The organism is Variovorax sp. Varisp53 (genome assembly GCF_059491555.1).
In genome coordinates this window covers 1,084,420-1,138,752 of record NZ_CP168512.1, presented here as the reverse complement: position 1 = coordinate 1,138,752, position 54,333 = coordinate 1,084,420, and the positions used below count along the sequence as shown (strand labels likewise).

Annotated in this window: 57 protein-coding genes (2 of these 57 cut by a window edge); 8 read left to right on the top strand and 49 right to left on the bottom strand. The window is 66.3% G+C overall.

Translation table 11 applies throughout. The features are described 5' to 3' along the window. On the bottom strand, positions 1 to 419 hold the 5' portion of the coding sequence (locus ACEOAB_RS05105; RefSeq protein ID WP_413747879.1) for an MFS transporter. Its footprint begins 934 nt before the window's first position; only the first 419 of its 1,353 coding nucleotides appear in the window; it begins with the start codon at positions 417 to 419; its stop codon lies beyond the left edge, outside the window. A 295-nt stretch (positions 420 to 714) separates the two neighbouring features. Here ACEOAB_RS05105 and ACEOAB_RS05100 point away from each other — a divergent pair, with 295 nt between their 5' ends. Continuing rightward, on the top strand, positions 715 to 1,881 hold the full coding sequence (locus ACEOAB_RS05100; protein WP_413747880.1) for a trypsin-like peptidase domain-containing protein: 1,167 nt from the start codon (positions 715 to 717) through the stop codon (positions 1,879 to 1,881). Positions 1,882 to 1,908: 27 nt separating this feature from the next. Here ACEOAB_RS05100 and tatC read toward each other — a convergent pair whose 3' ends face one another. The 9 genes from tatC to ACEOAB_RS05055 all read right to left on the bottom strand — a co-directional run bounded on the left by tatC (position 1,909) and on the right by ACEOAB_RS05055 (position 6,789). After that, on the bottom strand, positions 1,909 to 2,718 hold the full coding sequence (tatC, locus tag ACEOAB_RS05095) for a twin-arginine translocase subunit TatC (RefSeq protein WP_413747881.1): 810 nt from the start codon (positions 2,716 to 2,718) through the stop codon (positions 1,909 to 1,911). A 65-nt stretch (positions 2,719 to 2,783) separates the two neighbouring features. Then, positions 2,784 to 3,251: a Sec-independent protein translocase protein TatB gene (gene tatB / locus ACEOAB_RS05090; RefSeq protein ID WP_007835284.1), complete on the bottom strand. Its 468-nt coding sequence runs from the start codon at positions 3,249 to 3,251 to the stop codon at positions 2,784 to 2,786. 16 nt (positions 3,252 to 3,267) lie between these two features. Continuing rightward, the gene (gene tatA / locus ACEOAB_RS05085; RefSeq protein WP_007835282.1) at positions 3,268 to 3,510 is read right to left on the bottom strand and encodes a Sec-independent protein translocase subunit TatA; all 243 of its coding nucleotides are present in this window, start codon (positions 3,508 to 3,510) and stop codon (positions 3,268 to 3,270) included. A gap of 65 nt (positions 3,511 to 3,575) precedes the next feature. Further along, positions 3,576 to 3,935, bottom strand: coding sequence for a histidine triad nucleotide-binding protein (locus ACEOAB_RS05080; RefSeq protein ID WP_056586064.1), 360 nt, complete (start codon positions 3,933 to 3,935; stop codon positions 3,576 to 3,578). Beyond that, positions 3,925 to 4,314, bottom strand: coding sequence for a DUF4870 family protein (locus tag ACEOAB_RS05075; protein ID WP_007835277.1), 390 nt, complete (start codon positions 4,312 to 4,314; stop codon positions 3,925 to 3,927). The genes ACEOAB_RS05080 and ACEOAB_RS05075 overlap by 11 nt, the downstream gene beginning before the upstream one ends. 13 nt (positions 4,315 to 4,327) lie before the next feature. Next, on the bottom strand, positions 4,328 to 4,720 hold the full coding sequence (locus ACEOAB_RS05070; RefSeq protein WP_413747882.1) for a phosphoribosyl-ATP diphosphatase: 393 nt from the start codon (positions 4,718 to 4,720) through the stop codon (positions 4,328 to 4,330). Next, positions 4,717 to 5,106, bottom strand: a complete 390-nt coding sequence (gene hisI, locus ACEOAB_RS05065) for a phosphoribosyl-AMP cyclohydrolase (RefSeq protein ID WP_007835273.1) — start codon at positions 5,104 to 5,106, stop codon at positions 4,717 to 4,719. The genes ACEOAB_RS05070 and hisI overlap by 4 nt, the downstream gene beginning before the upstream one ends. Before the next feature lie 41 nt (positions 5,107 to 5,147). Continuing rightward, positions 5,148 to 5,933: an imidazole glycerol phosphate synthase subunit HisF gene (gene hisF / locus ACEOAB_RS05060; RefSeq protein WP_007835271.1), complete on the bottom strand. Its 786-nt coding sequence runs from the start codon at positions 5,931 to 5,933 to the stop codon at positions 5,148 to 5,150. 22 nt (positions 5,934 to 5,955) lie between these two features. Further along, on the bottom strand, positions 5,956 to 6,789 hold the full coding sequence (locus ACEOAB_RS05055; RefSeq protein WP_413747883.1) for a D-hexose-6-phosphate mutarotase: 834 nt from the start codon (positions 6,787 to 6,789) through the stop codon (positions 5,956 to 5,958). Between the two features lie 168 nt (positions 6,790 to 6,957). Between ACEOAB_RS05055 and ACEOAB_RS05050 the strand changes: the two genes are divergently transcribed. Then, on the top strand, positions 6,958 to 8,262 hold the full coding sequence (locus tag ACEOAB_RS05050) for a dicarboxylate/amino acid:cation symporter (RefSeq protein ID WP_056586056.1): 1,305 nt from the start codon (positions 6,958 to 6,960) through the stop codon (positions 8,260 to 8,262). Positions 8,263 to 8,270: 8 nt separating this feature from the next. Beyond that, positions 8,271 to 9,191: an amino acid ABC transporter substrate-binding protein gene (locus tag ACEOAB_RS05045; protein ID WP_413747884.1), complete on the top strand. Its 921-nt coding sequence runs from the start codon at positions 8,271 to 8,273 to the stop codon at positions 9,189 to 9,191. Positions 9,192 to 9,448: 257 nt separating this feature from the next. Here ACEOAB_RS05045 and hisA read toward each other — a convergent pair whose 3' ends face one another. The 32 genes from hisA to ACEOAB_RS04885 form a co-directional block, all read right to left on the bottom strand. Beyond that, complete coding sequence (gene hisA, locus ACEOAB_RS05040; protein ID WP_007835261.1) at positions 9,449 to 10,189, bottom strand: 1-(5-phosphoribosyl)-5-[(5-phosphoribosylamino)methylideneamino]imidazole-4-carboxamide isomerase; 741 nt, start codon at positions 10,187 to 10,189, stop codon at positions 9,449 to 9,451. A 63-nt stretch (positions 10,190 to 10,252) separates the two neighbouring features. Further along, complete coding sequence (hisH, locus tag ACEOAB_RS05035; protein WP_413747885.1) at positions 10,253 to 10,912, bottom strand: imidazole glycerol phosphate synthase subunit HisH; 660 nt, start codon at positions 10,910 to 10,912, stop codon at positions 10,253 to 10,255. 19 nt (positions 10,913 to 10,931) lie between these two features. Beyond that, positions 10,932 to 11,540, bottom strand: a complete 609-nt coding sequence (gene hisB, locus ACEOAB_RS05030; RefSeq protein WP_007835258.1) for an imidazoleglycerol-phosphate dehydratase HisB — start codon at positions 11,538 to 11,540, stop codon at positions 10,932 to 10,934. Beyond that, a complete protein-coding gene (gene hisC / locus ACEOAB_RS05025) occupies positions 11,537 to 12,628 on the bottom strand; it encodes a histidinol-phosphate transaminase (RefSeq protein WP_413747886.1) in 1,092 nt (363 codons plus the stop codon). Before hisC ends, hisB begins: the two co-directional genes overlap by 4 nt. Further along, positions 12,625 to 12,972, bottom strand: coding sequence for a hypothetical protein (locus ACEOAB_RS05020; protein ID WP_413747887.1), 348 nt, complete (start codon positions 12,970 to 12,972; stop codon positions 12,625 to 12,627). Before ACEOAB_RS05020 ends, hisC begins: the two co-directional genes overlap by 4 nt. Before the next feature lie 5 nt (positions 12,973 to 12,977). After that, on the bottom strand, positions 12,978 to 13,811 hold the full coding sequence (locus tag ACEOAB_RS05015; protein WP_495653512.1) for a hypothetical protein: 834 nt from the start codon (positions 13,809 to 13,811) through the stop codon (positions 12,978 to 12,980). Positions 13,812 to 13,849: 38 nt separating this feature from the next. Beyond that, complete coding sequence (gene hisD, locus ACEOAB_RS05010; protein WP_495653511.1) at positions 13,850 to 15,172, bottom strand: histidinol dehydrogenase; 1,323 nt, start codon at positions 15,170 to 15,172, stop codon at positions 13,850 to 13,852. Positions 15,173 to 15,183: 11 nt separating this feature from the next. Next, on the bottom strand, positions 15,184 to 15,825 hold the full coding sequence (hisG, locus tag ACEOAB_RS05005; RefSeq protein ID WP_413747890.1) for an ATP phosphoribosyltransferase: 642 nt from the start codon (positions 15,823 to 15,825) through the stop codon (positions 15,184 to 15,186). Then, the gene (gene murA, locus ACEOAB_RS05000; RefSeq protein WP_413747891.1) at positions 15,822 to 17,123 is read right to left on the bottom strand and encodes a UDP-N-acetylglucosamine 1-carboxyvinyltransferase; all 1,302 of its coding nucleotides are present in this window, start codon (positions 17,121 to 17,123) and stop codon (positions 15,822 to 15,824) included. Before murA ends, hisG begins: the two co-directional genes overlap by 4 nt. Before the next feature lie 41 nt (positions 17,124 to 17,164). After that, a complete protein-coding gene (locus tag ACEOAB_RS04995) occupies positions 17,165 to 17,407 on the bottom strand; it encodes a BolA family protein (RefSeq protein WP_007835251.1) in 243 nt (80 codons plus the stop codon). A 20-nt stretch (positions 17,408 to 17,427) separates the two neighbouring features. Then, positions 17,428 to 18,192 (bottom strand): ABC transporter permease, encoded by a 765-nt coding sequence (locus ACEOAB_RS04990; protein WP_007835249.1) that lies wholly within the window; start codon positions 18,190 to 18,192, stop codon positions 17,428 to 17,430. 25 nt (positions 18,193 to 18,217) lie between these two features. Then, positions 18,218 to 19,165, bottom strand: coding sequence for an ABC transporter ATP-binding protein (locus tag ACEOAB_RS04985; RefSeq protein WP_413747892.1), 948 nt, complete (start codon positions 19,163 to 19,165; stop codon positions 18,218 to 18,220). A 164-nt stretch (positions 19,166 to 19,329) separates the two neighbouring features. Then, entirely contained in the window at positions 19,330 to 19,605 is a 276-nt protein-coding gene (locus ACEOAB_RS04980) for an STAS domain-containing protein (protein ID WP_007835246.1), read from the bottom strand. Positions 19,606 to 19,617: 12 nt separating this feature from the next. Then, positions 19,618 to 20,274, bottom strand: coding sequence for an MlaC/ttg2D family ABC transporter substrate-binding protein (locus tag ACEOAB_RS04975; RefSeq protein WP_413747893.1), 657 nt, complete (start codon positions 20,272 to 20,274; stop codon positions 19,618 to 19,620). A gap of 161 nt (positions 20,275 to 20,435) precedes the next feature. Further along, complete coding sequence (locus tag ACEOAB_RS04970) at positions 20,436 to 21,176, bottom strand: MlaA family lipoprotein (protein ID WP_413747894.1); 741 nt, start codon at positions 21,174 to 21,176, stop codon at positions 20,436 to 20,438. A gap of 26 nt (positions 21,177 to 21,202) precedes the next feature. After that, positions 21,203 to 21,694, bottom strand: coding sequence for an outer membrane lipid asymmetry maintenance protein MlaD (gene mlaD, locus ACEOAB_RS04965; protein WP_056586018.1), 492 nt, complete (start codon positions 21,692 to 21,694; stop codon positions 21,203 to 21,205). A gap of 40 nt (positions 21,695 to 21,734) precedes the next feature. Continuing rightward, positions 21,735 to 22,517, bottom strand: coding sequence for a lipid asymmetry maintenance ABC transporter permease subunit MlaE (mlaE, locus tag ACEOAB_RS04960; RefSeq protein ID WP_056586016.1), 783 nt, complete (start codon positions 22,515 to 22,517; stop codon positions 21,735 to 21,737). Next, the gene (locus ACEOAB_RS04955) at positions 22,514 to 23,377 is read right to left on the bottom strand and encodes an ABC transporter ATP-binding protein (RefSeq protein ID WP_413313828.1); all 864 of its coding nucleotides are present in this window, start codon (positions 23,375 to 23,377) and stop codon (positions 22,514 to 22,516) included. Before ACEOAB_RS04955 ends, mlaE begins: the two co-directional genes overlap by 4 nt. 66 nt (positions 23,378 to 23,443) lie before the next feature. After that, positions 23,444 to 24,922 (bottom strand): glutamate synthase subunit beta, encoded by a 1,479-nt coding sequence (locus tag ACEOAB_RS04950; RefSeq protein ID WP_413747895.1) that lies wholly within the window; start codon positions 24,920 to 24,922, stop codon positions 23,444 to 23,446. Between the two features lie 34 nt (positions 24,923 to 24,956). After that, on the bottom strand, positions 24,957 to 29,714 hold the full coding sequence (locus tag ACEOAB_RS04945; protein ID WP_413747896.1) for a glutamate synthase-related protein: 4,758 nt from the start codon (positions 29,712 to 29,714) through the stop codon (positions 24,957 to 24,959). A 185-nt stretch (positions 29,715 to 29,899) separates the two neighbouring features. Beyond that, the gene (locus ACEOAB_RS04940; protein WP_056586005.1) at positions 29,900 to 30,595 is read right to left on the bottom strand and encodes a transposase; all 696 of its coding nucleotides are present in this window, start codon (positions 30,593 to 30,595) and stop codon (positions 29,900 to 29,902) included. A 36-nt stretch (positions 30,596 to 30,631) separates the two neighbouring features. Next, positions 30,632 to 31,519: a class I SAM-dependent methyltransferase gene (locus ACEOAB_RS04935; protein ID WP_413747897.1), complete on the bottom strand. Its 888-nt coding sequence runs from the start codon at positions 31,517 to 31,519 to the stop codon at positions 30,632 to 30,634. After that, on the bottom strand, positions 31,516 to 32,091 hold the full coding sequence (locus ACEOAB_RS04930; protein ID WP_413747898.1) for a DUF1415 domain-containing protein: 576 nt from the start codon (positions 32,089 to 32,091) through the stop codon (positions 31,516 to 31,518). Before ACEOAB_RS04930 ends, ACEOAB_RS04935 begins: the two co-directional genes overlap by 4 nt. Further along, on the bottom strand, positions 32,088 to 33,332 hold the full coding sequence (locus ACEOAB_RS04925) for an MFS transporter (RefSeq protein ID WP_495653510.1): 1,245 nt from the start codon (positions 33,330 to 33,332) through the stop codon (positions 32,088 to 32,090). Before ACEOAB_RS04925 ends, ACEOAB_RS04930 begins: the two co-directional genes overlap by 4 nt. Beyond that, positions 33,329 to 34,459, bottom strand: coding sequence for a deoxyguanosinetriphosphate triphosphohydrolase (locus tag ACEOAB_RS04920; protein WP_413748157.1), 1,131 nt, complete (start codon positions 34,457 to 34,459; stop codon positions 33,329 to 33,331). Before ACEOAB_RS04920 ends, ACEOAB_RS04925 begins: the two co-directional genes overlap by 4 nt. Then, a complete protein-coding gene (gene aroB, locus ACEOAB_RS04915; RefSeq protein WP_413748156.1) occupies positions 34,456 to 35,568 on the bottom strand; it encodes a 3-dehydroquinate synthase in 1,113 nt (370 codons plus the stop codon). The genes ACEOAB_RS04920 and aroB overlap by 4 nt, the downstream gene beginning before the upstream one ends. A gap of 34 nt (positions 35,569 to 35,602) precedes the next feature. Next, on the bottom strand, positions 35,603 to 36,151 hold the full coding sequence (locus ACEOAB_RS04910; RefSeq protein WP_056585994.1) for a shikimate kinase: 549 nt from the start codon (positions 36,149 to 36,151) through the stop codon (positions 35,603 to 35,605). A 23-nt stretch (positions 36,152 to 36,174) separates the two neighbouring features. After that, a complete protein-coding gene (locus ACEOAB_RS04905; RefSeq protein ID WP_413748155.1) occupies positions 36,175 to 38,325 on the bottom strand; it encodes a type IV pilus secretin PilQ in 2,151 nt (716 codons plus the stop codon). Continuing rightward, positions 38,322 to 38,861, bottom strand: coding sequence for a pilus assembly protein PilP (locus tag ACEOAB_RS04900; RefSeq protein WP_007835218.1), 540 nt, complete (start codon positions 38,859 to 38,861; stop codon positions 38,322 to 38,324). Before ACEOAB_RS04900 ends, ACEOAB_RS04905 begins: the two co-directional genes overlap by 4 nt. Next, the gene (locus ACEOAB_RS04895; RefSeq protein WP_056585992.1) at positions 38,858 to 39,535 is read right to left on the bottom strand and encodes a type IV pilus inner membrane component PilO; all 678 of its coding nucleotides are present in this window, start codon (positions 39,533 to 39,535) and stop codon (positions 38,858 to 38,860) included. Before ACEOAB_RS04895 ends, ACEOAB_RS04900 begins: the two co-directional genes overlap by 4 nt. 6 nt (positions 39,536 to 39,541) lie before the next feature. Further along, entirely contained in the window at positions 39,542 to 40,162 is a 621-nt protein-coding gene (locus ACEOAB_RS04890) for a PilN domain-containing protein (protein WP_413748154.1), read from the bottom strand. Further along, a complete protein-coding gene (locus tag ACEOAB_RS04885) occupies positions 40,159 to 41,238 on the bottom strand; it encodes a pilus assembly protein PilM (protein ID WP_007835214.1) in 1,080 nt (359 codons plus the stop codon). Before ACEOAB_RS04885 ends, ACEOAB_RS04890 begins: the two co-directional genes overlap by 4 nt. Positions 41,239 to 41,478: 240 nt before the next feature. Between ACEOAB_RS04885 and ACEOAB_RS04880 the strand changes: the two genes are divergently transcribed. Beyond that, positions 41,479 to 43,893 carry a penicillin-binding protein 1A gene (locus ACEOAB_RS04880; RefSeq protein ID WP_413748153.1) on the top strand — a complete coding sequence of 805 codons (2,415 nt, stop codon included), beginning with the start codon at positions 41,479 to 41,481 and terminating at the stop codon, positions 43,891 to 43,893. Positions 43,894 to 43,903: 10 nt separating this feature from the next. Here the strand turns inward: ACEOAB_RS04880 and cyaY are convergent, their stop codons facing one another. Then, positions 43,904 to 44,236, bottom strand: coding sequence for an iron donor protein CyaY (gene cyaY / locus ACEOAB_RS04875; RefSeq protein WP_413332257.1), 333 nt, complete (start codon positions 44,234 to 44,236; stop codon positions 43,904 to 43,906). A gap of 12 nt (positions 44,237 to 44,248) precedes the next feature. Between cyaY and lptM the strand changes: the two genes are divergently transcribed. Next, complete coding sequence (lptM, locus tag ACEOAB_RS04870; protein WP_056585984.1) at positions 44,249 to 44,521, top strand: LPS translocon maturation chaperone LptM; 273 nt, start codon at positions 44,249 to 44,251, stop codon at positions 44,519 to 44,521. Further along, positions 44,518 to 45,804 carry a diaminopimelate decarboxylase gene (gene lysA, locus ACEOAB_RS04865; protein ID WP_495653509.1) on the top strand — a complete coding sequence of 429 codons (1,287 nt, stop codon included), beginning with the start codon at positions 44,518 to 44,520 and terminating at the stop codon, positions 45,802 to 45,804. The genes lptM and lysA overlap by 4 nt, the downstream gene beginning before the upstream one ends. A 10-nt stretch (positions 45,805 to 45,814) precedes the next feature. Here lysA and msrQ read toward each other — a convergent pair whose 3' ends face one another. From msrQ to ACEOAB_RS04840, 5 genes are all read right to left on the bottom strand, one after another. Then, positions 45,815 to 46,474 (bottom strand): protein-methionine-sulfoxide reductase heme-binding subunit MsrQ, encoded by a 660-nt coding sequence (msrQ, locus tag ACEOAB_RS04860; RefSeq protein WP_413748151.1) that lies wholly within the window; start codon positions 46,472 to 46,474, stop codon positions 45,815 to 45,817. Between the two features lie 28 nt (positions 46,475 to 46,502). Continuing rightward, the gene (msrP, locus tag ACEOAB_RS04855) at positions 46,503 to 47,522 is read right to left on the bottom strand and encodes a protein-methionine-sulfoxide reductase catalytic subunit MsrP (RefSeq protein ID WP_056585977.1); all 1,020 of its coding nucleotides are present in this window, start codon (positions 47,520 to 47,522) and stop codon (positions 46,503 to 46,505) included. A 116-nt stretch (positions 47,523 to 47,638) separates the two neighbouring features. Then, entirely contained in the window at positions 47,639 to 48,955 is a 1,317-nt protein-coding gene (gene ccsB / locus ACEOAB_RS04850) for a c-type cytochrome biogenesis protein CcsB (protein WP_056585972.1), read from the bottom strand. Beyond that, positions 48,952 to 51,132 (bottom strand): cytochrome c biogenesis protein ResB, encoded by a 2,181-nt coding sequence (locus tag ACEOAB_RS04845; protein ID WP_413748150.1) that lies wholly within the window; start codon positions 51,130 to 51,132, stop codon positions 48,952 to 48,954. The genes ccsB and ACEOAB_RS04845 overlap by 4 nt, the downstream gene beginning before the upstream one ends. Positions 51,133 to 51,251: 119 nt before the next feature. After that, complete coding sequence (locus tag ACEOAB_RS04840) at positions 51,252 to 51,923, bottom strand: c-type cytochrome (RefSeq protein ID WP_413748149.1); 672 nt, start codon at positions 51,921 to 51,923, stop codon at positions 51,252 to 51,254. Positions 51,924 to 51,995: 72 nt separating this feature from the next. On the opposite strand from ACEOAB_RS04840, the gene yihA reads away from it, so the two are divergent. Together yihA and ACEOAB_RS04830 are read left to right on the top strand one after the other, a co-directional pair. Then, the gene (gene yihA / locus ACEOAB_RS04835) at positions 51,996 to 52,739 is read left to right on the top strand and encodes a ribosome biogenesis GTP-binding protein YihA/YsxC (RefSeq protein ID WP_413332242.1); all 744 of its coding nucleotides are present in this window, start codon (positions 51,996 to 51,998) and stop codon (positions 52,737 to 52,739) included. A gap of 86 nt (positions 52,740 to 52,825) precedes the next feature. Then, positions 52,826 to 53,737 (top strand): alpha/beta fold hydrolase, encoded by a 912-nt coding sequence (locus ACEOAB_RS04830; protein WP_413748148.1) that lies wholly within the window; start codon positions 52,826 to 52,828, stop codon positions 53,735 to 53,737. A gap of 19 nt (positions 53,738 to 53,756) precedes the next feature. Here ACEOAB_RS04830 and ACEOAB_RS04825 read toward each other — a convergent pair whose 3' ends face one another. Then, a protein-coding gene (locus ACEOAB_RS04825) for an LpxL/LpxP family acyltransferase (RefSeq protein WP_056585961.1) crosses the window boundary here: on the bottom strand, positions 53,757 to 54,333 show its 3' portion. 308 nt of this gene lie beyond the right edge of the window; 577 of the gene's 885 nt are visible here — the last part of the coding sequence; the start codon falls outside the window, past its right edge — the gene reads right to left on this strand; its stop codon occupies positions 53,757 to 53,759.

Genomic DNA, 54,333 nt, shown 5'->3' with positions numbered 1-54,333 from the left:
GCGCCCTGCAGCACGCGCATGGCCAGCAGCAGCAGGGGCGCCGCGACGCCGATGCTCTCGTAGGTCGGCAGCAGGCCGATCACCAGCGTGGGCGCCGCCATCAGGAAGATCGACAGCGTGAACATGCGCTTGCGGCCGAAGATGTCGCCGAAATGCGCGATGACGATCCCGCCCACCGGGCGCGCCAGGTAGCCCGCCGCGAAGATGCCGAAGGTCTGCAGCTGCCGCAGCCAGTCGGGCATGTCGGCCGGGAAGAACAGCGCCCCGAGCACGGTGGCGAAGAACACGTAGATGACGAAGTCGTAGAACTCCAGGGTGCCGCCGAGGGCGGACAGGCCGAGGGTCTTGTAGTCGCTCGAACCGAGCGTGCGTGCCGGTGCCGGCTGCGCGCCGTCCGGGAGGGTTGCTTGTGAAGTCATGGCTGGCAGGAAGGTCGTGACCGCGCGCCAGCCCGCGAAACCGGGTGAGAAAACGGAAAAATGGCGCGCCGACGAAATGCCTGGCCGCTTCCGCCGGGTGGGCAGCGCGGGAGGCCGGGGAAACATGGGCCGGGTGGGACCTGCTGGGCGATGCTACGGGTTAACCCGGATTCACGCAGGCAGTCAGCCCAATCTCGACCGCGTGGCGCGGTTTCTGTTCCGTGCGGTTGAGGGACAATTGACAACATCGCTGCGCTCCACGGCAGCCTTCCAACGTCTTTTTCACCAATCTTTCATGAAACGCACCTGGCTGCTCTTTGCACAAGCCGTGACTGTCCTGCTCGCGGCCTATTTCGTCGTCGCGACGCTCAAGCCCGAGTGGATCCACAAGCGCGCGACCTCGCTGGGCGGCGTGGTGTCGATCGTCGAGGCGCCCGCGGGCAACCCGAACATCCCGACGGCCGGCAGCCTGAGCGTGCCGGCCAAGAAAGCCTCGCCGGCGGTGGTGAGCATCAACACCAGCAAGGCCGCGCAGCGCCATCCGCGAAGCAACGACCCGTGGTTCCGCTTCTTCTTCGGCGACCAGGATGACCAGCCCCAGGTGGGCCTGGGCAGCGGCGTGATCGTGAGCGCCGACGGCTACATCCTCACCAACAACCACGTGGTCGAGGGCGCCGACGAGATCGAAGTGACGCTCAACGACAGCCGCCACGCGCGCGGCAAGGTGATCGGCACCGACCCCGACACCGACCTGGCCGTGCTGAAGATCGAGCTCGACAAGTTGCCGGCGATCGTGCTGGGCGACTCCGACGCGCTGCAGGTGGGCGACCAGGTGCTGGCCATCGGCAACCCCTTCGGCGTCGGCCAGACCGTGACCAGCGGCATCGTCTCGGCGCTGGGCCGCAACCAGCTCGGCATCAACAACTTCGAGAACTTCATCCAGACCGACGCGGCCATCAACCCCGGCAACTCGGGCGGCGCGCTGATCGACGTCAACGGCAACCTGCAGGGCATCAACACCGCGATCTATTCGCGCTCGGGCGGCAGCATGGGCATCGGCTTCGCCATTCCGGTGTCGATGGCCAAGATCGTGCTCGAAGGGATCGTGAAGGAAGGCCAGGTGCGCCGCGGCTGGATCGGCGTGGAGCCCAACGAACTCTCGCCCGAACTGGCCGAGACCTTCGGCGTGAAGGCGAACGCCGGCGTGATCATCACCGGCGTGCTGCAGAACGGCCCGGCCGCCAAGGCCGGCATCCGCCCTGGCGACGTGATCACCTCGGTGGGCGAGAAGAAGACGGACAACGTGCAGGCGCTGCTGACCGCGGTGGCCGGCCTGAAGCCCGGCAGCACCGCGAGGTTTGCGCTGCAGCGCGGCAGCGACAAGATGGAACTGGACGTGATGCCGGGCCTGCGGCCGAAGAGCCCGGTGCGGCAGGTACCGAATCAGCAGCAGCCCGAATAATGGGCTGCCGTCGGGCCAGCCGGCCGGTCAGGACTGCGCCGAATCGGCGCTTTCGTCTTCCTCGGGCTTCCTGGCGGCACTGGCGAAATACTTGGCACCGATGATGCCCACCTCGTACAGCAGGCACATCGGCACCGCCAGCGCCAGCTGCGACACCACATCGGGCGGCGTGAGCACCGCGGCCACGACGAACGCGACCACGATGAAGTAGCCGCGGAAGGACTTCAGCTTCTCGATGGTCACCATCTCGAAGCGCACCAGCAGCATCACGACGATCGGCACCTGGAAGGCCACGCCGAAGGCGATGTACAGCGACAGGATGGCCTCGACGTACGATGAAATGTCGGGCGTTGCCTGCACCGCTGCGGGCGCAAAGCGCTGGATGAAGCTGAACATCTTGTCCAGCACGAAAAGCTGCACGAACGCAATGCCGGCATAGGCCAGCAGGCTGCCGAAGAAGATCAGCGGCAGCGCGAATTTCTTTTCATGGCTGTAGAGCCCGGGCGCGACGAACATCCACGCCTGATACATGAGCCAGGGCAGCGCCAGCAGCACGGCCGCCATCATCAGCACCTTGAGCGGCACGAAGAACGGCGAGAACACGCCGATGGCGATGAGCTTCGCGTCGTGCGGCATGTGCGCCTTGATCGGCATCGCGATGATGTCGATCAGCCCGCCGGGGCCGGGCCAGATGGCCAGCAGGATGCCCGCGACCACGAGGCCATAGACGCAGTAGAGCAGGCGGTCGCGAAGCTCGACCAGGTGCGCCACGAACGGCTGTTCGGTGCCCGCCAGTTCGTCTTCTTTGTCTTTGTTCTTGTTGTCGGAATCGGCCATTGGAAAAGAAGATAGCGTGACGTCGGCCGGCGTGCGGCGCTCGGGGAACGCGGTGGTGGGGGACGCTAGTTGATCTTGTTGATCGTGTGCGGGCGGAAGCGCGCGACACGCGCGGCACCCGACAGCGCCTTGGTGCGCACGCCGTTGCGCGCCTTGTACCACTGCGGCGTGGCGCCCTGCTTCAGGCGCCAGTTCTTGCGGGGATGCTTGTATTCGGGCGGCGAAGGCTCGGGTTCGGCCAGCGCCGAGAGGGTTTCGCCCGAACCGCTGAACTGCTTCTCGAATTCGCTCGCGCCGGTGTGGATGCTGTGCTCGACGTCGCGCGCCGCATCCTCGACGGTGGTCTTCATCTTGCGGAGCTCGTCGAGCTCCATCGAGCGGTTGACTTCGGCCTTGACGTCGTTCACGTAGCGCTGCGCCTTGCCGAGCAAGGTGCCGACGGTGCGGGCCACGCGCGGCAGCTTTTCCGGACCGATGACGATCAGCGCCACGACGCCGATCAGCGCCAGCTTCTCAATGCCGAGGTCGAGCACGTGCTGCTGCCCGCGCTCAGGACTTCTGGCGCGCTTCGACGTCGATCGTCGACTTGTCGCTGTTGGCCGGCTGGCCAGTCACTTGCTGGGTGGGGGCCGGCGGGGTGGCGGCATCGGACGAACCGTCCTTCATGCCGTCCTTGAAGCCCTTGACGGCGCCACCAAGGTCCGAACCCATGTTCCGCAGCTTCTTGGTGCCGAAGATCATGACCACGACGAGCAGCACGATCAGCCAGTGCCAGATGGAAAAAGAACCCATGGAGAACTCCTAAGAATGTGTCCGATTTTAGTCGGGCGGAATGTGACAGTTTGGACTAATGCCACTCAACCGCGAAGCCACGGGCGGGGGCCACCCATGACATGGACATGGAGATGGTGAACCTCCTGCCCGCCCTCGCTGCCCGTGTTGACGACGACCCGGTAGCCGCCGTCCGGATAGGGCCTGCAGCCCTGCTCCAGCGCCAGCTTGGGCGCCAGGATCATGATCTTGCCCATGAGGGCCGAGTCTTCGGGCGTGAGCTGCGCCATCGAGGCGATGTGCTTCTTGGGCACCAGCATGAAATGCACCGGCGCCCAGGGCGAGATGTCGTGAAAACCGAACAGGTCGTCGTCTTCGTAGACCTTGCGCGAGGGGATCTTGCCTTCGATGATTTTGCAGAAGACGCAGTTCGGGTCAGATGACATCTTTGGGTTCCATGGGACGGCCGTCGTTCATGCGGATCATGCCCTTCACGATCCGGTACAGGAACCACAGCGAGATCAGGCTCCAGGCGATCCAGCCCGGCACGAAGAACAGCAGCCAGAGCCACGAAGTAACGATGTACAGCAGGCCGGCCCACAGCACCGAGCGGATGCGCCAGCTGAAGTGCGAGGCCTGCCAGGTGCCGGCCGCGTCGTCGCGCTTGACGAAGTCGATCACCAGCGCAATCAGCAGCAGCAGCACGGAGGCCTGCGCCCCCGGCACGACGGCGCCGATGGCCACGATCAGGTGCAGGATGTAGCTGACCCAGCCCCAGGTCTTGAGGGAGTCGTCGGGTTCCACGTTCACGATGTCGTTGGCCATGGTCGATGTCCTTTCAATCGTTGGAGGCTTCGGATTCCCGCGCCTGCACCTTGCGCAGCGCCTTTTCCTCGATGCCGCTGGTGCCCTCGCGGCGCTCGAGCTCCGCGGTGACGTCGGCGGGGGAAAAACCGTAGTGCGCCAGCGCCACCATGGTGTGGAACCAGAGGTCGGCCACTTCGTTCACTATTTTGGCGCGGTCGCCGCCGTGGTCGGCGTCCTTGGCCGCCATCACAACCTCGGTGGCTTCCTCGCCGATCTTCTTGAGGAAGGCGTCAGGGCCCTTGTGCAGCAGGCGCGCGACGTAGCTCTTCTCGGGGTCGCCGCCGCGCGCGGGCAGGCGGCTTTCGATGACCGCGGCCAGGCGTGCAAGGGCGTCGGAGGTGCTGTGGTTCACTGTGGCCGTCATTTGTAGATCGACTCCGGGTCTTTCAAGACGGGTTCGACCACGGTCCAGCCGCCGTTCTCGTACTTGCTGAAGAAGCAGCTGTGGCGGCCGGTGTGGCAGGCGATGCCGGGCTCGTGGCCGAGCTGGGTGACCTTGAGGAGCACCACGTCGTTGTCGCAGTCGAGGCGGATCTCGTGCACGGTCTGCACGTGGCCCGATTCCTCGCCCTTGAACCAGAGCTTGTTGCGCGAGCGGCTGAAATACACCGCGCGGCCCAGCTCGGCGGTCTTTTCGAGCGCCTCGCGGTTCATCCAGGCGAACATCAGCACGTCGTTGCTGCCTTGTTCCTGCGCGATCACGGGCACCAGGCCGTTCGCATCCCACTTCACTTCATCGAGCCAATTCATCTCGGTATTGTCGGGGATGGGAAAAGACCCTTGAGGCACGTTCAACGGTCGATCCGCACGGGAATGCCCCGCGCCGCCATGCGGGCTTTGGCCTCGCCCACCGTGTGCTCGCCGTAGTGGAAGATGCTGGCCGCCAGCACCGCGTCGGCGCCGCCGGTCTGGATGCCATCGGCCAGGTCGTCGAGGCTGCCCACGCCGCCCGAGGCGATCACCGGCACGTTGACGGCATTGCTCACGGCGCGGGTCAGCTCCAGGTCGAAGCCGCTCTTGGTGCCGTCGCGGTCCATGCTGGTCAGCAGGATCTCGCCGGCGCCGCGGCGCGCCATCTCGGCTGCCCATTCGACGGCGTCGAGGCCGGTGTTCTTGCGCCCGCCGTGGCTGTACACGTCCCAGCCCGCGCCACGCGTGGCGGCCTCTTCGGGGCTGCGGCGCTTGGCGTCGATAGCGACCACGATGCACTGCGAGCCGTATTTCTGCGAGGCGTCGTTGATCACCTGCGGATCCGAGATCGCGGCCGAGTTGAAGCTGGTCTTGTCGGCGCCCGCGTTGAGCAGCCGGCGCACATCGGCCACGGTGCGCACGCCGCCGCCCACGGTCAGCGGAATGAAGACCTGCGAAGCCACCGCCTCGATGATCGGCAGGATCAGGTCGCGTCCGTCGCTGGTGGCGGTGATGTCGAGGAAGGTGAGTTCGTCGGCGCCCTGCGCGTTGTAGCGCGCGGCGATCTCGACCGGGTCGCCCGCATCGCGCAGTTCGAGGAAGTTGACGCCCTTGACGACGCGGCCGCCGGTGACGTCGAGGCAGGGAATGATGCGTTTGGCAAGCATGAAAAGATGAACCGGTAGGAGATCAGAGAACGCGGAGCTGTTGCCAGCCCTGCCATTGGGCGCCGGGCGCCAGCAGGACGGGCTCGTCGATGCGGGCCGCCTCCACGCAGAGCATGTGGCGGAAGCCGTCTTCGGGCATGTCGGCGAGTTTCGCACCGAGCACGGCGCCGGGGTTCCAGACCACGGTTTCGCTGCAGCTCGCGCTTTGTGCGATTTCGAGCGTGCTGCCGGGCTGCACGAGGCGCAACGGCTTGGCGGGCGCGGCGTAGACGCTGTCGAATTCCGCATCGAAATGCAGCGCCGCGGCGGTTTCCACATGGCGGTCGTCGCGCAGCGAATCCCAGCGGTTGGCGCCCTGCAGGCCTTCAAGGCGCACGTGGGCGATGTCGTCGACGCGCAGATAAGTGTGCAGCGCGGCCGCAAAGGTCCAGGGCGCATGGTCGATGTTGACGAGCGTGAGCGTGGTGCGCAGCCCACCGGCGGACAGGGTCGCCTCCAGCCGTGCCTCAAAAGCGTGCGGCCAGAGCCTGCGGGTGGCTTCGTTGTCGCGCAACATCAACCGCAGCGTCTGCGGCGCGTCGGCGGCCGCTTGCGACCAAGGCAAATTGCGCATGAATCCATGCTTGGGCAGCATGCCGCGCTGGTTGAACTGGGGGCAGCAGATGGGCACGCCACCACGAATGGCGGCCTGCCCGTCGAACACCGCGCGCGGACTCAGATAAAGTCGCTCCACCCCGTTGGCCGTGGCCCACGAGAGCACTTGGGCGCCGTGCAATGCAACGGTCAGGGTGCTTCCATCGGCGCCCGTGGCGCGGATGGCGGGCTGGCCGCGGAACTCGATCAGGCTGGTTTCCATGCCCGGAATTGTAGGCAGCGACCGTGCGGTGGCACGGAATTGGCATCAAGGGCCCATTGCGTGCACGGGGCCTTCTTGGATACCCTGTGGCCGCTTGCATCCGGGGACAGCATGCAAGTCGGCCCCGTGCACTCGAAAATCACTCTCACACGACAAAAGGGGATACGCATGAAGAAGCTGCCGATGGCCGCATGGATCCTGATCGCGATGGTGCTCGGCATCGTCGTCGGCTACATGATCTTCTCGAGCTTTCCGGACAAAAAGGCCGCGAAAGAAATTGCAGACTACGTCTCCATCGTCTCGGACGTGTTCCTGCGCCTGATCAAGATGCTGATCGGCCCGCTGGTGTTCTCCACGCTGGTGGTGGGCATCGCGCACATGGGCGACGCCAAGTCGGTCGGCCGCGTGTTCGGCAAAGCCATCGGCTGGTTCCTGACCGCCTCGCTGATCTCGCTGGTGATCGGCCTGGTCATGGCCAACCTGCTCAAGCCCGGCGAGAACCTGGGCCTGCCGCTGCCCGACATCGGCGCCTCGGCCAACCTGGCCACCGCCAAGTTCACGCTGAAGGACTTCGTGAGCCACACGGTGCCCAAGTCGTTCGTCGAGGCCATGGCGAACAACGAGATCCTGCAGATCGTGGTGTTCTCGATGTTCTTCGGCGTGGCGCTGGCCTCGCTGGGCGACAAGGCCAAGACACTGGTGGCGGCCATCGAGGAACTGTCGCACGCGATGCTCAAGATCACCGGCTACGTGATGAAGCTCGCGCCCCTGGCGGTGCTGGCCGCCATGGCCGCCACGGTGGCCGTCAATGGCCTGAGCATCCTGCTGAAGTTCGCGGTGTTCATGGGCGACTTCTACCTGGGCCTGTTCGTGCTGTGGGGCGTGCTGGTCCTGGCGGGCTTCTCGTTCCTGGGCCCGCGCGTGTTCAAGCTGCTGGTGCTCATCAAGGAAGCCTTCCTGCTGTCGTTCGCCACCGCGAGTTCCGAAGCGGCCTACCCGAAGATCCTGCAGGCGCTCGACCGTTTCGGCGTGAAGCGCAAGATCTCGAGCTTCGTGATGCCGATGGGCTACTCGTTCAACCTCGACGGCTCGATGATGTACTGCACCTTCGCGGTGCTCTTCATCGCCCAGGCCTACAACATCCACATGCCGATCAGCACGCAGATCACGATGCTGCTGATCCTCATGCTCACGTCCAAGGGCATGGCCGGCGTGCCGCGCGCCTCGCTGGTGGTGATTGCCGCCACGCTGAACCACTTCGACATTCCCGAAGCCGGCCTGCTGCTGATTTTGGGCGTGGACACCTTCCTCGACATGGGCCGTTCGGCCACCAACGCGGTGGGCAACTCCATCGCCACCGCGGTGGTCGCCAAGTGGGAGGGCGAACTGATGTCCGAGCGCGATGCCGAGGTCAACGCCCGCGCGATCGACGAAGAGGCGGCGGCCACCCTCGCCCACCCCGCACACGCGTGAGGCGCGCCATGAAGCTCAAGGCCACGCCGTCGGTTTTTCTCGCCGTACTGCTGGCGGCCGCCATGCTCGTGCCGGCAAGGCCGGCACAGGCGCAGGAGCAAGCCCCCGTCGCGCTGACCGGCACTCTTGCCAAGGCGCGCGAAACCGGCGCCATCACCATCGGCTATCGCGAGTCGTCGGTGCCGTTCTCGTACCTCAATGCGCGCAAGGAGCCGATCGGCTATTCGATCGAGCTTTGCCGCGCGCTGGTGACGGCCATCGAGGACGCGGTGAACAAGAGCCTCACCATCAAGTGGGTGCCCGTCACGCCCGACTCGCGCATCGACGCGGTCGCGAGCGGCAAGGTCGACCTGGAATGCGGCTCGACCACCAACAACCTCGAGCGCCAGAAGCGCGTGAGCTTCTCGCCGACGATGTTCGTCTCGGGTACCAAGGTGCTCGTGAAGAAGGGCTCGCCGATCAAGTCGTTCCGCGACCTCGCGGGCAAGAAGGTGGCGGTGACGGCCGGCACCACCAACGAGAAGACGCTGCGCGACCTGTCGGAAAAGTTCAAGCTGAACATCGACCTGCGGGTGGCGCGCGACCACGCGGAGTCGTTCGCGCTGGTGAAGAGCGGCCAGGCCGACGCCTTCGCGACCGACGACGTGCTGCTCTACGGCCTGATCGCACAGGACGCCGCCAAGGGCAACTATGAGGTGGTCGGCGACTTCCTCTCCTACGACCCCTACGGGATCATGTACCGCAAGGACGATCCGCAGCTGAACAAGTTGGTCATCGACACCTTCCAGGTGCTGGCGGAAGACGGCGAGATCCATCGGCAGTACAAGCGCTGGTTCCTGCGCAAGCTGCCTTCGGGGGAGAGCATCAATCTGCCGATGAGCGCACAGCTGGAAACGATCATCCAGACGATGTCGGTGAAGTCCGAATAGCTTCTTTTCGGCGCGCGGCCTGACGTTTTCTTACTCAGCGAACGGTCAGGAGGGTTTCGTCCAATCGCCTGAGAAACCTTGGGAGCATCTCAACGGCATGGCGCCATGAAATTCTTTCTGGAAGCGGTAGCGGTACTCGGACTGGCGATCGTCCTCGCCGGGGTCCTCCTGAGCCTGCTGGCAGGCGATCAAGACCTCGATGAAGCCGAGCCTGAACAGGAACCGGCGCGCCCGCCCAGGGCGGCACCGGCAATGCGTCAGGCCGCCAGTTCGTCCGCGCGGGCCTGCGCGGCGGCGAAGTCGAGGTCGCCCGAGTAGATCGCGCGGCCGCAGATCACACCTTCCACGCCGTCGGACTCGACTTCGCAGAGCTTGTCGATGTCGGCCATGTTCGACAGGCCGCCCGAGGCAATCACGGGGATGGTCAGCGCCTGCGCGAGCTTGACGGTGGCCTCGATGTTGATGCCCGAGAGCATGCCGTCGCGGCCGATGTCGGTGTAGATGATCGACTCGACGCCGTAGTCCTCGAACTTCTTGCCCAGGTCTGCCACCTCGTGGCCCGTGAGCTTGCTCCAGCCGTCGGTGGCGACCTTGCCGTCCTTGGCGTCCAGGCCCACGATGATGTGGCCGCCGAAGGCGCTGCAGGCGTCTTTCAGGAAGCCGGGGTTCTTGACCGCGGCGGTGCCGATGATCACGTAGCGCAGGCCGTCGTCGATGTAGCGCTCGATGGTGTCGAGGTCGCGGATGCCGCCGCCGAGCTGCACCGGAATGTCGTCGCCCACCTCTTTCAGGATCGCCTTGATCGCCGCATGGTTCTGCGGCTTGCCGGCGAAGGCGCCATTCAGATCGACCAGGTGCAGCCGGCGCGCGCCGGCCTCGACCCACTTGCGGGCCATGGCGGCAGGGTCTTCGCTGAAGATGGTGGACTGGTCCATGTCGCCCTGTTTGAGGCGAACGCAGTGGCCGTCTTTGAGATCAATGGCGGGAATGAGGAGCATGGAAGTGACGCGAGTATGCGAGATCCGGGCTGTGGGAGTGTCGGCCCGGTCGGAAAAATAGGTTCAGGGTTTCCAGTGGAGGAAATTGCGATAGAGCTGCAACCCGTGGTCCGCACTCTTCTCCGGGTGGAACTGGGTGGCAAAAATGTTATCGCGTGCGATGGCCGCGGTAAAGCTCGCGCCGTATTCCGCCTCGCCCACGCTGTGTTTGGGGTCCACCGGACAGGCGTAGAAGCTGTGCACGAAGTAAAAATAGCTCAGATCGGGCACGCCCGCCCACACCGGATGCGGCTGGGCCTGGCGCACCTGGTTCCAGCCCATCTGCGGCACCTTGAAGCGGCTGCCGTCGGCCTGCAGGCGCCCGATCAGGTCGAACTTGACGACTTCACCTGGAATGAGGCCCAAGCCGTCGGTCGGGCCTTCGTCGCTGCGCGACAGCATCATCTGCATGCCCACGCACACGCCGAACAGCGGCTTGCTGGCGGCCGCCTCGAGCACCGATTCCTGAAGGCCGGAGTCGCGCAGCTCGCGCATGCAGTCGGGCATGGCGCCCTGCCCCGGCAGCACCACGCGGGTCGCCTTGCGCACCACGTCGGGGTCGGAGGTGACGAACACCTCCACGCCCACCTGGTCGGCCGCATGGCGAACGGCCTGCGACACCGAGTGCAGGTTGCCCATGCCGTAGTCGACGACCGCGACGGTATTTGCTGCTACAGATTTCATAGCTGTTCGCTGGCGGGCTTCAGAGCGAACCCTTGGTCGATGGAATGACCCCGACGGAGCGGGGATCGATTTCGAGCGCGCCGCGCATGGCGCGCGCAAAAGCCTTGAACACCGTCTCGCACTGGTGATGCGCATTGACGCCCTTGAGGTTGTCGATGTGCAGCGAGACGAAGGCGTGGTTCACGAAGCCCTGGAAGAACTCGTAGGTGAGCTGGCTGTCGAAGGTGCCGATCATCCCGCTGGTGAAAGGCACGTGCATCACCAGGCCCGGACGGCCCGAGAAGTCGATGACGACACGGCTCAGCGCCTCGTCGAGCGGCACATAGGCATGGCCGTAGCGGCGGATGCCCTTCTTGTCGCCGACGGCCTTGGCCACGGCCTGGCCCAGCGTGATGCCCACGTCTTCCACCGTGTGGTGCCCGTCGATGTGCAGGTCGCCCTGGCAGTCGATGTCGAGGTCGATCAGCCCGTGGCGGGCGATCTGGTCGAGCATGTGGTCGAAGAAGCCGATGCCGGTGGAAAGCTTGGCGCGGCCGGTGCCGTCGAGGTTCACGCTGACGGTGATCTTCGTCTCGGCGGTGTTGCGGGTGACCGTCGCTGTGCGATCGGCAATCTGGGGGGTGGTCATAGTGAGGCTTCGAGCGCCGCGAGCATCCGCGCATTCTCGTCGGCCGTTCCGACGGTGAGGCGCAGGCAGTTCGCGAGCAGTTCATGCATTTTAGAAACGTTCTTCACCAGAACGCCGCGAGCCTTCATACCCTCAAAAGTCCTGGCGGCATCGGGCACGCGCAGGAGGATCATGTTGGCGTCGCTGGGCCAGGTCTTCACACCGGGCAGGCGGCCGAGCCCCGTGATCAGGCGCTCGCGCTCCTCGCGGATCTGCCGGGCCTGGGCCTCGAACACGTCGGCATGCTCCAGCGCGAACAGCGCGGCCTCGCAGTTGAGCACGCTGATGTTGTAGGGCGGGCGCACCTTGTCGATCTCGGCGACCAGCGCGGCCGGACCCATCATGTAGCCCAGGCGGATGCCGGCCAGCCCGAACTTGCTGAGCGTGCGCATCAGCAGAACGTGGCCGTGCTTCGCCAGCCGGTCGATGTAGCTGCGGGCGGCAAAGGGCTGGTAGGCCTCGTCGATCACCACCAGGCCGCCTTGCGCGCCCTGGGCTTCGACGATCTTCTCGAGGACGGCGTCGTCGCAGAGGTTGGCGGTCGGGTTGTTGGGGTACGCGAGATAGACGATGGCGGGCTTCTCGCGCTCGATGGCGGCCAGCATGGCGGCCTCGTCGAGTTCGAAGTCGGCCGTGAGCGGCACGCCAACGAACTTCAGGCCCTGGAGCTTCGCGCTCATGGCGTACATCACGAAGCCGGGCACGGGCGCCAGCACGGTCGCGCCCGGCAGGTCGCAGGCGATGGCCAGCAGCGAGATCAGTTCGTCCGACCCGTTGCCCAGCATCAGCGCGAAGCCTTCAGGCATTTGCGCATGCGCCGCCAGCGCGCTGCGCAGGTCGGCGCCGCGGTCGCCGGGGTAGCGGTTGAGCGCCAGCGCGCCGAGCCGCTTGCCGAGTTCGGCCTGCAGCGCGGGCGGCAGGCCGAAGGGGTTTTCCATGGCGTCGAGCTTGATGAAGCCGCGCGCGTCCTGCACCGCATAGCCATGCATGGCCCGCACGTCGTGGCGGATGCGGTCGAACGGCGGGCGAGCGGATTCAGGAGCGGTCATCGGGTGCAGTGGTAGCTGTTCTTGAGGGCGCCGGACATGACCAGTTGCACGGGCATGTCGGCTTCGTAACTGTCGGCGTTGCGGGTCAACTCGGTCTGATAGAGCGAACGGGCCATGGAGGGTTCGAGGCGGCGGCCCTCGACGCAGAACAGCGGCTTCTGGCCGTTGCGCTGGGAAGATTCGACACCTTCGCGCAGGCCTTCGAGCACGCCGACCAGGTAGTAGCTGGCGTAGGCCTTGCCCTCCTTCTCGTTGGCCTCGAGCGTGCGCAGCTCGCGGATGCTCATGGCCTGCGCGCCGGCGGCGACGGCGAGTGCGAGCAGCAGGAACGCGGCACGCTTCATCGTCATCACCTGCGGTAGCGCGGCGGCGGCGCGTAGGCGCCGTCGGCCGGGAAGGCGCTGGGCTGCGACGGGTCAGCGCCACGGCGCTGGCGGCGCGGGGCGTCACGCTCTTCGAGCTCGAACAGCGCAGCACCGATCACGCCGACGTTGCGCACGTCGCCGGCTTCGGTGTTCGCAGCGTAGGCGCGGCCGGGCGCTGAAAAACGGAAGGCCGCCACCTCGTTCTGGCTCTTGCGGAAGCCCTCGATGGTCAGCGACTGCAGCGGCCGCAGCACGTAGCCGCCGTTGCGCATGCTGCCGGGCTTGCCGTTGAGCACGTCGAGGCCGTCGACGGTGGCGATCACTTCGTAGCTGCGCTCGCTCAGGTTGCGAAAGCGCAGTGTGTAGCGCGCGCCTTCGACACCGGCGAGACGGAACATGTCCTCCCCGCCGCTGCCCCGGCGGGTGCGCTGCAGGGGCAGCGGACGGCCGTCCTCGTCGAGCACGGACCATTCGACATCGCCGTCGGCCAGCAGCAGGTTCAGCCGCCGCTCGGGATTGCTGCCCACCGCGCGGCGTACGGCGAAGGCTTCGTTGTAGCCCACCGAGGCCACGTCGTCCGGCCGGTCGGACAGGCGCTTGGCGGCGACGGTGCGGGTCTTCGATTCGATGCCCTCGCCCCATTGCGTGCCGAGTTGCGGCGCGGGTGCGGCCGGCGCGGCGGCGCTGGGCATGACGCTGGCGGCGGCCGATTCGCGCGGAGCCTGCGGCATCTGGCTGCAGGCGGCCAGTATCGCGGCCCCCGCGACGGCAGTCGCGGCGAACCTGAAAAGGCGCGAACCGAAGAGACGATCGATCATCTTGCTTGCTCCTCCCGGGGACGGGTTGTTGTTGGAGCTCAGATCTTACGCAGCCGCATGCGGGCGGCCTCGGCGTGCGCCTGCAGGCCCTCGCCCTCGGCCAGCGTGACGGCGACCGGGCCGAGCACCTGGGCGCCGGCCTCGCTGACCTCGATCAGGCTGGAGCGCTTCTGGAAGTCGTAGACGCCCAGCGGGCTCGAGAAGCGCGCCGTGCCGCTGGTCGGCAGCACGGGGTTTGGCCCGGCGCAGTAGTCGCCCAGGCTCTCGCTGGTGAAAGCGCCCAGGAAGATCGCGCCGGCATGGCGCAGCAGCGGCTCCCAGCGGTTCGGTTCGCTGCTGCTGACCTCCAGATGCTCGGGCGCAATGCGGTTGCTGATCTCGCAGGCCTCTTCCATGCTCTTCGTGTGGATCAGCGCGCCGCGGCCGTTGAGCGAGGCCGCGATGATTTCGGCGCGCGGCATGGTGGGCAGCAGGCGATCGATCTCGGCCTGCACGCGGTCGATGTAGGCAGCGTCGGGGCACAGCAGGATGCTCTGCGCCAGCTCGTCGTGCTCGGCCTGGCTGAACAGGTCCATCGCCACCCACTCGGGCGGTGTGGTGCCGTCGGCCAGCACGAGGATTTCGCTCGGGCCCGCGATCATGTCGATGCCCACGGTGCCGAACACGCGGCGCTTGGCTGCGGCCACGTAGGCATTGCCGGGGCCGGTGATCTTGTCGACGGCGGGAACGGTGGCGGTGCCGTAGGCCAGCGCGGCCACGGCTTGTGCGCCGCCGATGGTGAAGGCGCGCGTGACGCCGGCCACGTAGGCGGCGGCCAGCACGAGCTGGTTCTTCTCGCCCTTCGGCGTCGGCACGACCATGATGATTTCGGCGACGCCCGCGACGTGCGCGGGAATGGCGTTCATCAGCACGCTCGACGGATAGGCGGCCTTGCCGCCCGGCACATAGATGCCGACACGGTCGAGCGGCGTGACCTTCTGGCCGAGCAGCGTGCCGTCGGCGTCGCGGTAGCTCCAGCTCTCGCCCGAGGCCTTCTTCTGGGCCTCGTGGTAGCTGCGCACGCGGCGTGGGGCCGCTTCGAGCGCGTCACGCTGCGCGGCGGGCAGCGACTCGAAGGCGGCCTTCAGTTCGGCCTGGGTCAGCTCCAACTCGGACAGCGTCTTCGCGTCGAGCTTGTCGAAGCGATTCGTGTACTCCAGTACCGCAACGTCACCACGCGTTTGAACGTCGGCCAGGATGTCCGCCACCACCTTCTCGATGGCCGCATCCGCGTCCGCGGACCAATGCAGCCGCGCCTTGAATTCAGCGTCGAAGCTGGCTGAAGTCGTGGACAGTCGGGCGGGGGCTGCTTTCAGAGTCATGTGCGTGATGTTCAGGCGGAAGGAATGGCCGACGCGAACGCGTCGATGATGCGGCGGATCGGCTCGCGCTTGAGCTTGAGCGCCGCCTGGTTGACCACCAGCCGGGCGCTGATGTCCATGATGCGTTCGACCTCGACGAGGTGGTTCGCCTTGAGCGTGTTGCCGGTCGAGACCAGGTCGACGATGGCGTCGGCCAGGCCCGTGAGCGGCGCGAGCTCCATGCTGCCGTAGAGCTTGATCAGGTCGACGTGCACGCCCTTGCTGGCGAAGAATTCGCGCGACAGGCCCACGTACTTGGTCGCCACGCGCAGGCGCGAGCCCTGCTTCACGGCCGAGGCGTAGTCGTAGTCGGCGCGCACGGCCACGCTGAGGCGGCAGGCCGCGATGCGCAGATCGAGCGGCTGGTACAGGCCCTGGTTGCCGTGTTCGAGCAGCACGTCGAGCCCGGTCACGCCGAGGTCGGCGCCGCCGTACTGCACGTAGGTGGGTACGTCGGAGGCGCGCACCAGCACCACGCGAACGTCGGGGCGGGTGGTGCCGAGAATGAGCTTGCGCGACTTCTCGGGGTCTTCGGTGACCTCGATGCCGGCGGCCGCCAGCAGGGGCATCGTCTCTTCGAAGATGCGGCCTTTGGAAAGCGCCAAGGTGATCATGCGGCGGCTCCCGTCACGCGTTCGATGTCGGCACCCAGACCGCGCAGCTTGGCCTCCATGCGGTCGTAGCCGCGGTCGAGGTGGTAGATGCGGTCGATCAGGGTTTCGCCCTCGGCCACGAGGCCGGCGATGACCAGGCTGGCCGAAGCGCGCAGGTCGGTGGCCATCACGGTCGCGCCCGAGAGCTGCTGCACGCCTTCGACCATCGCGACCTTGCCTTCGACGTGGATGTTGGCGCCCAGGCGAACCATCTCGTTCACGTGCATGAAGCGGTTCTCGAAGATGGTCTCGGTGACCATCGAGGCGCCGCGCGCGATCACGTTCAGGGCCATGAACTGGGCCTGCATGTCGGTCGGGAAGCCCGGGTATTCGGTGGTGCTGAAGCTCTGTGCCTTCAGGTGTTCGCAGGCCGGGCCCTTGGAGCTGACGCGCACGCCGTCCTTCTCGCAGGCGACGGTGCAGCCCGCATCGCGCAGCTTGTCGATCACGGCGTCCATGTGGTCGCCGCGCGCGTGGCGCAGGAAGGCCTCGCCGCCCGTGGCCGCGACGGCGCACAAGAAAGTGCCGGCCTCGATGCGGTCGGCCACCACGGCGTGTTCGCAGCCGTGCAGCTTCTCGACGCCCTGGACGCGGATGTGGCTGGTGCCGTGGCCTTCGATCTTGGCGCCCATGCGGATCAGCATTTCGGCCAGGTCGACGATCTCGGGCTCCTGCGCGGCGTTCTCGAGCAGCGTTTCGCCCTCGGCCAGCGCGGCGGCCATGAGGAAGTTCTCGGTGCCGGTGACGGTGACCATGTCGGTCAGGATGCGCGCGCCCTTGAGCCGCGTGCGGCCGGCCGGCAGGCTGGCGATCATGTAGCCGTGGTCGACCACGATCTCGGCGCCCATGGCCTGCAATCCCTTGATGTGCTGGTCGACCGGCCGCGAGCCGATGGCGCAGCCGCCGGGCAGCGACACCTTGGCATGGCCGAAGCGCGCCAGCAGCGGGCCCAGGGCCAGCACGGAGGCGCGCATGGTCTTCACCAGCTCATAGGGGGCTTCCGGGTTGTTCAGGTCGCCGGCATTCAGGCGCACCGTGCCGCCGTCCTTCCCATCCTGGCCGCGCTCGGCGGTGACGCCCATGTTGCGCACCAGCTTGAGCATGGTCGACACGTCCTGCAGGCGCGGCACGTTGTGCAGCGTCACGGGCTGGTCGGTCAGCAGCGCCGCGCACAGTTCGGGCAGCGCGGCGTTCTTGGCGCCGGAAATGAGTACTTCGCCGCGGAGCTCTCGCCCGCCGCGAATCAGAAGTTTGTCCATCGAAATTCCAGCGAAATCAGGGGCCCGCGAGGGCCGGGGAGTTATTTTTCCACCGCCGCCCATTCGGCCGGCGTGTAGGTCTTCATCGAAAGCGCATGCACCTCGTCGGTGTGCATTTTCGCACCGAGGGTGGCGTAGACCCGCTGATGGCGCTGGATCGCGCGCTTGCCCTCGAATTCGGCCGAGACGATGGTGGCATACCAATGCCGGCCATCGCCCTCGAGCGTGATGTGCTCGCACGGGAGGTGGGACTGGATCAGGGCCTGGAGTTGTTCGGCGGTCATGGGGTCTGGAGAAGAAGCGTTCAGCCTCGGATTTTGTAGCCGATGCGCAGGAGATGGACAGCGATGGCGCTCACCGCCAGCCACGCGGTGCCGACGATGCCCAGGCTGAGCCAGGGCGATGCGTCGCTCACGCCGAAGAAGCCGTAGCGGAAGCCGTCGATCATGTAGAAGAACGGGTTCAGGTGGCTCACGCTCTGCCAGAACGGCGGCAGCGAGCCGATCGAATAGAACACGCCCGACAGGAAGGTCATGGGCATGATCAGGAAGTTCTGGAACACCGCCATCTGGTCGAACTTCTCGGCCCAGAGGCCGGCGATCAGCCCGAGCGTGCCGAGCATCGCGGCGCCCAGCAGCGCGAAAACGACGATCCAGACCGGCGCCACGAAGTTCGGCATTGCGAAGAAGACCGTGACCGCGAACACGCCCAGCCCCACGGCCAGCCCGCGGATGACCGACGAGCCCACGTAGGCGAAGAACCAGCCCCAGTGCGACAGCGGCGTGAGCAACACGAAGACCAGGTTGCCCATGATCTTGCTCTGGATGATCGAGGACGAGCTGTTGGCGAACGCGTTCTGCAGCACGCTCATCATCACGAGGCCCGGCACGAGGAAGGCCGTGTAGCCGACGGTGCCGTACACCGTCACGCGGCCTTCGAGCACATGGCCGAACACCATGAGGTACAGCAGCGCGGTGAGCACCGGCGCACCGACCGTCTGGAAGCCCACCTTCCAGAAGCGCAGCGTCTCCTTGTAGAGCAGCGCGCGCCAACCGGTGACGGCCATCATGGAGCCCCCTTGCCCGGCGCGGCGCTCATCGCGCCACCTCCAGCGGGGTCTGCTCACCGGCCATCAGATCGATGAACACGTCTTCGAGATCGGCCTTGCGCATTTCCACGTCTTCCACCGCGACGCCGGCTTCGCGGATCGCAGCCAGCAGTTGTTCGACTTCATGAGCGTTCTGCGCCGGCAGCTGCACGATGCGCCCGGTGATGCGCGCATGCTGGGCAATGGCCCAGGGCAGCATGGCGTCGGTCTTGAAGCGCAGCACGTTGCTCGCGGCCGACCTCAGCAGTTCGCTGGTGCGGTCGAGCGCGATCACCTTGCCGAGCTTGAGCATCGCGATGCGGCTGCACAGCGCCTCGGCTTCTTCGAGGTAGTGGGTGGTCAGCAGCACGGTGCTGCCCTGCTTGTTGAGCCGGGCGACGAACTGCCAGAGCGTCTGGCGCAATTCGACGTCGACGCCGGCAGTGGGCTCGTCGAGCACGATCACCGGCGGCTTGTGCACCAGCGCCTGCGCCACCAGCACGCGCCGCTTCATGCCGCCCGAAAGCTGGCGCATGTTGGCGTTGGCCTTGTCGGCCAGGCCCAGGCTGTGCAGCAGCTCGTCGATCCAGTCGTCGTTGTTCTTGATGCCGAAGTAGCCCGACTGGATGCGCAGCGACTCGCGCACGTTGAAGAAGGGGTCGAACACCAGCTCCTGCGGCACGATGCCGAGCTGGCGGCGCGCCTCGGCGTAATCGCGCTGCACGTCGAAGCCGTGCACGGTGATGGCGCCGGCCGTCGGGCGCGAAAGCCCCGCGAGCATGCTGATGAGGGTGGTCTTGCCCGCGCCGTTCGGGCCGAGCAGGCCGAAGAACTCGCCCGGCTCGATCTGGAAGCTGACCTCGTCGACCGCCTTCAGCCCTTGCTTGCCTTGGGCTTTCTGCTGTCTGGAGGGAGGGTAGGTCTTGGAGACCGATTGGAATGAGATCGCGGGCATGGGAGCCCGCGATTTTACGGGGCCGCTTTACAAGCTGCCGCGCAGCGGCCCGATACCCTCATGCGGCCGCCGCCGGGCCGCCCCAAGGCGGGCCGCGCCTCCCCCTCGGGGGGTGGCGAATTACACGCAGCAAAGCGGAGTGAAAAGCCGGGGGGCCAACAATGTCAGGGCGCCGCGGGCAAAAGGCCCGCAATGCCGTACAGCGCAGCCAACTCGCGCAGCCGGGGCGAGAGGCCCTTGACGGAAAAGCCGCGCCCCAGCGCGCTGGATTCGCGCCGGCATTCGAGCAGCACGGCCAGCGCCGACGAATCGAACTGGGCCAGCGCGGTCGCGTCGACCACGGTGGACGACGAGTCGACCTGGCCCTTCAGCCCCTGCTGCAGCATGCGCATGCAGGCGGGGGCCTCGTCGTGGGTGAGTCGGGTCGGCAGGACCAGCATCGTGCGCTCCGGTCAGCTCTTGCCGTTGCCCTTGTTGCGCGCAGCCAGTGCAGCGATCAGGCCGTCGACGCCGCTCTTGTTGATTTCCTGCGCGAACTGGGTGCGGTAGGTGTCGACCAGCCAGACGCCCAGCACATTCAGGTTGTAGACCTTCCAGCCGGCGCCCTGGCCGGGGGTCTTCTCGAGGCGGTAGTCGAGCTGGACCGGATCGCCGCGGCCCTTGACCTCGGTGCGCACCAGCACGTCCTTGTCGTCGGGCGAGCCGCGGAACGGACGGATGGTGACGGTCTGGTCGGTCACCTGGTCGAGCGCGCCGGCATAGGTGCGCACCAGCAGGGTCTTGAACTCTTCCTGCAGGCGCTTCTGCTGCTCTGGCGTGGCCGTGCGCCAGGCTGGGCCGACGGCCGAGGCCGTCATGCGCTGGAAGTTGACGTTGGGCATGATCTTGCTGTCGACCAGCAGCATGATCTTGTTGACGTCGCCCGACTTGATGGACGAGTCGGCCTTGATCGTCTCGAGCACATCGGTCGAGAGGCGCTTGACGAGCGCATCGGGCGCTTCGTCGGCGGCACGGGCGGGCTGGACGAATGCGAAAGCCGCACTGAACAGCAGGGCACCGGCCAGCACCACGCGGCCGAGATCGCGACGTTGCAAGGTCTTGTCGTTCATGGAGAGTCCCTTATTCAAGTTTGAAAATCCACAGGCATCCGGAAAAGCCGGATGCTGAAACAGGAACGGATTCGAGGCCCATGGGGCCGACCGGGTTCCTGTCGGGGAGGTGAAGCCTTGCAACCGGATGCAAGCGCCCTCCCCTCCATGCGCTCCTCGGCTTACTTGTCGCTGCCGTCGCCGCCGTCGCTGCCGCCGCCATCGTTGGGCGGATTGCCGTCGTAGACCTGGCTGCGGCGGCGCTGCAGGAACGCATCGCGCGTGAACGAATACTTGTCGAGCGCCGCGTCGCCCAGCAGGCGGCCGGCGCGCAGGTACTGCGAACGCGTGTCGACCACGCGCAGCACCGTCAGCGAATTGCGCCAGGGAATGTCGCTCACATGGCCCAGCGGATCGCCGTACATGTCGAGCGGCTTGGCCGCAGTGTCGCGCACCGTCGAGGGGCCCAGCAGCGGCAGCACGACATATGGGCCGGCGCCGACACCCCAGTAGCCCAGCGTCTGGCCGAAGTCTTCCTCGTGGCGGGGAATGCCCGCTTCGGTCGCCACGTCCAGCAGGCCGCCGAGGCCGAAGAAAGTGTTGACGTTCAGCCGCATGAAGGTCTCGGCGCTGTTCTGCAACTTGAGCTGGGCCACGTTGTTGGCCAGGCTCCAGACATCGCCGATGTTGGAGAAGAAGTTGTTCACGCCGGTGCGCACCATCGAGGGCAGCGCCTTCTGGTAAGCCGTGGCCACGGGGACGAGCACCGCGTCGTCGACGGTGTCGTTGAAGCGCGAAACACCGCGGTTGAACGGCTCGAACGGGTCGGCCGGATTGGCGTTGGGGCCGGTGGCGCAACCGGCCACCAGCGCGAAGACGGCTGCTGCGCCCATCCAGCGCGTATGGCTTGCTACGTTATTCATAGCAAACGACAGGGAAAATCGTGTTTTCATTTCTTATTGGCTGTTCCAGGCGTCGAAGGATTGCCTTCGGCCGCCTTGCTGTACAGGAACTGGCTGATCAGGTTCTCCAGCACCACGGCCGATTGGGTCGAAGTGATGGTGTCGCCGGCCTGCAGTGCCTTCTCCTCGGCGCCCGCTTCGATTCCGATGTACTGCTCGCCGAGCAGGCCACTGGTCAGGATCTTGAGCGAGCTGTCCTTGGGAAAACTGTAACGGTTTTGCAAAGCCAGCGTCACGTCGGCCTGAAAGGACTTGTCGTTGAAGGCGATTGATTCCACACGGCCGACCACGACCCCCGCGCTCTTGACCGCGGTTTGGGGCTTGAGCCCGCCGATGTTGTCGAAGCGCGCGGTGACCGCATAGGTCTTCTGGAAATTCAGGCTCAGCAGGTTGGCCGACTGCAGCGCAAGAAACAGCAGCGCCGCCGCGCCGATCAGCACGAACAGGCCGACCCAGATGTCGTTGTTGGAACGTTGCATGGTTTGACTCTCTGTCTAGAACGATGGAGGCCGAGCCTCTTTAGATACTGAACATCATGGCGGTGAGCAGGAAGTCGAGCCCCAGCACCGCCAGCGATGCCGTGACCACGGTCTTCGTGGTCGCGCGCGACACGCCTTCGGGCGTGGGCTGGGCCTCGTAGCCCTGCAGCAGCGCGATGAAGGTCACGGTGAAGCCGAAGACGATGCTCTTGATGACCCCATTGCCGACGTCGCGCCATACGTCGACGCCGCCCTGCATCTGGCCCCAGAACGCGCCCGGGTCCACGCCCAGCATCAGCACGCCCACCACGTAGCCGCCCATGATGCCGACCGCGCTGAACACCGCCGCCAGCAGCGGCATGGTGATCACGCCGGCCCAGAAGCGCGGCGCGAGGATGCGCTGTACTGGATCGACCGCCATCATCTCCATGGCGCTCAATTGCTCGTCGGCCTTCATGAGGCCGATCTCCGCGGTAAGCGATGTACCGGCGCGTCCGGTGAAGAGCAGGGCCGCCACCACGGGCCCGAGTTCGCGCACGAGACTCAGCGTGACCAGCAGGCCGAGCGCTTCGGAAGAGCCGTAGCGCTGCAGCGCGTAGTACATCTGCAGCCCCAGCACGAAGCCGACGAACAGCCCCGACACGCCGATGATTGCGAGCGAGTAGTTGCCCAGGAAATGGATCTGGTCGCGCACCAGCCCGAAGCGGCGCATGATCTGCGCGCCCGGGCCGACCAGGCGCGTGAAAAGCTTCGCGCCATAGCCCAGGTTGGCCAGATGGCGGCGCACCGCGAAGCCGAGGTCGGCTGGTTTCCACCAGGTCATGAACGCCCTCCTTCCACATTGCCGAAGTCGTCTTCGATGCTGACGCCGGGGTAGTGGAAGTGCACGGGCCCGTCGGGCAGCGCATTGACGAACTGATGGACCAGCGGGTCGTCGCTCTCGCGCACTTCGTCGGGCGTGCCCTGTGCGGCGATGCCGCCGTTGGCAAGGATGATCACGTGGTCGGCGATGCGGAAGGTTTCCTCGAGGTCGTGCGACACGATGATGCTGGTGAGTCCGAGCGTGTCGTTGAGCTGGCGGATCAGCCGCGCTGCCGTGCCGAGCGAGATCGGGTCGAGGCCGGCGAAGGGCTCGTCGTACATGACGAGGTCGGGATCGAGCGCGATCGCGCGCGCCAGCGCCACGCGCCGCGCCATGCCGCCCGACACCTCGCTGGGCATCAGGTCGCGCGCACCACGCAGGCCGACGGCGTCGAGCTTCATGAGCACGATGTCGCGCACCAGCGCTTCGGACAACTGGGTGTGCTCGCGCAGCGGGAAGGCCACGTTGTCGAACACGCTCATGTCGGTGAACAACGCGCCGAACTGGAACAGCATGCCCATGCGGCGCCGCGCTGCATAGAGCGCCGTGGCGTCGAATCTGACGACGTCCTGACCATCGAAGAGTACCTCGCCGCGCTGTGCCTTCTGCTGTCCGCCGATCAGGCGCAGCACGGTGGTCTTGCCGCCGCCCGATGCGCCCATCAGGGCCGTCACCTTGCCGCGCGGCACGGTGAAGGACACGCCGTCGAGAATGGCGCGCGCGCCGTAGCCGAACGTGACGTCGCGGAACTCTACGAAGGGATGTGGCAGTGGTGCGGCTGGGTCCATCTCAATAAAAAAGCCGGGCGCCCTTTCAGGCATCCCGGCATGCGGTTTCCGGCGGATGATACCGGGGACAAACCCGGACCCGCGAAACTGAAACAAAAATCAGCGAGGTAAGTCGCTGAATCCCATCAAAAATTCATCGACCGAGCGGGCAGCTTGACGGCCCTCGCGGATCGCCCAGACCACCAGCGACTGTCCGCGGCGGATGTCGCCAGCGGCGAACACCTTCGGCACGTTGGTGGCATAGCCCCCGATGAAGTCGACCGTCGCCTTGGCATTGCCGCGTGCGTCCTTCTCGACACCGAAGGCATCGAGCACAGTGGCCACGGGGCTGATGAAGCCCATGGCGAGCAGCACGAGGTCGGCCTTGAGCACCTGCTCGCTGCCGGCCACTTCCTGCATCTTGCCGTCCTTCCATTCGACGCGAACGGTCTTCAGGCCGGTGACCTTGCCCTTCTCGCCGATGAACTCCTTGGTGGAGATCGCGAACTCGCGCTCGCAACCCTCTTCATGGCTGGAGCTGGTGCGCAGCTTGATCGGCCAGTACGGCCACGTCAGCGGGCGGTTTTCTTCCTCTGGCGGCTGCGGCATCAGCTCGAACTGCGTGACGCTCGCGGCGCCATGGCGGTTGCTGGTGCCTACACAGTCGGAGCCGGTGTCGCCGCCGCCGATGACGATCACGTGCTTGCCGTCGGCGCGCAGCTGGCCCTTGACCTTGTCGCCCGCGTTGACGCGGTTTTGCTGCGGCAGGAACTCCATCGCGAAATGGATGCCGTCGAGGTCGCGGCCGGGCACCGGCAGGTCGCGCGATTGCTCAGCGCCGCCGGTGAGCACCACGGCGTCGAACTCTTTCTGCAGCTGCTCGGGCGTGACGATTTCCTTGGCGAGATTCGTGACCTTCGAGCCTTTACCCAGCGGATCCTTCGCGGCGCCGACCATCACGCCGGTGCGGAAGGTCACGCCTTCGGCCTTCATCTGCTCGACACGCCGATCGATGTGCGACTTCTCCATCTTGAAGTCGGGAATGCCGTAGCGCAGCAGGCCGCCGATGCGGTCGTTCTTCTCGAACAGCGTCACGTCGTGGCCGACGCGCGCCAGCTGCTGGGCGGCCGCCATGCCGGCCGGGCCCGAACCCACCACCGCCACCTTCTTGCCGGTCTTGTGCTTGGCGGCGCGCGGCGCCACCCAGCCTTCGTCCCAGGCGCGGTCGATGATCGCGTGCTCCAGCGACTTGATGCCGACCGGGTCGTCGTTCACGTTGAGCACGCAGGCCGCCTCGCAGGGCGCGGGGCAGATGCGGCCGGTGAACTCGGGGAAGTTGTTGGTCGAGTCGAGCACCGCGAAGGCGTTTTGCCAGTCATTGCGGTACACGAGGTCGTTGAAGTCCGGAATGATGTTGTTGACCGGGCAGCCGCTGTTGCAGAACGGCGTGCCGCAGTCCATGCAGCGCGCGCCCTGCACCTTGGCCTGTTCGGTGTTCAGGCCGACGACGAATTCCTTGTAGTGCTTGACGCGCTCGTCGACGGGCTTGTAGCCCTCCTCAACGCGCTCATGCTCCATGAAGCCGGTGATCTTTCCCATCGTGCTTTCCTTTGTTCTCTGTACTCGTGGGCGCTCAGACCGAAGCCGGGGCCGTTTGCGGTGCGGATGCTGCCAGCGCATGTGGCTCGAGGCCGATGTGCGCGTTGTTGCCGCTGCTCGTGAGCTCGACCTTGCGGTCGTGCAGTTCGGCCAGCGCGCGCTTGTATTCGTTCGGGAACACCTTCACGAACTTCGTGCGCGACACCGCCCAGTTGTCGAGCAGCTCTCGCGCGCGCTTGCTGCCGGTCCAGCGGTGGTGCTCTTCGAGCAGCTTCTTCAGCTGCGCTTCGTCGGTCACACCGCCGTGCCAGATCTTGCGATGCACGCTGGCGGTCTGCTCGGCGGAGGTCAGCACCTTGTCGAGCGAAACCATCGAGAGGTTGCAGCGCGTGGCGAACTGGCCGTCCTCGTCGTAGACGAAGGCCACGCCGCCGCTCATGCCGGCCGCGAAGTTGCGGCCCGTCTTGCCGAGCACGGCCACCGTGCCGCCGGTCATGTACTCGCAGCCGTGGTCGCCGGTGCCTTCGATGACCGCCGTGGCGCCCGACAGGCGCACGGCGAAGCGCTCGCCGGCCACGCCGCACAGGTAGGCCTCGCCGGTGGTCGCGCCATACAGCGCCGTGTTGCCGACGATGGTGTTGCGCGCCGCTTCACCGCGGAACTCGAGGCTGGGGCGCACCACCACACGGCCGCCGGAGAGGCCCTTGCCCGTGTAGTCGTTGGCGTCGCCGATGAGGTACAACGTGATGCCGCGCGCCAGGAAGGCGCCGAACGACTGGCCGCCCGTGCCTTCGAGCTGGATGCGGATCGAGTCGTCGGGCAGGCCCTGCGGATGCACCTTGGTCAGCGCGCCCGAAAGCATCGCGCCCACCGAGCGGTTGACGTTGCGCGCCACCTCGATGAACTGCACCTTCTCGCCCTTGTCGATGGCGGGGCGCGACTTCTCGATGAGCTTCACGTCGAGCGCGCGCTCGAGACCGTGGTCCTGGTTCTCCACATGGAAGCGCGGCACCTCGGCCGGCACGTTCGGCAGCGCGAACAGGCGGCTGAAGTCGAGGCCCGAGGCCTTCCAGTGCTCGATGCCCTTGCGCATGTCGAGCAGGTCGGCGCGGCCGATCAGGTCATCGAATTTGCGGATGCCGAGCTGGGCCATGATCTGGCGCACTTCTTCCGCAACGAAGAAGAAGTAGTTGACGACGTGCTCGGGCTTGCCCGAGAACTTCTTGCGCAGGATCGGGTCTTGCGTGGCCACGCCCACCGGGCAGGTGTTCAGGTGGCACTTGCGCATCATGATGCAGCCCTCGACCACCAGCGGCGCGGTGGCGAAGCCGAACTCGTCGGCGCCCAGCAGCGCGCCGATGGCGACGTCGCGGCCGGTCTTCATCTGGCCGTCGGCCTGCACGCGGATGCGGCTGCGCAGGCGGTTGAGCACCAGCGTCTGCTGCGTTTCGGCCAGGCCGATTTCCCACGGGCTGCCCGCGTGCTTGATCGACGACCAGGGCGATGCGCCCGTGCCGCCGTCATGGCCGGCGATCACGACGTGGTCGCTCTTGCACTTGGCCACGCCGGCCGCGATGGTGCCGACGCCGATTTCGCTCACCAGCTTCACGCTGATGCTGGCGTGCGGCGCAGTGTTCTTCAGGTCGTGGATGAGCTGGGCCAGGTCTTCGATCGAGTAGATGTCGTGGTGCGGCGGCGGGCTGATGAGGCCCACGCCCGGCACGGCATAACGCTGCTTGCCGATGTACTCGGTGACCTTGCCGCCCGGCAACTGACCGCCCTCGCCGGGCTTGGCGCCCTGGGCCATCTTGATCTGGATCTGGTCGGCCGAATGCAGGTACTCGGCGGTGACGCCGAAGCGGCCCGACGCGACCTGCTTGATGCGCGAACGCAGCGAGTCGCCGTCCGCGAGCGGCAGGTCGACCTCGACGTTGGCCGCGCCGATCACGCTCTTGAGCGTGTCGCCCTGCTTGATCGGGATGCCCTTGAGTTCGTTGCGATAGCGCGCCGGGTCTTCACCGCCCTCGCCCGTGTTGCTCTTGCCGCCGATGCGGTTCATGGCAATCGCGAGCGTGGCGTGCGCCTCGGTGCTGATCGAGCCGAGCGACATCGCGCCGGTGGCGAAACGCTTGACGATCTCCGCAGCCGATTCGACTTCGTCCACCGGAATCGCCTTGGCCGGATCGATCTTGAACTCGAACAGGCCGCGCAGCGTCAGGTGGCGGCGGTTCTGGTCGTTGATGAGCTGGGCGTATTCCTTGTACGTGTTCCAGTTGTTGGCGCGCGTGCTGTGCTGCAGCTTGGCGATGGCGTCGGGCGTCCACATGTGCTCTTCGCCACGCGTGCGCCAGGCGTATTCGCCGCCGGCGTCGAGCATGTGGGCCAGCACCGGGTCGTCGCCGAAGGCGGCCTTGTGCATGCGGATGGCTTCCTCGGCGATCTCGAAGACGCCGATGCCTTCCACGCGGCTGGCGGTGCCGGTGAAGTACTTGTTCACCGTCTCGCTGTTCAGACCGATGGCTTCGAACAGCTGCGCGCCGCAGTAGCTCATGTAGGTGCTGACACCCATCTTCGACATGATCTTCGACAGACCCTTGCCGATGGCCTTGACGTAGTTGTAGACCGCCTTGTCTGCGCTCAGCTCGCCCGGCATGTCGGCGTGCATGGCCGCCAGGGTTTCCATCGCGAGGTACGGGTGCACGGCTTCCGCGCCGTAGCCCGCCAGCACGCCGAAGTGATGCACTTCGCGCGCCGAGCCGGTCTCGACCACGAGGCCGGCGGTGGTGCGCAGGCCTTCGCGCACGAGGTACTGGTGCACGGCCGACAGGGCCAGCACGGCAGGGATGGCCACCTGCGTCGGGCTCACGCCGCGGTCGCTGATGATCAGGATGTTGTGGCCGCCCTTGATGGCATCCACTGCTTCGGCACACAGCGAGGCCAGCTTGGCTTCGACACCTTCGTCACCCCAGGCGAGCGGATAGGTGATGTCGAGCGCGTAGCTCTTGAACTTGCCCTGTGTGTACTTGCCGATGTCGCGCAGCTTCGCCATGTCGGCGAAGTCGAGGATCGGCTGGCTCACTTCGAGTCGCATCGGCGGGTTGACCTGGTTGATGTCCAGCAGGTTGGGCTTGGGGCCGATGAAGGACACGAGCGACATCACGATCGCTTCGCGGATCGGGTCGATCGGCGGGTTGGTCACCTGCGCGAACAGCTGCTTGAAGTAGTTGTACAGCGGCTTGTTCTTGCTCGAGAGCACGGCCAGCGGGCTGTCGTTGCCCATGGAGCCGATGCCTTCCTCACCGGCCTGGGCCATCGGGCTCATCAGGAACTTGATGTCTTCCTGGGTGTAGCCGAAGGCCTGCTGGCGGTCGAGCAATGCAACTTGGCTCAGCGGCGCCGAGACCGGCTCGGCCTTGACGCTGTCGAGCTTGATGCGCAGGTTCTCGATCCACTGCTTGTAGGGCTTGCTGTTGGCGAGGGTGGCCTTGACCTCCTCGTCGTCGATCATGCGGCCCTGCTCCAGGTCGATCAGGAACATCTTGCCGGGCTGCAGGCGCCACTTGCGCACGATCTTCTGCTCGGGCACGGGCAGCACGCCGGATTCGGAAGCCATGATGACGAGGTCGTCGTCGGTCACGCAGTAGCGCGAGGGGCGCAGGCCGTTGCGGTCCAGCGTGGCGCCGATCTGGCGGCCGTCGGTGAACACGATGGAGGCCGGGCCGTCCCACGGCTCGAGCATGGCGGCGTGGTATTCATAGAACGCGCGGCGGCGCGGGTCCATGGTGGCGTGCTGTTCCCAGGGCTCCGGGATCATCATCATCACGGCCTGGCTGATGGGGTAGCCGGCCATCGTCAGCAGCTCGAGGCAGTTGTCGAAGGTGGCGGTGTCGGACTGGTTCGCGAAGCTGATCGGGTAAAGCTTCTGCAGGTCGGCGCCCAGCACGGGCGACGACATCACGCCTTCGCGCGCCTTCATCCAGTTGTAGTTGCCCTTGACCGTGTTGATTTCGCCGTTGTGGGCGACGTAGCGGTACGGGTGGGCCAGCGGCCACTCGGGGAAGGTGTTGGTGGAGAAGCGCTGGTGCACCAGGCCCAGGGCCGAGATGCAGCGCTTGTCCTGCAGGTCGAGGTAGTAGGTGCCCACCTGGTCGGCCAGCAGCAGGCCCTTGTAGACCACGGTGCGGCTCGACATGCTGGGAACGTAGTATTCCTTGCTGTGCTTGAGCTTCAGGCGCTGGATGTTGGCGCTGGCGGTCTTGCGGATCACGTAGAGCTTGCGTTCCAGCGCGTCCTGCACGATCACGTCGTTGCCGCGGCCGATGAAGACCTGGCGCAGCAGCGGCTCCTTTTCGCGCACGGTGGGCGACATGGGCATGTCGCGGTTGACCGGCACGTCGCGCCAGCCTAGCAGCACCTGACCTTCGGCCTTGATGGCGCGTTCCATCTCTTGTTCGCAGGCTTCGCGCGAGGCGTGCTCCTTCGGCAGGAAGATCATGCCGACGCCGTATTCGCCCGGCGGGGGCAGCGTGACGCCCTGCTTCGCCATTTCTTCGCGGTACAGGTGGTCGGGCAGCTGGATCAGGATGCCGGCGCCGTCGCCCATCAGCTTGTCAGCGCCCACTGCGCCGCGATGGTCGAGGTTCTCGAGAATCTTGAGGCCCTGCAGCACGATGGCGTGGCTCTTCTCGCCCTTGATGTGGGCCACGAAGCCGACGCCGCAGGCATCGTGCTCGTCGGCACCGGAATACAGACCGTGTTCTTGGAGATGTTTGATCTCGGCAGCCGTCGTCATGGCGCGCTCCTTCAGTTTTCGCAGGGAAATGGAGCATATTGCGATGCACAAAGAATGCCAAACACTTTAATAGGGGTCAGATTCCTATTAAATCTTGAGTTATCTGGTCAGAATTAAATTGGGGACATATTAAAAAGAGGAGCAAAAGAACCAGCGCCACAGCCGGCCGACGCCGCTTTTCCAGCTCAGGATGAAGTGTTCGATGGCGGCCGGCCGGCCTTGGCTTTGACGACCCGGCGGTCGGTGGACTTTTGCAGGCTGTCGAGAAAGTCGTCGTCGCCAGCAGCCCAGCCCCGCAATGTGGCCTCGGTCAGCGCGCTCTGGTCGGCCGCACGCACCCCGCCGCGCACCAGTTCGACATACGCGGCCTCGCGCGCGAACGGGGTGTTGCCGAGCTCCCAATACAGCGGGTGGGGGGTCAGCAGGCGGTCGTGCCGCAGTCCGGCGTAGTGGCCATGGCTGGACCAGGGAAAGTCGCGCGCATCGGCCACCATGCCCGCGCGCACCGGGTTGAGGTCGATGTAGGCCATGCAGGTCAGCAGGTAGCGGTCCGTCTGGATCAGCGTGGACCGGTAGCGGCCCTCCCACAGCGTGCCGCTGCGGCCATGGCGGTCGTTGAAGTAGCGCACGTAGCTGCGCCCCACCGACTGCATGAACTGGGGCAGGCCGGTGGGGCTGTCGGGCGTGGCCAACAGGTGGAAGTGGTTGTCCATCAGCACGTAGGCATGCAGCGCGATGCCGAAACGCGTGGCGTTCTCGGCCAGCAGCGCGAGCAGCTTTTCGCGGTCCGCGCGGTCCACGAAGATCGGCTGGCGGTTGTTGCCGCGCTGGATCACGTGGTGGGGCATGCCGGCCAGCGTGAGGCGGGGAAGACGGGCCATGGATCGCAGTGGACGCGGCGGATTGCGCGCCCGCTTTCAGGCCAGCCGGAAGCGCGTATCGCCCAGCGCGTCGAGCCCGAACTGCGCCAACAGCTCGCGCAGCCGCGTGGCCGCGCTTGCCTTGCGCTGCCCGGTGTAGCGCGCCAGGATCAGCTCGTTCTTCATGCTGTGCTCCCAGCCGACCAGCTCGGTCACCGTGACGCTGTAGCCGTTGGCTTCGAGATACAGGCAGCGCAGCACGTTGGTGAGCTGGCTGCCGATTTCGCGCGTGTGCAGCGGATGGCGCCACAGCTCGGCCAGCGGGGTGCGCGACAGTGCGAGCGCCTTGGTTTCGCGCAGGCAGGCGGCCACCTCGGCCTGGCAGCAGGGCACGAGCACCATGCAACGCGCCTTCTTGGCCAGGCCGAAGGCGATGGCGTCGTCTGTCGCGGTGTCGCAGGCGTGCAGCGCGGTGACCACATCGATCTGCGCCGGCAATTCGCTCGCCTGCGCCGATTCGGCCACGGTGAGGTTCAGGAACGACATGCGCTCGAAGCCCAGGCGCTGCGCCAGCGCGCGCGAGCGCTCGACCAGTTCGCCGCGCGTCTCGATGCCGTAGACGTGGCCGCTGCCCTGGCGCGGCCGGAAGAACAGGTCGTAGATGATGAAGCCGAGGTACGACTTGCCCGCGCCATGGTCGGCCAGCGTCGCGCCCGCGCCCTCTTCCGGCAACTCGCGCAGCAGTTGCTCGATGAACTGGAACAGGTGGTAGACCTGCTTGAGCTTGCGCCGCGAGTCCTGGTTGAGCCGGCCCTCGCGGGTCAGGATGTGCAGTTCCTTGAGCAGTTCGATGGATTGGCCGGGGCGCAGCGCGTCGGCCAGTTCCGCATCGGCCTTGGCGACCTTGTTCGTTTTCACGGTTCTTGTCGCGTTGTTCGTGTTCATGGCTTGGCGCTTCCGGGGCCGACGTCGAGTGCCGCCCAGCCTTCGGGGCCCAGCGCTTCGAGCGTGTCGATGTTGCGTTCGAAGATGGCCTCAGCCTCGGGGAACGCCTCGACCGCGCGGCTCACGCTGTCTTCGCGCAGCAGGTGCAGCGTGGGGTACGGCGCGCGGTTGGTGGCGTTGCCGATGTCGTCGGCATCGGTGCCGGCGAACTGGAAGCGCGGATGAAAGCTCGCCAGCTGGAACACGCCGTCGAAACCGGCGCGCGCAAGCCGGCGTTCGGCACGCGCCGTGAAGTCGTTGAAGTCCAGAAAGTCGGCCAAGGTGTTCGGTGCAATCAGCAAGGTGGTGTCGCGCACGGCGGCGTCTAGTGCGGCGAGATCTTTCGCTTCGGCAAGAAGCGCGTCCATCAGGTCGGCGTCCTCGGCCGGCTCGTACACGGCGTAGTGGACCTGCGCCTTCATGTGCGCGGCCTTTGCGAACGGGCACAGGTTGAGGCCGATCACCGCGCGTTCGAGCCAGCGCCGCGTGTCGGCTTCGGCCTGGGCGGATGCGATTGTCGCCGGGTGGGTCATGCCATCTCCGCCGCAGGGCGAATCCGCCCCAGGCGCCGCGCGATCGCCATGCCGACCAGCGAGCAGGCCAGCGTGGCGGTCCAGGTCCAGTGCCAGCCACCGACACGGTGAGCCATCCACGCCACTGCGGGCGGGGCCAGGAACTGGCCGAGCGAGGACGCCTGCTGCATGAGACCCACCGTGGTCGACACGGTGGTGGGCCCGGGCGCAAGCCGCACGCCCAGCAGGAACAGCGTGGCCGGCACCATGCCGCCGCCCAGCGAGAACGCGCACACGGCGATGTAGCGCAGCGCGGGCGGCAGGCCCAGGGCGTCCGGGCCCTGCCCTGCCTGCGCGAAGGCGGCCACGCCCCCGAGCGCCATCGTCAGGAAACCGAGTTGCAGCAGTCGCTCCGGCGCCACGCCGCGCTGCAGCCAGCGGCCGCCTGCAATGTTGCCGACGATGTTCATGGCGGCTGCGAGCGCGGTGAGCACCGCGTTCCAGGCAGCCGGTACACCCACGCCGGCATAGATGGCGGGCAGGAAGCCGATCACCGCCATCCACTGCGACGAGTACACGGCGAAGGTCAGCGCCACCAGCCAGGGCGCGCGCGCACCGACCGTGGCACGCAGGCGCGAAGACCAGCCGCTGGTGGCCTGGCTCGCCACGGGCGGGCGAAGCCGGTCGGCAGGCACCGCCAGCCACAGCCAGAGTGCGGCCCCAGCCGACACGATCGACAGTGCCCACCACCAATCCGCCCATCCACCCCAGGCTATCAGGGCGGGCCCCAGCAGCAGCGCGAGGGCCACGCCGAGCGGCATGTAGGCACCCCAGAGGCCCAACGCCGCCTTGTCTGCACCCGGCGGGGTCAGGGCGCGGATCAGCCCCGGCCCCGGCATGACCGTCAGCAGGAAACCGATGCCTTCGACGGCACGCAGAAGGAGCAGCCATTGCACGGCGTGCGCCCCATCGACCATGCCGCCCAGCAGGCTGGCGACCGTCAGCACCGCCAGCCCCGTCAGCATGCTGCGTCGCAAGCCGATGGTGTCCGCCGCGAGCCCGGCCAGCAGCCCCAGCGTCATGCTTGCGACCTGCACCAGCGACAGCAGGAATCCGGCCTCGACCAGGCCAATGCCGAGCGATGCCTGCAGCGCCGGCACGGCGGGCGGCAGCTTGCCCAGGTGCAAGGCCGCGCTGACGCCGCCCAGCAGGACAGCCAGGGCAGCGGCGGGAACGCGCGGCCGGACTGCAGATGGATTCACGCGATGCCCCGGCGCCCCGTGAGCCGCTCGTGTTCGCGCATGGCGAAACGATCGGTCATGCCGGCGATGTAGTCGGCCACGGCGCGGTGCCTGTCATGGCGTTCGGCATAGGAAGCGGGCATCTCGGCACTGCGCTCGAGATAGGCCTCGAACAGCTCCTGCACCACGTCTCGCGCCTGGTCGGTGGTCTGGGCGACCTGGGGATGCCGGTAGAGGTTGCGGAAAAGAAAGCGCTTGAGGTCTTCCGACTGGGCCTGCATGGCGGCGCTGAACGCGACGATCGGCGGGGCCTTGCGCACCGCGTCGGCATCGACCGGTGCGAGGGCTTCGAGCGCCGCGCGGGTCGCATCGATCACGTCGTAGACCTGCGCGCTCAGCATGCGCCGGATGGTCTCGTAGAGCACGCGGCGACCCTGCAGCTGCGGGTGCTCGGCGAGCGCCTCGCGGCGGTAGCGCTCGAACAGCTCGACCTCGGACAACTGCTCGACGCCGATAAGGCCCGAGCGCACGCCGTCGTCGATGTCATGGGCGTTGTAGGCGATGGCGTCGGCAAGGTTGCACAGCTGCGCCTCCAGCCCCGGCTGCGTGCGGTCGAGGAAACGCCGGGCCACGCCGTGCGGTTCGGCCGCCTCCAGCCGTTCGGCGTTCGCGCGCGAGCAGTGCTTGAGGATGCCCTCGCGGGTCTCGAAGCTGAGGTTCAGTCCGTCGTATTGCGGATAGCGGTGTTCCAGCGCATCGACCACGCGCAGGCTCTGCAGGTTGTGCTCGAAGCCGCCATGTGCGGCCATGCAGTCGTTGAGCGCGTCCTGGCCCGCATGGCCGAAGGGCGTGTGGCCCAGGTCGTGCGCCAGGGCGATCGCCTCGACCAGGTCTTCGTTGATGCGCAGGGCCCGTGCGATCGAACGGCCGAGCTGGGCAACTTCCAGCGAGTGCGTGAGCCGGGTGCGGAACAGATCGCCCTCGTGGTTCAGGAACACCTGCGTCTTGTAGACCAGCCGGCGAAAGGCCGTGGAATGCACGATGCGGTCGCGATCGCGCTGGAAAGCGTCGCGCGTGGGCGCGGGCGGCTCGGCATGCCGGCGGCCGCGCGACCGCGCGGGCAGACAGGCATAGGCCGCGAGGCTCATTGCGCCGCGCAGCTCTGCGCAAGCACTTCGCGCACGAGTGCGTCGGGTGCGCTGCGGACCACGGCGGAGCCGGGCCGGTCGATCACCACGAAGCGGATCTCGCCGGCTTCCGATTTCTTGTCGACGCGCATCAGCTCCAGGTAGCGATCCACGCCCAGCGCAGGACCGACGATCGGCAGGCCGGCGCGTTCGATCAGGCGCGTGAGCCGTTCGACGAAGGCGGCATCGACGCCGCCAAGTCGCTGCGACAGCCGCGCCGCCATGACCATGCCGCAGCCCACGGCCTCGCCGTGCAGCCATTCGCCATAGCCGAGGCCCGATTCGATCGCGTGGCCGAAGGTGTGGCCGAAATTGAGGATCGCGCGCAGGCCGGTTTCGCGCTCGTCCTGCCCGACCACCAGCGCCTTGATTTCGCAGCTGCGCTTGACGGCATGGGCCAGCGCGGCCGGCTCCCGCGCGACGAGGGCGTCGATGTTGGCTTCGATCCAGTCGAAGAACGCCATGTCGTGGATCGGGCCGTACTTGATGACTTCGGCCAGTCCGGCGCTGAGTTCGCGCGGCGGCAGGGTCTGCAGCGTGGCCAGGTCGCAGACCACCAGTTGCGGCTGGTAGAACGCGCCGATCATGTTCTTGCCGAGCGGGTGGTTGATGGCCGTCTTGCCGCCGACCGAGGAATCGACCTGCGCCAGCAGCGTGGTCGGCACCTGCACGAAAGGCACGCCACGCATGTAGCTGGCGGCGGCAAAGCCGGTCATGTCGCCCACCACGCCGCCGCCCAGGGCGAACAGCACGGTCTTGCGGTCGCTGCCGTGACCCAGCAGGTCGTCGAAGATCAGGTTCAGCGTCTGCAGGTTCTTGTACACCTCTCCGTCGGGCAGCTCCAGCAGGTGGACCGTGCGGAAACGGCCCGCCAGGGCACCCTGTAGCGCCTTGGCATAGAGCGGCGCCACCGTGGTGTTGCTGACGATCAGGGCCGTGGCGGCGGCAGGCGTGGCGGCGAAGCTAAGGGGATCGTCCAGCAGGCCGGCACCGATCAGGATCGGGTAGCTGCGGTCGCCGAGCTGGATGTCGACGCGTTCGGGCGGGGCGGAAAGTACGGGCAGGGACATGGGCAGCGAGTTTAGGCGCTGCAGCCGGCGCAGTTCAGGCAGTGGGCTCTTCCGGATGGGCGCCCGGCTCGACGATGCCCGCCAGCTCGAGCTGCATCACGATGATGTTCACCAGCATCGCGATCGAGGGCCGGCCGGTATCGACCACGTCGTGGGCGGTTTCCCGGTAGAACGGGTCGCGCGCATCGTGCAGTTCCCGCAACCGCCCCAACGGGTCAGCCACCTGCAGCAGGGGGCGCTTGACGTCGTGGCGCAGGCGCCGGAACAGGTCTTCGGGGGAGGAGCGCAGGTAGATCACGTGGAAGTGATCGCGCAGCTGGGTGCGGTTGGCCTCCCGCAGCACCGCACCGCCGCCGGTGGCCAGCACGCCGTGGGCATTGGCCGCCAGCTCGGCAATGACCGTTTGTTCGAGATCCCGGAAGGCCACCTCGCCTTCGCGCTCGAAGTAATCGCGGATCGAGCAGCCGATGCGCTGCTCGATCACGTGATCGGTGTCGATGAAGGGAAGGTCCAGCCGCATCCCCAGGCGCCGGCCCACTGCGGATTTTCCGGCGCCGGGCAAGCCGACGAGTGCGACCGCCACGCGGTGGCTGCTACGCCCGCGCGTCAGCGCGCGGCGTTGCGGTCGGTAATCATCTTCGGAGTGATAAAGACGAGCATTTCGGTCTTGTTGGCAACGCGTTCGCGCTTGCGGAACAGTGCCCCCAGGTAGGGCACTTCACCCAGCACCGGCACGCGCGATTCGTCATTGGTTTCGGTGAGCTCGAAGATACCACCGATGACGACCGTGCCGCCGTTCTCGACCAGCACTTCGGTCTGCACGTGCTTGGTGTTGATGGCCGGACCCGCCGACGTGTTCACGCCTCGGGCGTCCTTGCTCACGTCCAGCGTCAGGATGATGTTGCCTTCCGGCGTGATCTGCGGCGTGACTTCCAGCTTCAGCACCGCCTTGCGGAACGAGATCGAGGTGGCGCCGCTGGACGTGGCCTGCTGGTAAGGAATTTCCTCGCCCTGCTCGATCAGCGCCTTGGTCTGGTCGGCCGTGATGACGCGAGGGCTGGACACCAGCTTGCCCTTGCCGTCGGCTTCGAGCGCCGAGATCTCGAGGTTCAGCATGCGCGAGAAGCTCGAGTTGAACAGCGAGATCGCGAAGGTGCCCGCCGCGTTGCCCGTGCCGCCCGCATCGCCCGCCGGGAGGTTGATGAAGTTCGAGTTGGTGAACGTGGAGGTGGCCGTGCTGGCTCCGCCATTGGTGCCTGCCGTGACGACGGGCATCGCGCCGAGGTTGGCGAATGCGCGGTTGCCGGCGGACGATGCGAAGCGCTCGCCAGCGATGCCGCCACCCAGCCGCACGCCGAGCGACTTGCCGAAGGTATCGGAAGCTTCGACGATGCGGGCCTCGATCAGCACCTGGCGAACCGGGATGTCCAGCTTCTGGATCAGCTCGGTGATCTGGGCCAGGCGCGACGGAACGTCCGACACGAAGAGCTGGTTGGTGCGCGACTCGGCAATGACGCTGCCGCGAGGGCTCAGGATGCGCGTCGTCGTACCGCCGCCACCGCCGCCGCCGGACGAAGCACCCGTGCCGGTCAGTCCCTGCGCAATCGCGATCGCCTTGGTGTAGTTGAGCTGGAAGGACTGGGTGCGCAGCGGCTCCAGGTTCTCGATCGCGGCCTTGGCCTCGAATTCGAGCTTTTCCTTGGCGTTGATTTCATCCTTGGGCGCAATCCACAGCACGCTGCCGTTCTTGCGCATGCCCAGGTTCTTCGCCTGCATGATGATGTCGAGGGCCTGGTCCCAGGGCACGTCCTTCAGCCGCAGCGTCAGCGCACCGTTCACCGAATCCGAGGTCACGATGTTGAAGTTCGTGAAGTCGGCAATCACCTGCAGCAGCGAACGGATTTCGATGTTCTGGAAGTTGAGCGACAGCTTTTCGCCGTTGTAGCCCACGCCTTGCGTCAGCTTGGTCGGATCGACCTTGCGGGCGCGGACCTCGACAACGAACTGGTTCTCGCTCTGGTAGGCACTGTGTTCCCAGTCGCCCTTGGCTTCGATCGTCATGCGCACGCGGTCACCCGACTGCTGCGAAGTGATCAGCTGGACCGGCGTTCCGAAGTCGGCCACGTCGAGGCGGCGGCGCAGGCCCTCGGGCAGCGTCGACTTGGTGAATTCCACGACGAGGTTCTTGCCCTGCTGCTTGACGTCGACGCCGACCTGGTTGTTCGGAAGATCGACGATGACCCGGCCGGTGCTGTCAGCACCAAGGCGGAAATCGACGTCCCGCAGCGGCAGCATGTCCCGGTTGCGGTTTTCCGCGAAGGTCGTGCCGGCAGACGCGACCAACGCCGAGCCGGCCACCGGCTCGAGAATGACCAGCAGCGAATTGCCCTGGATCTCGGCCTTGTATGCGGTGGCCTGCTTCAGGTTCAGCACCACGCGGCTGCGTTCACCGGCCTGGACCACGTTCACCGAACGCAGGTTGCCCTGGTTCACTTCGATCGCGGAACGGCCGATGGCGTTCGTGACGCCCGGAAAATCGAGCGCAATGCGGGCCGGCGTCTGGACGGCGAACCCGGCAGGCACCGCCGTGAGCGGTTGCGCCAGATCGATGCGGATCACTTCCGCGCCGGACTGGGTCGAGCTGGTCACGGCCTGGATGGCGTTTTGCGCATGGGCCACGGCCAATGCACCGAAGGCCAGCAGACCCAGGCCGGCAGCGCGCAGCCACTGTGCCATCGTTGATTTCTTTTGGTTCATTTCGCACTCTCTTGCAGCTGCAGCGTCGCGACGCGTTCGATCCATTCACCGGCGGCGTCTTGCACGATCTCACGCAAGGCGACTTCGGTTTCGTTGATACGGGTGATGCGCCCGTAGTTGAGTCCCAGGTATTCGCCGACGCGAACCTTGTAGAGCAGCTTGTCGACACGGACCAGCGCCACTGGCTGGCCGTTGCGGTTCATGCTGCCGACCATCGCCATCGAGTCGAGCGGGAAGGCTTCGAGCGCCTCCTTGCGGCGTGCCAGTTCGGGCGCGATCAGCTCCGAAGTGCTCGGCTGGTTCGACTCGCGGCGCAGCGCCTGCGTCAGCTTCAGGATGTTGAAGGGCTCGAACGACGAGGCCTCGGTGTAGGTCTGCGGCGTGAACTTCTTGGGCTCTGAAATAGGCGGCACCGAGGGCTTCACCTGGGCGCGCTGCTCGGCCATCCAGCGTTGCAGGTCGTCCTGCCCGGAATCGCAGGCACTCAAGCCCAGCGCGGCCAGTGTCAGCCACAGTACTTTGGCGGCGATCTTCATTTCTTCGCCTTCGGTGCGGCGGCGCGCTTCTGCGCGGCGCGCTCGTCTTCGTCGAGATAGCGGAAGGTGCGCGCGGTGGCGTCCATCGTCAGCACGTCCTTGTCCTTCTGCGGGGTGACGGTGATGTTGTTCAGCGTCACGATGCGCGAGAGGCCCGCGACGTCGGCGGCAAAGGCGCCCATGTCGTGGTACCGCCCGGTCACGCGAACGGCGATCGGAAGCTCGGCGTAGTAGTCCTTGACCGACACCTGCCCCGGACGGAACAGTTCGAACTGAAGGCTGCGGCCGAGGCCTGCCTGATTGATGTCCGACAGCAGGGCGTCCATTTCGGCCTTGCTGGGCAGCTGCTTCTCAAGCAGGGTCACGTACTGCTGCACCTGTTCGCGCTGCTTCTTCAGCAGTTCGAGGTTGGCCGCCTGGGCCACCTTCTTCTGGTAGTCGGCCTTCAGCGCGACTTCCTTCGAACGCTCGCTCTCGAGTTCGTCGTTCGAGTTGGTCAGCCAGACGAACCACAGAGCGACCAGTACCAGGGCGGTGACCGCCAGGCACAGCGCGTACCGCGGCACCGCGGGCCACATCGACGGATCGTTCGGGTTGAGCCCGCGGAACTGCCCGCCGACACGCTGCAATGCAGCGCCGACATCTATTTTCTGGGAGGGGCGATTGCTTGCCATGTTCCGTTACCCCTTGGATTGCGCCGCCGCAGCCACGGCCTTGTCGGCAGCGGCCTTTTGAGCATCGGTGGGGCGTTTCAGGCCAATGCGCATCGTGAAGTTGGCAACGCGGCGCTGGTCGCGCGCAGTCAGGTTCACGTTCGCCGACGTGATTTCGACCAGCTCCGGCTTGACCAGCCATGGACTGTTGTTGCCCAGGTTGCGCAGCAGCTCCGAAACCCGTTCGTTCGACTGGGCCATGCCTTGCAGCGTGACCGTCTGGTTGTCCTGTTTCATGCTGGTCAGGTAGACGCCGTCGGGCAGCTGCCGGACCAGTTCGTTGAGCAGGTGCACGGGCAGGTTGCGGTCGCCCTGCAGGTCTTCGACGGCCTGCTGGCGCGCGCGCAGCGCTGCAATTTCTTCCTGCAGCGTCGAGATCTCCTTGATCTCGACCTCGAGCTTCTTGATCTCGGCCTGGAGAAAGCCGTTCTTCGATCGCTGCGCCGAGATCTGGGCCTCGAACCAGAGGTAGCCCAGGCCGGCGATCAGCAGGCCCAGCACCGCTGCAGCACCCAAGGTGCCAAAGAAGGCCTCGCGCCGCCGCTTGCGAGCAGCTTCGCGGTGCGGAAGCAGATTGATGAGGATCACTGCAGGAACCTCCGCATGGCCAACCCGCAAGAGGTCAGGTAGGACGGCGCTTCGCGACGGACCTTCTTCTCACGGATGTTCGAACTGAAGTCCATGCCGTCGAAGGGGTTCAGCAGCGAGCAGGCAAACGAGGTCTGCCGCGTGACTGCGTTGGTCAAGCCCGGCAGCGAGGCCGAGCCGCCAGCCAGCAGCACGTAGTCGACGCGGTTGTGCGGCGTGCTCGTGAAGAAGAACTGGAGCGCACGCGCGATTTCCTGCGCGATACCTTCCACGAAAGGCTTGAGCACGCCGGAGCCGTAGTCGTCGGGCAGATCGCCGCTGCGCTTCTTCGCTTCGGCTTCCTCGGCGGAAAAACCGTACTGGCGCACGATCAGCTGCGTGAGCTGAGCGCCGCCGAACGCCTGATCGCGGTCGTACAGCACTTCCTGGTTGCGCAGCACCTGCATGCTGGTGGTGAAGGCGCCCACTTCGAAAAGCGCCACGATCGAGTCCACGCCCTTGCCGGGCAGCTGTTCGATCAGGCGGGCGGTCGCCAGGCGCGAGGCATAAGACTCGACGTCGAGGATCATCGCCTTCAGGCCGGCGGCTTCCGCCAAACCTTCGCGGTCCTGCACCTTTTCCTTGCGGGACGCGGCGATCAGCACCTCCACGTCGCCTGCGGACGTGGTGCTCGGCCCCGTGACGCAGAAGTCGAGGCTGACTTCGTCCAGCGAGAACGGGATGTACTGGTTGGCTTCGGACTCGACCTGGATCTCGAGTTCCTGTTCGCTCATGCCGCCCGGAAGAATGATCTTCTTCGTGATCACGGCCGAGGGCGGCAGCGCGAGCGCCACGTTGCGGGTGCGCGTGCCGCTCTTGCGGACGACGCGCCGGACGGCTTCCGCCACTTCGTCGAACTTCTCGACGTTGCCGTCGGTGATCCAGCCACGTTCCAGGGGTTCGATGGCGCAGCGTTCCAGAACCAGCTTGCCGCTGGCCTCACGGCCGAGCTCGACCAGCTTGACGCTGGACGAACTGACATCCAGCCCAAGCAGGGGAGCGTTCTGACGACGAAACAATGATCCAAGAGCAGCCAAGTTAGGTCCCTCTCCCCCTGTATTTGTAACCAATAGAAAAAAATGCGTTCGGTTGCATGCTAGCAGCAGGCGTGGCGGCAACCAAGCAACCGCGGGGGGCAAAACCCTGAAGCGTTGTCAAAACCTGACGTCAAATCTGCATTTTGTAACTTTTGAATTAGAGCGATGCAGCAGCAACAAAAGAACGGATCGTGCAAAGAGGGCTGCTTTTTATAATGTCCGGTGACTCTCCGGCCCTCCATGCAAGAAACCTCAAGCCCCAAAGGGCCAGCCAAGACCCCCTCCCCCAAGACCCAGCGCCCGACCTGGCTGAAATGGCTGTTGCGCTTTTTCTTCTGGGGGTTCGGCATTGCCGCAGCCGGTGTGCTCGCGGTGCTGTGCGTGGTGGCGGTGGCCCTGGCGGTCGCGTACCCGAACCTGCCCGACATCAGTGAACTCTCCGACTACCGGCCCAAGCTGCCGCTGCGGGTTTTCTCGGCCGAAGGCACCCTGATCGGCGAGTTCGGCGAGGAGCGCCGCAACCTCACCCCGATCTCGGCCATTCCAAAGGTCGTGAAAGACGCCGTGCTCGCGGCCGAAGACTCGCGCTTCTACGATCATGGCGGGGTCGACTACAAGGGCATGGTGCGCGCGGGCCTGGCGAACATGAACCGCGTGAAGAGCCAGGGCGCGTCGACCATCACGATGCAGGTGGCGCGCAATGTCTACCTGAGCTCCGAGAAGACGCTCACCCGCAAGATCTATGAGGTGCTGCTGACCTTCAAGCTGGAGCACCTGCTCACCAAGGACCAGATCTTCGAGATCTACCTGAACCAGATCTACCTCGGTAACCGCGCCTACGGCTTTGCCGCCGCTTCCGAAGCGTATTTCGGCAAGCCGCTGCAGGACCTCTCGATCGCCCAGGCCGCCATGCTGGCCGGACTGCCGAAGGCGCCGGGCGCGAACAACCCGGTCAACAACCCGCAACGCGCGCGCGGCCGCCAGTTCTACGTGATCGACCGCATGCAGGAAGCCGGCTTCATCACCGCCGAGCAAGCGACCGAAGCCAAGAAGGAAGAACTGCACCTGCGCGATGCCGCCGACCCGAACCGACTGCACGCCGAGTACGTGGCCGAGACGGTGCGCCAGCTGATGTACGCGCAGTACGGCGACAGCACTTATACGCGCGGCCTCAAGGTCTACACCTCGCTGGTCGCAGCCGACCAGGCCGCCGCCTACAAGGCGCTGCGCAAGGGCATCATGGACTACGAGCGCCGCCAGATCTATCGCGGCCCCGAGAAGTTCGTCGACCTGCCCAACGACGCCAAGGACCTCGACGAGGCCGTGGACGATGCACTCAACGACCACCCCGACAACGGCGACGTGATGGCCGCGGTCGTCCTCAAGGCCACGGCCAAGCAGATCGATGCCGTGCGCGGCAACGGCGACCCCGTGCAGATTACCGGCGAAGGCCTCAAGCCCGCGCAGTCCGGCCTCTCCGACAAGGCCCCGCCCAACATCAAGATCCGCCGCGGCGCGGTCATCCGCGTGGTGAAGACGCCCAAGAACACCTGGGAAATCACGCAGCTGCCCGAGGTCGAAGGCGCGTTCGTCGCCATGGACCCGCGCGACGGCGCCATCAAGGCACTGGTCGGTGGCTTCGATTTCGGCAAGAACAAGTTCAACCACGTCACGCAGGCCTGGCGCCAGCCGGGTTCGAGCTTCAAGCCCTTCATCTATTCGGCGGCGCTCGAGAAGGGCTTCACCCCCGCCACGGTGATCAACGACGGCCCGCTCTTCTTCGACGCCGGCACCACCGGCGGCCAGCCGTGGGAGCCCAAGAACTACGGCGGCGGCTACGACGGCCCGATGTCGATGCGCACCGCGCTGATGAAGTCGAAGAACCTCGTGTCGATCCGCATCCTGCAGTCCATCGGCACGCGCTACGCGCAGGAGTGGATCACCAACTTCGGCTTCGACAAGGAAAAGCACCCGGCCTACCTGCCGATGGCGCTGGGCGCCGGCTCGGTCACGCCGATGCAGATGGCGGTGGGCTACTCGGTGTTCGCCAACGGCGGCTACCGGGTCAATCCGTACCTCGTGACCCGCATCACCGACCACAAGGACAAGGTGCTGGTCGACAAGCAGCCCTCGGTGCTCAACGAGGCGAACCGCGCGATTCCCCAGCGCAACGCCTTCATCATGGACACGCTGCTGCAGTCGGTGGCCCGCGCCGGCACCGCCGCCAAGGCACAGGCGACGCTCAAGCGCCCCGACCTGTACGGCAAGACCGGCACCACCAACGACTCGCTCGACGCGTGGTTCGCGGGCTTCCAGCCCACCATGACGGCCATTTCGTGGATCGGCTACGACACGCCGCGCAACCTGGGCGACCGCGAAACCGGCGGCGGCCTGAGCCTGCCGATCTGGATCGCCTACATGGAAACCGCCATCAAGGGCATCCCCGTGACCGACATCGCCACCGCACCGCCTTCCGGCATCGTGAACGTGGGCGGCGAGTGGTACTACGACGACTATGCGCCGGGACGCGGCGTGGCAAGCCTGGGCGTGGAGTCCGCGACTGCGGCGCCGGTGGAAGCCCTGACCGGCGCCCCCGTGAGCCCGCCGGCCCCGCCCGAGGAGCGCAACCGCATCCTCGACCTGTTCCGCAACTGACGAAGAGGAATCAGGCGGCCGCGAACGTCAGCGGCTGGCCTGCCTGCAGGGTCGCTTCACGCGACAGGTTGCCGAAGAATTCTTCCCCGGTCTTGGTATCGACCCACGCCTGGCCGTCGTGACGGTAGTGGTAGCCGCCGGAACGCGCGGCAAGCCAGATTTCCTGCAGGGGCTTCTGCAGATTGACGATCAACTGGCTGCCGTTGCGGAATGAAATCGTGATCATCCCGCCCACCCTCTGGTTGTCGATGTCGGCGTCGGTCGCATCGTTGATGCGGTCGCATCCCTGCTCGATGGCGGCGAGCGCGGCTTCGGCGCGGTCCATGTACTCGGTGTCGGTCATTACAATTTCGCTATGTTGAACGTTCGCCAAATTCTAGTGAGCACCCGCGCCCGCGCTGCGCTCATGGTCTGCCTCGTTGCAGGCACCACCGCCCTGGTTGCCTGCGGACAGCGCGGTGCGCTGTACCTGCCGACCGATCCTGCCGCCGCCGGACGAGCCACGCTGCCGCAGCTCATGACGCCCGACAGCCTGCGGTCCTCTTCGTCCAGCTCCAGCGAGGCAGCGCCCGCACCGGCCGCCGCCGCCAGCGCACCGGCCAGCAACAGCACGGAACCGCGCAAATGAGTGCCGGCATCAACTCCATCGCCCTGCCCGGCCAGCCGCACGTTGCGCAACGCGACGGCGCGCTGCACGTCGAAGGCGTCGCGCTCGAATCACTCGAGCGCGAGCACGGCACCCCTCTTTTCGTCTATTCGAAGCAATGGATGCTGGACGCCCTCGCGGCCTACCAGCGCGGCTTCGAGGGCCGCGACGCCCTCATCTGCTATGCGATGAAGGCCAATTCATCGCTCGGCGTGCTGCGCGTGTTCGCGCAGGCCGGATGCGGCTTCGACATCGTCTCGGGCGGCGAGCTGGCCCGCGTGCTGGCCGTGGGCGCCGATCCGAAGAAGATCATCTTCTCGGGCGTCGGCAAGACCCGCGCGGAAATGCGCGAGGCCCTTGCCGCCGGCATCGCCTGCTTCAACGTCGAGAGCGAAGCCGAGCTCGACGTGCTCAACGAGGTGGCACTGGCCGAGGGCAAGCGCGCGCCCATCAGCATCCGCATCAATCCGAACGTCGATCCCAAGACGCACCCCTATATCTCCACCGGCCTCAAGGGCAACAAGTTCGGCATCGCGCACGACCGCGCGGTCGAGGCCTACCGGCACGCCGCGCGGCTGCCGGGCCTGGAGGTGGTGGGCATCGACTGCCACATCGGCTCGCAGATCACCGAAGCCTCGCCCTACCTGGACGCCTGCGACCGCGTGCTGGACCTGGTCGAGGCGATCGAGGCAGCCGGCGTGCCGATCCATCACCTGGACTTCGGCGGCGGCCTGGGCATCGACTACAACGGCGAAGTGCCGCCCAAGGCCGATGCGCTCTGGCAGCAGCTGCTCGCCAAGCTCGACGCCCGCGGCTTCGGCCAGCGCAAGCTCGTCATCGAACCCGGCCGTTCGCTGGTCGGCAATGCTGGTGTCTGCGTGACCGAGGTGCTCTACACCAAGCCCGGTGAAGACAAGAACTTCTGCATCGTCGACGCGGCCATGAACGACCTGCCGCGCCCCGCGATGTACCAGGCCTTCCAGCGCATCGTGCCGCTGCGCAGCCGCGCCGGCGATGCACCGACCTACGACGTGGTCGGCCCGGTCTGCGAGAGCGGCGACTGGATCGGCCGCGACCGCGCGCTCAACGTGGTGGCCGGCGACCTGCTCGCCGTGCTGTCGGCCGGTGCGTATTGCATGAGCATGGCCAGCAACTACAACACGCGCGGCCGTGCCGCCGAAGTGCTGGTGAGCGGCGCCACCGCCAAGCTGATCCGCCGCCGCGAGACGATGGAAGACCAGCTGCGCGCCGAGATCGACGGCTGATTGCCGGCGTTCAGCCAGTGCGCAGCGGCTTCTCGCTGCCGCGCACCGCCACCGCGGGCGACTTCGCCTTGCGCCGCTTGCTCGCGAAATTCCACACCCGCCACGCGAGCAGCGCGGCAATGATCGCGGCGTAGACGAACACTTCCGCGAAGTTGTTCTTGCCCGCGCGCATCCAGAAGAAGTGCAGCAGCCCGAGCCCCGAGATCACGTAGACCAGCTTGTGCAGCGTCTGCCAGCGCTTCGCGCCCATTGCCTTGATGGCGCGGTTGAAAGAGGTGGCCGCCAGCGGCGTCAGCAGCACGAAGGCGGAGAAGCCCACCAGGATGAACGGCCGCTTCGCGATGTCTTTGGCGATGTCGCCCCACTCGAAGCCCATGTCGAACCAGCTGTAGCACAGCAGGTGCAGCACCACGTAGAAGTATGCGAACAGGCCCAGCATGCGGCGCAGGCGTGCGAGTGCATTCCACTTGGTCATCACGCGCAGCGGCGTCACCGCCAGCACGATGCAGATGAAGCGCAGCGTCCAGTCGCCGGTGGCGCGGATCAGGAACTCGGCCGGGTTGGCACCGAGCCCGTCCGTAAAGGCACCGTAGGCCAGCCGCGCGAACGGCAGCAGGCACAGCAGGAAGATGACCGGCTTGGTCGCCGGATGCATGAGCAGCTTGTTCATGGGGCGGGCGCCGGTTGCCGGGGCGCGATCAGTAGTTCTTCTTCAGGTCCATGCCCGCATACAGCTGGCCGACCTGGGCTTCGTAGCCGTTGAACATCTCGGTCTTGCGCCGCTTGGCGAACAGGCCGCCGCCGTCGCCGATGCGGCGCTCGGTGGCCTGGCTCCAGCGCGGATGGTCGACGTTCGGGTTCACGTTCGAATAGAAGCCGTATTCGTTGGCCGCCGCCTTGTTCCACGCGGTGCTCGGCTCCTTCTCGACGAAGCGGATCTTGACGATCGACTTGGCCGACTTGAAGCCGTACTTCCACGGCACCACGAGCCGTACCGGCGCGCCGTTCTGGTTGGGCAGCACCTCGCCGTACATGCCGAAGGCCAGCAGCGTGAGCGGATGCATCGCCTCGTCCATGCGCAGGCCTTCGGTGTAGGGCCAGTCGAGCACGCGCGAGCCGACAAAAGGCATGGTCTTGGGGTCGGCCAGCGTCACGAACTCGATGTATTTGGCGTTGCCCTGCGGCTCGACCTTCTTGATCAGTTCGGCCAGCGAATAGCCGACCCACGGGATGACCATCGACCAGCCTTCGACACAGCGCAGGCGGTAGATGCGCTCTTCCTGCGCGCTGAGCTTGAGCAGGTCTTCGATGCCGTACTTGCCGGGCTTCTTGACCAGCCCCTCGACCTCCACGGTCCACGGCCGCGTCTTCAGCGTGCCGGCGTTCTTGGCCGGGTCGGCCTTGTCGGTGCCGAACTCGTAGAAGTTGTTGTAGCTCGTGACGTCCTTGTAGTCGGTGAGCTTGTCCATCGACATGGCGCCCGCGACGGCCGACTTGCCACCGGGCAGCGGCGCGAGCTTGTTGGGCCGCTCAGCCTGGGCCCAGGCTTCGCGGGAGGCGAAGCCGGCCAGCGCCGCACCCGCCGCGCCGCCCGCCATGAGCTTGAGCAGGTCGCGCCGGCCTTCGTAGGCGGCACGCGGCGTGATCTCGCTCGACAGCGGGTGGATGAAGCCGTTGTCACTGTTGCTGCGACGGATCGGGCGGAATTGGAACGACATGGCAGGCCTTTCGCGTGAATCGTTGTGCTCAGGGTAGTTCGTGAGCAGTCCCGATTTGGTTACGCGCCGCAGCGGCGCGCGGTTTCAATTCTTCGCGAAAGACCGCAGGCCCGTGCCTACAGGGTGCCGTAGCTGTGCAGCCCGCTCAGGAACATGTTCACGCCGAGGAAGGCGAAGGTGGTGACCGCCAGTCCACCCAGCGCCCACCATGCGGCCACGGTGCCGCGCAGGCCCTTGACCAGCCGCATGTGCAGCCAGGCCGCGTAGTTGAGCCAGACGATCAGCGCCCAGGTTTCCTTCGGGTCCCAGCTCCAGTAGCCGCCCCAGGCGTCGGCGGCCCACAGGGCGCCGAGCACGGTGGCGATGGTGAAGAAGGCGAAGCCGACGGTGATCGACTTGTACATGACGTCGTCGAGCACCTCGTTGGCCGGCAGCCGCGCCGCGATGCGCTTGCGCCCCAGGAGGATCCCGGCCGCGATCAGCGCGGAGATGCCCGCGTAGACCACCCAGTAGCTGCCGCCGGCTTCCTGCACGCGCTGGCGGAACGCCACCGGCACGAAGCACAGCGCCACGCCCAGCAGCCAGATCGGCGTGAGCTTGTACCAGCGCTTCTCGTCGGCCTGCTCCTTGATGAGGTAGGCGAAGGCCACCATGGCCGCGAGCGAGAAGGTGCCATAGCCGATGAAGTTGGCGGGCACGTGCAGCTTCATCCACCAGCTCTGCAGGGCCGGCACCAGCGGCTGGATTTCGTGCGCCTCGCGCACGATCGTGTACCAGAGCAGGAAGCCGACCGCGGCGCTGACCACCAGCATCACGAAGGCACCGAGCGCGCGCGTCTTGTAGCGCTCTTCGAAGTAGAGATAGAACGCGGCCGTGAGCCAGCAGAACAGCACGAACACTTCGTACAGGTTGCTGACCGGGATGTGGCCGATGTCGGGGCCGAGCTGGTGGCTTTCGTACCAGCGCACCATGGTGCCGATCAGCGCCATCGTCACGGCCGCCCAGGCCAGCCGCGAACCGATCATGTCGAAGGTGTCCGACTGCTTGCCGCCGAAAAAGCCGAGCCAGTAGAACAGCGTGCTCATGAAGAACAGCACGCTCATCCAGAGGATGGCCGACTGGCTCGACAGGAAGTACTTGAGCCAGAACACCGTGTCGGCGCGCGCCAGCTCGCCCTGGTACGAACTGATGGCCAGCAGCGACGCCGCTGCCACGACGATGGCCAGCACCCGAAGCGGCCGCCAGAACCAGCCGATGGCGATCATCGCGATCACGGCGGCGGCCAGGATCGGCTTCTCGTAGTAGTCCATCGATCCCGCGTACCGCGTGAACGCGAACAGCCCACCGGCCAGGACCAGCGCCGCGAACACCCAGTCGAACAGGTTGCGGCGCGAAAGCCAGCTTTCATTGAGCGTGAGGGTCGTGGTGTTCATCGTGTCTGTGCTTCTGTCTTGCTCAGGGCGAGCAGCTTGTGCTTGAGGTGCTCGAATTCGCGGTCGCTGTCGATGGTCTTGCGATTGACCGAGAACGCCATCGTGGCCGCTGTACCGGATGTCTCGCCTTCGACAGCCGAGCCGTCGGGCGTCAGCCACACCCAAAGGCGGCGCTCGCGCACATACAGCATGGCAAAAATCCCGACGATCAGCAACAGGCAGCCCAGATAGACGACGTTCTTGCCAGGGGCACGCGCCACCTGGAACACGCTGGCCTGCACCTGGGTGAAGTCGGTCATCATCATCGCGACCGGGGCCGGGTAGAAATGTGCGTCGCTGATGGCCAGCACCGCCTGCGTCAGGTAGGCCTGCGATTTCTGATCGTTCGGCAGCGCGGCGAGGCCGGCGCCTTCGCGGCCCAGGTTGAGCACCTCGAACAGCACGTCGTTGAGGATGCGCACCAGCACGCCACCGGCGCGCTCGCGCTCGGCCTCGGGCACGTTGACTTCCATGAACTCGGCAATCGCCTGCCATCCCCCCGCCGTGGTGGCGTCGGCCTTGGCGCGCTCGGTACCCGCAAACAGCGCCAGCGCGCGTGTGGCCGATACGCGCAGTTGCTCAGCCATTTCAGGACGCTTGGGGTCGGCGGCCTTCGCGATGTAGCGCTCAATGGCACGCGCGCGGGTGTCGGCATCGCCGAGCGCGGCGCGCATGCGCACGAAGCCGTCCATCGAGCCCTGCTCGTCGGCCGGCACGCGCAGGTAGCGGAACGGGTCTTCGGGCTTCTCGCGCATGCCCAGCAGGAACACAGGCTGGCCGTCGCCGGTGTCGACCGGCACCATGTAGTTCTGGTATTCGCGCGCCTGGCCGGCGGCGTCGCGCAGCTTGTAGCCGATGCTCGGGCCGATGTTGCGCAGCACCTTGGGCTTGTTGGTCTTGTTGGCGGCGCCCAGGCGCGATTCGATGTCGTGCCGCAGGTCGACCTTGCGCACGTCGGCGCCGCTGCCCATGGCGCCGCCATCGGCAAAGTTCTCGACGTTGATCACGCGCAACGCGGCGAACTCGAGCGTGAGCTTGTCGCGGCCGTTGGTGATTTCGGTGCTCGGGCCGCCGATGATACCCTCCACCTCGAAGGGCTTGGCCGCGGCCGCCATCGGCACCGCCTTGAGCTTCACCCTGGAACCGCCGTCGTCGAAGCTCGACTGGTAGATCTCCACGCCCTTGTAGCTGGCCGGATGGTTGACCTCGATGCGCGCCGGCACCTGCGCGCCGGTCTCGCGGTCGTGCAGCACCACCTCGCTCGCGAAGAGCTTGGGCATGCCGGTCGAGTAGTAGTCGACGATGAACTTCTTCAGCTCGATGGAGAACGGCAGCTCCTGCAGCAGCACGCCGTCAGACTGGTTCAGGATGGCCACGCTGCCCTGCCCGCCCTCGGGCACGAGGATGTTGCCGCGGAAGGTCGGGTTGGCGGCCGACAGGCGGTGCTCCGGCGCCACGTCGGCGATCATGCCGCCGCCGGTGAACACGCTCTTGCCGTTGAACCAGGTCTGCGCGCGCACCACCAGGTCGCCGTCGAGCAGGCCGCCGATGCACACCAGCACGATTGCGCTGTGCGCCGCGATGTAACCCAGCTTGTGGGCGCCGCCGGCGCGCGCGGCGACCATCCAGCCGGCAGCAGTCGGCCGGCTGCCGCTGGTGGCGTCGCGCCGTTGCAGCTTGACCTTCCAGCCACCGCTCACCAGCAGCTGGCCGATGCGGTTGGCCGCCGCTTCGGGCGTTTCGCCGAGCTGGTTCTCGGCGCGCTGGCCGAAGGCCTTCAGGCTCTGCGCGCGGATGTCTTCCTTGAAGGTCTTGAGGTCGACCATGATGCGCGGCGTATTGCGCGCAATGCACAACGTGGTGCTGATCACGAGGAACAGCAGGATCAGCAGGAACCACCAGGCGCTGTAGATCGAGTCGAGCCTGGCCGCGCGGAACAGTTCGGCCCAGAACGGCCCGAACTGGTTGATGTAGTTGTTGATCGGCTCATGCTGCTTGAGCACGGTGCCGATGATCGACGCGATGCAAATGATGGTGAGCAGCGCGATCGCGAAGCGCATCGACGAAAACAGCTCCACCGCAGCGCGAAGCATCTGCGGGCCGCGATGAACGCGAAGGCCATGGGTGGAGACGGACATCGGACGACAGTAAGGAAAGAGAGGAAAAAAGCAAAAAGGCGGGCCATCCTGCTGGATCGGCCCGCCTTTTGTTTGGGGTTGTTTTCGGCGGCTGGTTCACGCTCCAGGGAGCGCCATCATCAACGCAAACCGGCAATGTAGTCGGCGACGGCCTTGATTTCCCTGTCGTTGAGCTTGGCGGCGACGCCGCTCATGGGAATGCTGTTCAGGCGCACGTTGTCGCGGAAGGCCGTGAGCTGGGCCACGGTGTAGTCGGCGTTCTGGCCGCCCAGGCGCGGGTACTGGGCGGGAATGCCGGCGCCGTTCGGGCTGTGGCAGCCGGCGCAGGCCGGGACCTGGCGCTCGCCGATGCCGCCGCGGTAGATCTTCTCGCCCAGGGCAATCGTGTCCTTGTCCTTCGAGAAGCCCGGCTTGACCTTCTTCGAGCCGACGAACCAGGCGATGTTGCGCATGTCCTCTTCGGACAGAGCCGAAGCCAGCGGCTTCATGATCGCGCTCTTGCGCTTGCCGGACTTGAAGTCCTGCAGCTGCTTGAGGATGTATTCGGGATGTTGCTGCGCCAGCTTCGGGTTGGCCGCAATGGCGGAGTTGCCGTCCGCGTTGTGGCACGAAGCGCAACTCTGGCTGTTGGCCGGCGTTGCGTTGAATACCGTGTCCCCCTTGGCGGGGTCGGGTTTGGCAGGCGCAGGCGCCGCTGCACTCGGAGCAGCCGCGTGTTCATCGGCTGCAAAACTCGCGCTGGATGCGATGCCCACGAGGGCTGCAAGCAGAATATTGGCAAACAACTTCATATCGGGGGCTTCGAATTTATGGCGCAAAACCTCACGATTCTACAATGTGGGCCTTGTTTCGAAAGTCCGTAGATGCCCTCCCCGCGCGCCAAGCCCGCTGCCTATCCTCCCCGCGCGGCTCCCGCCGCGGACCCCCAGGTCGCCGAACGCGAACGCGTGGCATTGGGCTGGTTGCACACCGCACACTTCCTGACCAGCGCCCCCCAGCTTGAACACCTGCCCCCCGTCGACCTGCCCGAGATCGCCTTCGTCGGCCGCTCCAATGCGGGCAAATCGACCGCCATCAACACCCTCACGCAGCAGACGCGGCTGGCGTTCGCCTCCAAGACGCCAGGCCGTACGCAGCACATCAACCTGTTCGGCATCGGCAAGCAGAAGGTCGACGATGCGGTGCTGGCCGACCTGCCCGGCTACGGCTACGCGGCCGTGCCCAAGGAGGCCAAGCTGCGCTGGCAGCGCGTGATGGGCAACTACCTGATGACGCGCGAGAGCCTGCGCGGCGTGGTGCTCATGTGCGACCCGCGCCACGGCCTGACCGAACTCGACGAGATCCTGCTCGACGTGATCCGCCCGCGCGTGCAGCAGGGCCTCAAGTTCCTCGTGCTGCTGACCAAGTCCGACAAGCTCACGCGCAGCGAAGCCGCCAAGGTGCTGTCGATTACGCGACTGAACGCCGGCGGCGGCGAGGTGAAACTGTTCTCCGCACTGAAAAAGCAGGGCGTCGGTGAAGCAGCCGAGCTGCTGTGGCGCTGGGTGCACCCGGAAGAGACTGCGGCAGCCCCCGCCGAACCACCGGAGCCGCCAGCGGAGACCTGAACCCCAGAACCGGCTGCATCGGCCGTCCAGCGTGCGTGGTTCACTATCAAAAGAATAGCGACAGTCAACCCAAGGAGACAAGAAGCATGATCGAGACCTTCCAACGCAGCCTGCCCAATGGCACCACCCTGAGTTGCCGCGCTGCCGGCCAGCCGGGTCGGCCACTGATGGTGTTCCTCCACGGCTTCCCCGAAGCCGCGTTCATCTGGGACGAACTGCTGGCGTACTTCTCGGACCCCGCCCACGGCGGCTACCGCTGCGTGGCACCCAACCTGCGCGGCTTCGAGAAGTCGAGCGCGCCGACCGACGTGGCGGCCTACAAGGCTCACCTGCTGATCCAGGACGTCCAGCAGCTCGTGGCGACCGAGAGCACCGACGGCACCATGGCCGCGCTGGTGGCCCACGACTGGGGCGGCGCCTTTGCCTGGGGCTATGCCAACGCGTTCCCGCAGCAGATCGGCAAGCTGGTCATCATCAATTCGCCGCACCCGGGCACCTTTACGCGCGAACTGCGCAACAACCCGGCGCAGCAGCAAGCCAGCGCCTACATGAACTTCCTCGCGCGCCCCGATGCCGAGGCACTGCTCGCCGCCGACGACTTCAAGCGCATGTGGCCCTTTTTCCTGCTGATGAAGGCCGGCCCCGATGGCTACGGCTGGCTCACCGAAGAGGTGAAGCAGAAGTACCGCGAAGTCTGGGGAGCAGGCCTCACCGGCGCCTGCAACCTCTATCGCGTGACGCCGATGAAGCCGCCGCTGCCGGGCCAGACCATCGACGGCATCCCGGTGCTGCCGCGCGAGCGGCTCACGGTGGACGTGCCGACCTTCGTGTTCTGGGCGCTCGACGATGCGGCGCTGCTGCCCGGCCTGCTCGAAGGGCTTGACGAGTACGTGCCGAAGCTCGAGGTCAAGAAAGTGCCGAGCGCGACCCATTGGATCGTGCACGAGCAACCACAGTTGGTTGCCCGCGAGATCGAGGGATTCTTGCAGCGGAACTGATGCCGCCGCCGGGGGGCCTTCAATAGATCGGCGGCTCGCCCTCGGGGCGGGTCTTGAAACGGCGATGCACCCAGTAGTACTGGGACGGCATCGTGTCGATGTAGCCCTGCAGCCGCGTGTTCATGAGCGCGGTATCGGCCTCCACATCGTCGGTCGGGAAGTTCTGCCACTGCGGCAGCACCTCGATCTCGTAGCCGCCCGGCGTGAGCTTCGACACCACCGGCACCACCTTGGCCTTGCCCAGCCGCGCAAAGCGCGACAGCGAAGGCACGGTGGCCGCCTGCACGCCGTAGAACGGCACGAAGATGGTCTGGTCGCGGCCGAAGTCCATGTCGGGCAGCAGGTACAGCAGGCCGCCCTTGCGCAGGCCCTGCAGCACGGGCTTGATGCCGTCCACCCGGTTGAGCGCCGCCACATCGCCGAAGCGCGTGCGGCCCTCGCGGATCCAGGCGTCGACCATCGGATCGCGCTGGGTCGTGTAGATGGTGGCCGAGGGGCGCGCCGTGTGCATGGTCAACGCGGTGGCCGCGGCGTCCAGGCCGTAGAAATGCGGCGCGAACAGGATCATCGGCGCCTCGCCATCCGCGATCTCGCGG

Excerpts from the sequence above, each read along its gene's own strand:
- ACEOAB_RS05100 (WP_413747880.1), top strand. The coding sequence starts at position 715 with ATGAAACGCACCTGGCTGCTCTTTGCACAAGCCGTGACTGTCCTGCTC.
- tatC (WP_413747881.1), bottom strand. The coding sequence starts at position 2,718 with ATGGCCGATTCCGACAACAAGAACAAAGACAAAGAAGACGAACTGGCG.
- tatA (WP_007835282.1), bottom strand. The coding sequence starts at position 3,510 with ATGGGTTCTTTTTCCATCTGGCACTGGCTGATCGTGCTGCTCGTCGTG.
- ACEOAB_RS05080 (WP_056586064.1), bottom strand. The coding sequence starts at position 3,935 with ATGTCATCTGACCCGAACTGCGTCTTCTGCAAAATCATCGAAGGCAAG.
- ACEOAB_RS05075 (WP_007835277.1), bottom strand. The coding sequence starts at position 4,314 with ATGGCCAACGACATCGTGAACGTGGAACCCGACGACTCCCTCAAGACC.
- ACEOAB_RS05070 (WP_413747882.1), bottom strand. The coding sequence starts at position 4,720 with ATGACGGCCACAGTGAACCACAGCACCTCCGACGCCCTTGCACGCCTG.
- hisI (WP_007835273.1), bottom strand. The coding sequence starts at position 5,106 with ATGAATTGGCTCGATGAAGTGAAGTGGGATGCGAACGGCCTGGTGCCC.
- hisF (WP_007835271.1), bottom strand. The coding sequence starts at position 5,933 with ATGCTTGCCAAACGCATCATTCCCTGCCTCGACGTCACCGGCGGCCGC.
- ACEOAB_RS05055 (WP_413747883.1), bottom strand. The coding sequence starts at position 6,789 with ATGGAAACCAGCCTGATCGAGTTCCGCGGCCAGCCCGCCATCCGCGCC.
- ACEOAB_RS05050 (WP_056586056.1), top strand. The coding sequence starts at position 6,958 with ATGAAGAAGCTGCCGATGGCCGCATGGATCCTGATCGCGATGGTGCTC.
- ACEOAB_RS05045 (WP_413747884.1), top strand. The coding sequence starts at position 8,271 with ATGAAGCTCAAGGCCACGCCGTCGGTTTTTCTCGCCGTACTGCTGGCG.
- hisA (WP_007835261.1), bottom strand. The coding sequence starts at position 10,189 with ATGCTCCTCATTCCCGCCATTGATCTCAAAGACGGCCACTGCGTTCGC.
- hisH (WP_413747885.1), bottom strand. The coding sequence starts at position 10,912 with ATGAAATCTGTAGCAGCAAATACCGTCGCGGTCGTCGACTACGGCATG.
- hisB (WP_007835258.1), bottom strand. The coding sequence starts at position 11,540 with ATGACCACCCCCCAGATTGCCGATCGCACAGCGACGGTCACCCGCAAC.
- hisC (WP_413747886.1), bottom strand. The coding sequence starts at position 12,628 with ATGACCGCTCCTGAATCCGCTCGCCCGCCGTTCGACCGCATCCGCCAC.
- ACEOAB_RS05020 (WP_413747887.1), bottom strand. The coding sequence starts at position 12,972 with ATGAAGCGTGCCGCGTTCCTGCTGCTCGCACTCGCCGTCGCCGCCGGC.
- ACEOAB_RS05015 (WP_495653512.1), bottom strand. The coding sequence starts at position 13,811 with ATGATCGATCGTCTCTTCGGTTCGCGCCTTTTCAGGTTCGCCGCGACT.
- hisD (WP_495653511.1), bottom strand. The coding sequence starts at position 15,172 with ATGACTCTGAAAGCAGCCCCCGCCCGACTGTCCACGACTTCAGCCAGC.
- hisG (WP_413747890.1), bottom strand. The coding sequence starts at position 15,825 with ATGATCACCTTGGCGCTTTCCAAAGGCCGCATCTTCGAAGAGACGATG.
- murA (WP_413747891.1), bottom strand. The coding sequence starts at position 17,123 with ATGGACAAACTTCTGATTCGCGGCGGGCGAGAGCTCCGCGGCGAAGTA.
- ACEOAB_RS04995 (WP_007835251.1), bottom strand. The coding sequence starts at position 17,407 with ATGACCGCCGAACAACTCCAGGCCCTGATCCAGTCCCACCTCCCGTGC.
- ACEOAB_RS04990 (WP_007835249.1), bottom strand. The coding sequence starts at position 18,192 with ATGATGGCCGTCACCGGTTGGCGCGCGCTGCTCTACAAGGAGACGCTG.
- ACEOAB_RS04985 (WP_413747892.1), bottom strand. The coding sequence starts at position 19,165 with ATGCCCGCGATCTCATTCCAATCGGTCTCCAAGACCTACCCTCCCTCC.
- ACEOAB_RS04980 (WP_007835246.1), bottom strand. The coding sequence starts at position 19,605 with ATGCTGGTCCTGCCGACCCGACTCACCCACGACGAGGCCCCCGCCTGC.
- ACEOAB_RS04975 (WP_413747893.1), bottom strand. The coding sequence starts at position 20,274 with ATGAACGACAAGACCTTGCAACGTCGCGATCTCGGCCGCGTGGTGCTG.
- ACEOAB_RS04970 (WP_413747894.1), bottom strand. The coding sequence starts at position 21,176 with ATGAATAACGTAGCAAGCCATACGCGCTGGATGGGCGCAGCAGCCGTC.
- mlaD (WP_056586018.1), bottom strand. The coding sequence starts at position 21,694 with ATGCAACGTTCCAACAACGACATCTGGGTCGGCCTGTTCGTGCTGATC.
- mlaE (WP_056586016.1), bottom strand. The coding sequence starts at position 22,517 with ATGACCTGGTGGAAACCAGCCGACCTCGGCTTCGCGGTGCGCCGCCAT.
- ACEOAB_RS04955 (WP_413313828.1), bottom strand. The coding sequence starts at position 23,377 with ATGCCTGAAAGGGCGCCCGGCTTTTTTATTGAGATGGACCCAGCCGCA.
- ACEOAB_RS04950 (WP_413747895.1), bottom strand. The coding sequence starts at position 24,922 with ATGGGAAAGATCACCGGCTTCATGGAGCATGAGCGCGTTGAGGAGGGC.
- ACEOAB_RS04945 (WP_413747896.1), bottom strand. The coding sequence starts at position 29,714 with ATGACGACGGCTGCCGAGATCAAACATCTCCAAGAACACGGTCTGTAT.
- ACEOAB_RS04940 (WP_056586005.1), bottom strand. The coding sequence starts at position 30,595 with ATGGCCCGTCTTCCCCGCCTCACGCTGGCCGGCATGCCCCACCACGTG.
- ACEOAB_RS04935 (WP_413747897.1), bottom strand. The coding sequence starts at position 31,519 with ATGAACACGAACAACGCGACAAGAACCGTGAAAACGAACAAGGTCGCC.
- ACEOAB_RS04930 (WP_413747898.1), bottom strand. The coding sequence starts at position 32,091 with ATGACCCACCCGGCGACAATCGCATCCGCCCAGGCCGAAGCCGACACG.
- ACEOAB_RS04920 (WP_413748157.1), bottom strand. The coding sequence starts at position 34,459 with ATGAGCCTCGCGGCCTATGCCTGTCTGCCCGCGCGGTCGCGCGGCCGC.
- aroB (WP_413748156.1), bottom strand. The coding sequence starts at position 35,568 with ATGTCCCTGCCCGTACTTTCCGCCCCGCCCGAACGCGTCGACATCCAG.
- ACEOAB_RS04905 (WP_413748155.1), bottom strand. The coding sequence starts at position 38,325 with ATGAACCAAAAGAAATCAACGATGGCACAGTGGCTGCGCGCTGCCGGC.
- ACEOAB_RS04900 (WP_007835218.1), bottom strand. The coding sequence starts at position 38,861 with ATGAAGATCGCCGCCAAAGTACTGTGGCTGACACTGGCCGCGCTGGGC.
- ACEOAB_RS04895 (WP_056585992.1), bottom strand. The coding sequence starts at position 39,535 with ATGGCAAGCAATCGCCCCTCCCAGAAAATAGATGTCGGCGCTGCATTG.
- ACEOAB_RS04880 (WP_413748153.1), top strand. The coding sequence starts at position 41,479 with ATGCAAGAAACCTCAAGCCCCAAAGGGCCAGCCAAGACCCCCTCCCCC.
- cyaY (WP_413332257.1), bottom strand. The coding sequence starts at position 44,236 with ATGACCGACACCGAGTACATGGACCGCGCCGAAGCCGCGCTCGCCGCC.
- lptM (WP_056585984.1), top strand. The coding sequence starts at position 44,249 with ATGTTGAACGTTCGCCAAATTCTAGTGAGCACCCGCGCCCGCGCTGCG.
- lysA (WP_495653509.1), top strand. The coding sequence starts at position 44,518 with ATGAGTGCCGGCATCAACTCCATCGCCCTGCCCGGCCAGCCGCACGTT.
- msrQ (WP_413748151.1), bottom strand. The coding sequence starts at position 46,474 with ATGAACAAGCTGCTCATGCATCCGGCGACCAAGCCGGTCATCTTCCTG.
- msrP (WP_056585977.1), bottom strand. The coding sequence starts at position 47,522 with ATGTCGTTCCAATTCCGCCCGATCCGTCGCAGCAACAGTGACAACGGC.
- ccsB (WP_056585972.1), bottom strand. The coding sequence starts at position 48,955 with ATGAACACCACGACCCTCACGCTCAATGAAAGCTGGCTTTCGCGCCGC.
- ACEOAB_RS04845 (WP_413748150.1), bottom strand. The coding sequence starts at position 51,132 with ATGTCCGTCTCCACCCATGGCCTTCGCGTTCATCGCGGCCCGCAGATG.
- ACEOAB_RS04840 (WP_413748149.1), bottom strand. The coding sequence starts at position 51,923 with ATGAAGTTGTTTGCCAATATTCTGCTTGCAGCCCTCGTGGGCATCGCA.
- yihA (WP_413332242.1), top strand. The coding sequence starts at position 51,996 with ATGCCCTCCCCGCGCGCCAAGCCCGCTGCCTATCCTCCCCGCGCGGCT.
- ACEOAB_RS04830 (WP_413748148.1), top strand. The coding sequence starts at position 52,826 with ATGATCGAGACCTTCCAACGCAGCCTGCCCAATGGCACCACCCTGAGT.